The 56,111-nt window shown below is 65.8% G+C and carries 51 protein-coding genes and 1 tRNA gene (2 of these 52 running past the window's edge); 23 read left to right on the top strand and 29 right to left on the bottom strand.

Annotated features, from left to right (window positions below; translation table 11 throughout):
• Window positions 1-65, top strand: a tRNA-Arg gene (locus B9Y97_RS16400) (it extends 12 nt beyond the left edge of the window).
• Between the two features lie 129 nt (window positions 66-194).
• On the opposite strand, the gene B9Y97_RS16405 is transcribed toward B9Y97_RS16400, so the two are convergent.
• From B9Y97_RS16405 to B9Y97_RS16450, 10 genes are all read right to left on the bottom strand, one after another.
• A complete protein-coding gene (locus B9Y97_RS16405) occupies window positions 195-599 on the bottom strand; it encodes a hypothetical protein (protein ID WP_085527754.1) in 405 nt (134 codons plus the stop codon).
• A 1-nt stretch (window position 600) separates the two neighbouring features.
• Complete coding sequence (locus B9Y97_RS16410) at window positions 601-987, bottom strand: response regulator (protein ID WP_085527755.1); 387 nt, start codon at window positions 985-987, stop codon at window positions 601-603.
• 12 nt (window positions 988-999) lie between these two features.
• Complete coding sequence (locus tag B9Y97_RS16415; RefSeq protein WP_085527756.1) at window positions 1,000-1,902, bottom strand: CheR family methyltransferase; 903 nt, start codon at window positions 1,900-1,902, stop codon at window positions 1,000-1,002.
• On the bottom strand, window positions 1,899-2,378 hold the full coding sequence (locus B9Y97_RS16420; RefSeq protein WP_085527757.1) for a chemotaxis protein CheW: 480 nt from the start codon (window positions 2,376-2,378) through the stop codon (window positions 1,899-1,901). The genes B9Y97_RS16415 and B9Y97_RS16420 overlap by 4 nt, the downstream gene beginning before the upstream one ends.
• On the bottom strand, window positions 2,375-4,537 hold the full coding sequence (locus B9Y97_RS16425) for a chemotaxis protein CheA (protein ID WP_085527758.1): 2,163 nt from the start codon (window positions 4,535-4,537) through the stop codon (window positions 2,375-2,377). The genes B9Y97_RS16420 and B9Y97_RS16425 overlap by 4 nt, the downstream gene beginning before the upstream one ends.
• 4 nt (window positions 4,538-4,541) lie before the next feature.
• Window positions 4,542-4,910: a response regulator gene (locus B9Y97_RS16430; protein WP_085527759.1), complete on the bottom strand. Its 369-nt coding sequence runs from the start codon at window positions 4,908-4,910 to the stop codon at window positions 4,542-4,544.
• Entirely contained in the window at window positions 4,907-5,191 is a 285-nt protein-coding gene (locus B9Y97_RS16435) for an STAS domain-containing protein (protein WP_085527760.1), read from the bottom strand. The genes B9Y97_RS16430 and B9Y97_RS16435 overlap by 4 nt, the downstream gene beginning before the upstream one ends.
• A gap of 118 nt (window positions 5,192-5,309) precedes the next feature.
• Window positions 5,310-6,287, bottom strand: a complete 978-nt coding sequence (locus B9Y97_RS16440; RefSeq protein WP_085527761.1) for a glucokinase — start codon at window positions 6,285-6,287, stop codon at window positions 5,310-5,312.
• A gap of 2 nt (window positions 6,288-6,289) precedes the next feature.
• Window positions 6,290-7,618: a GH1 family beta-glucosidase gene (locus B9Y97_RS16445; protein ID WP_085527762.1), complete on the bottom strand. Its 1,329-nt coding sequence runs from the start codon at window positions 7,616-7,618 to the stop codon at window positions 6,290-6,292.
• Window positions 7,615-8,652 carry a substrate-binding domain-containing protein gene (locus B9Y97_RS16450; protein ID WP_085527763.1) on the bottom strand — a complete coding sequence of 346 codons (1,038 nt, stop codon included), beginning with the start codon at window positions 8,650-8,652 and terminating at the stop codon, window positions 7,615-7,617. The genes B9Y97_RS16445 and B9Y97_RS16450 overlap by 4 nt, the downstream gene beginning before the upstream one ends.
• A gap of 271 nt (window positions 8,653-8,923) precedes the next feature.
• On the opposite strand from B9Y97_RS16450, the gene B9Y97_RS16455 reads away from it, so the two are divergent.
• From B9Y97_RS16455 to B9Y97_RS16485, 7 genes are all read left to right on the top strand, one after another.
• A complete protein-coding gene (locus tag B9Y97_RS16455; RefSeq protein ID WP_085528317.1) occupies window positions 8,924-10,192 on the top strand; it encodes an ABC transporter substrate-binding protein in 1,269 nt (422 codons plus the stop codon).
• 129 nt (window positions 10,193-10,321) lie between these two features.
• Window positions 10,322-11,599 (top strand): carbohydrate ABC transporter permease, encoded by a 1,278-nt coding sequence (locus B9Y97_RS16460; RefSeq protein ID WP_254900945.1) that lies wholly within the window; start codon window positions 10,322-10,324, stop codon window positions 11,597-11,599.
• Window positions 11,600-11,611: 12 nt separating this feature from the next.
• On the top strand, window positions 11,612-12,766 hold the full coding sequence (locus tag B9Y97_RS16465; protein ID WP_085527764.1) for a carbohydrate ABC transporter permease: 1,155 nt from the start codon (window positions 11,612-11,614) through the stop codon (window positions 12,764-12,766).
• A gap of 8 nt (window positions 12,767-12,774) precedes the next feature.
• On the top strand, window positions 12,775-14,451 hold the full coding sequence (locus tag B9Y97_RS16470; protein ID WP_254900946.1) for an alpha-glucosidase: 1,677 nt from the start codon (window positions 12,775-12,777) through the stop codon (window positions 14,449-14,451).
• Window positions 14,452-14,463: 12 nt separating this feature from the next.
• Complete coding sequence (locus B9Y97_RS16475) at window positions 14,464-15,561, top strand: ABC transporter ATP-binding protein (protein ID WP_085527765.1); 1,098 nt, start codon at window positions 14,464-14,466, stop codon at window positions 15,559-15,561.
• Between the two features lie 95 nt (window positions 15,562-15,656).
• Window positions 15,657-16,784: a peptide chain release factor 2 gene (gene prfB / locus B9Y97_RS16480; protein WP_085527766.1), complete on the top strand. Its 1,128-nt coding sequence runs from the start codon at window positions 15,657-15,659 to the stop codon at window positions 16,782-16,784.
• A gap of 126 nt (window positions 16,785-16,910) precedes the next feature.
• The gene (locus B9Y97_RS16485) at window positions 16,911-17,711 is read left to right on the top strand and encodes a DUF2189 domain-containing protein (RefSeq protein ID WP_085527767.1); all 801 of its coding nucleotides are present in this window, start codon (window positions 16,911-16,913) and stop codon (window positions 17,709-17,711) included.
• A gap of 86 nt (window positions 17,712-17,797) precedes the next feature.
• Here the strand turns inward: B9Y97_RS16485 and B9Y97_RS16490 are convergent, their stop codons facing one another.
• The 4 genes from B9Y97_RS16490 to bcp all read right to left on the bottom strand — a co-directional run bounded on the left by B9Y97_RS16490 (window position 17,798) and on the right by bcp (window position 21,062).
• Window positions 17,798-18,304, bottom strand: a complete 507-nt coding sequence (locus tag B9Y97_RS16490; protein ID WP_085527768.1) for a bactofilin family protein — start codon at window positions 18,302-18,304, stop codon at window positions 17,798-17,800.
• The gene (locus tag B9Y97_RS16495) at window positions 18,294-19,610 is read right to left on the bottom strand and encodes a M23 family metallopeptidase (protein ID WP_254900947.1); all 1,317 of its coding nucleotides are present in this window, start codon (window positions 19,608-19,610) and stop codon (window positions 18,294-18,296) included. The genes B9Y97_RS16490 and B9Y97_RS16495 overlap by 11 nt, the downstream gene beginning before the upstream one ends.
• 163 nt (window positions 19,611-19,773) lie before the next feature.
• On the bottom strand, window positions 19,774-20,571 hold the full coding sequence (locus tag B9Y97_RS16500) for a ferritin-like domain-containing protein (protein WP_085527769.1): 798 nt from the start codon (window positions 20,569-20,571) through the stop codon (window positions 19,774-19,776).
• 17 nt (window positions 20,572-20,588) lie between these two features.
• The gene (gene bcp / locus B9Y97_RS16505) at window positions 20,589-21,062 is read right to left on the bottom strand and encodes a thioredoxin-dependent thiol peroxidase (protein ID WP_085527770.1); all 474 of its coding nucleotides are present in this window, start codon (window positions 21,060-21,062) and stop codon (window positions 20,589-20,591) included.
• A gap of 93 nt (window positions 21,063-21,155) precedes the next feature.
• On the opposite strand from bcp, the gene B9Y97_RS16510 reads away from it, so the two are divergent.
• A complete protein-coding gene (locus B9Y97_RS16510) occupies window positions 21,156-24,488 on the top strand; it encodes an AsmA-like C-terminal region-containing protein (RefSeq protein WP_085527771.1) in 3,333 nt (1,110 codons plus the stop codon).
• Window positions 24,489-24,492: 4 nt separating this feature from the next.
• Window positions 24,493-25,566, top strand: a complete 1,074-nt coding sequence (queA, locus tag B9Y97_RS16515; RefSeq protein ID WP_085527772.1) for a tRNA preQ1(34) S-adenosylmethionine ribosyltransferase-isomerase QueA — start codon at window positions 24,493-24,495, stop codon at window positions 25,564-25,566.
• A 130-nt stretch (window positions 25,567-25,696) separates the two neighbouring features.
• Here queA and B9Y97_RS16520 read toward each other — a convergent pair whose 3' ends face one another.
• The 5 genes from B9Y97_RS16520 to B9Y97_RS16540 form a co-directional block, all read right to left on the bottom strand.
• Window positions 25,697-27,529, bottom strand: coding sequence for an extracellular solute-binding protein (locus B9Y97_RS16520; protein ID WP_085527773.1), 1,833 nt, complete (start codon window positions 27,527-27,529; stop codon window positions 25,697-25,699).
• A 204-nt stretch (window positions 27,530-27,733) separates the two neighbouring features.
• Window positions 27,734-28,351, bottom strand: a complete 618-nt coding sequence (locus tag B9Y97_RS16525) for a LysE/ArgO family amino acid transporter (protein ID WP_085527774.1) — start codon at window positions 28,349-28,351, stop codon at window positions 27,734-27,736.
• Window positions 28,348-29,145, bottom strand: coding sequence for a DUF502 domain-containing protein (locus B9Y97_RS16530; protein ID WP_085527775.1), 798 nt, complete (start codon window positions 29,143-29,145; stop codon window positions 28,348-28,350). The genes B9Y97_RS16525 and B9Y97_RS16530 overlap by 4 nt, the downstream gene beginning before the upstream one ends.
• Before the next feature lie 221 nt (window positions 29,146-29,366).
• Window positions 29,367-30,281 carry a pseudouridine-5'-phosphate glycosidase gene (locus B9Y97_RS16535; RefSeq protein WP_085527776.1) on the bottom strand — a complete coding sequence of 305 codons (915 nt, stop codon included), beginning with the start codon at window positions 30,279-30,281 and terminating at the stop codon, window positions 29,367-29,369.
• A 103-nt stretch (window positions 30,282-30,384) separates the two neighbouring features.
• Window positions 30,385-31,269: a PfkB family carbohydrate kinase gene (locus tag B9Y97_RS16540; protein WP_085527777.1), complete on the bottom strand. Its 885-nt coding sequence runs from the start codon at window positions 31,267-31,269 to the stop codon at window positions 30,385-30,387.
• Window positions 31,270-31,385: 116 nt separating this feature from the next.
• Between B9Y97_RS16540 and B9Y97_RS16545 the strand changes: the two genes are divergently transcribed.
• From B9Y97_RS16545 to tsf, 3 genes are all read left to right on the top strand, one after another.
• On the top strand, window positions 31,386-31,964 hold the full coding sequence (locus B9Y97_RS16545; RefSeq protein ID WP_085527778.1) for a GNAT family N-acetyltransferase: 579 nt from the start codon (window positions 31,386-31,388) through the stop codon (window positions 31,962-31,964).
• Window positions 31,965-32,170: 206 nt separating this feature from the next.
• Window positions 32,171-32,974, top strand: coding sequence for a 30S ribosomal protein S2 (gene rpsB / locus B9Y97_RS16550; protein WP_085527779.1), 804 nt, complete (start codon window positions 32,171-32,173; stop codon window positions 32,972-32,974).
• A 72-nt stretch (window positions 32,975-33,046) separates the two neighbouring features.
• Complete coding sequence (tsf, locus tag B9Y97_RS16555; protein WP_085527780.1) at window positions 33,047-33,922, top strand: translation elongation factor Ts; 876 nt, start codon at window positions 33,047-33,049, stop codon at window positions 33,920-33,922.
• 324 nt (window positions 33,923-34,246) lie between these two features.
• Here the strand turns inward: tsf and B9Y97_RS16560 are convergent, their stop codons facing one another.
• The 8 genes from B9Y97_RS16560 to B9Y97_RS16595 all read right to left on the bottom strand — a co-directional run bounded on the left by B9Y97_RS16560 (window position 34,247) and on the right by B9Y97_RS16595 (window position 42,523).
• Window positions 34,247-35,005 (bottom strand): LuxR family transcriptional regulator, encoded by a 759-nt coding sequence (locus B9Y97_RS16560; protein ID WP_085527781.1) that lies wholly within the window; start codon window positions 35,003-35,005, stop codon window positions 34,247-34,249.
• A 186-nt stretch (window positions 35,006-35,191) separates the two neighbouring features.
• Window positions 35,192-35,881, bottom strand: a complete 690-nt coding sequence (phoB, locus tag B9Y97_RS16565; protein ID WP_085527782.1) for a phosphate regulon transcriptional regulator PhoB — start codon at window positions 35,879-35,881, stop codon at window positions 35,192-35,194.
• A complete protein-coding gene (phoU, locus tag B9Y97_RS16570) occupies window positions 35,878-36,606 on the bottom strand; it encodes a phosphate signaling complex protein PhoU (RefSeq protein WP_085527783.1) in 729 nt (242 codons plus the stop codon). Before phoU ends, phoB begins: the two co-directional genes overlap by 4 nt.
• A 22-nt stretch (window positions 36,607-36,628) precedes the next feature.
• Window positions 36,629-37,387 (bottom strand): phosphate ABC transporter ATP-binding protein PstB, encoded by a 759-nt coding sequence (pstB, locus tag B9Y97_RS16575; protein WP_217809480.1) that lies wholly within the window; start codon window positions 37,385-37,387, stop codon window positions 36,629-36,631.
• A gap of 54 nt (window positions 37,388-37,441) precedes the next feature.
• Entirely contained in the window at window positions 37,442-38,800 is a 1,359-nt protein-coding gene (pstA, locus tag B9Y97_RS16580; protein WP_139828445.1) for a phosphate ABC transporter permease PstA, read from the bottom strand.
• A gap of 5 nt (window positions 38,801-38,805) precedes the next feature.
• The gene (gene pstC, locus B9Y97_RS16585) at window positions 38,806-40,266 is read right to left on the bottom strand and encodes a phosphate ABC transporter permease subunit PstC (protein ID WP_085527786.1); all 1,461 of its coding nucleotides are present in this window, start codon (window positions 40,264-40,266) and stop codon (window positions 38,806-38,808) included.
• Window positions 40,267-40,327: 61 nt separating this feature from the next.
• Window positions 40,328-41,359, bottom strand: a complete 1,032-nt coding sequence (locus B9Y97_RS16590) for a substrate-binding domain-containing protein (protein WP_085527787.1) — start codon at window positions 41,357-41,359, stop codon at window positions 40,328-40,330.
• A gap of 135 nt (window positions 41,360-41,494) precedes the next feature.
• On the bottom strand, window positions 41,495-42,523 hold the full coding sequence (locus B9Y97_RS16595) for a sensor histidine kinase (RefSeq protein WP_085528321.1): 1,029 nt from the start codon (window positions 42,521-42,523) through the stop codon (window positions 41,495-41,497).
• Window positions 42,524-42,691: 168 nt separating this feature from the next.
• Here B9Y97_RS16595 and B9Y97_RS16600 point away from each other — a divergent pair, with 168 nt between their 5' ends.
• Window positions 42,692-43,117 (top strand): hypothetical protein, encoded by a 426-nt coding sequence (locus tag B9Y97_RS16600; protein WP_085527788.1) that lies wholly within the window; start codon window positions 42,692-42,694, stop codon window positions 43,115-43,117.
• On the opposite strand, the gene B9Y97_RS16605 is transcribed toward B9Y97_RS16600, so the two are convergent.
• Complete coding sequence (locus B9Y97_RS16605) at window positions 43,111-44,238, bottom strand: DUF6456 domain-containing protein (RefSeq protein ID WP_139828355.1); 1,128 nt, start codon at window positions 44,236-44,238, stop codon at window positions 43,111-43,113. The genes B9Y97_RS16600 and B9Y97_RS16605 overlap by 7 nt on opposite strands.
• A 231-nt stretch (window positions 44,239-44,469) precedes the next feature.
• Here B9Y97_RS16605 and B9Y97_RS16610 point away from each other — a divergent pair, with 231 nt between their 5' ends.
• Window positions 44,470-44,763: a DUF6477 family protein gene (locus B9Y97_RS16610; protein WP_085527790.1), complete on the top strand. Its 294-nt coding sequence runs from the start codon at window positions 44,470-44,472 to the stop codon at window positions 44,761-44,763.
• Between the two features lie 5 nt (window positions 44,764-44,768).
• Here B9Y97_RS16610 and B9Y97_RS16615 read toward each other — a convergent pair whose 3' ends face one another.
• Window positions 44,769-46,316 (bottom strand): trimethylamine methyltransferase family protein, encoded by a 1,548-nt coding sequence (locus B9Y97_RS16615; protein WP_085527791.1) that lies wholly within the window; start codon window positions 46,314-46,316, stop codon window positions 44,769-44,771.
• Between the two features lie 431 nt (window positions 46,317-46,747).
• Between B9Y97_RS16615 and guaA the strand changes: the two genes are divergently transcribed.
• The 8 genes from guaA to B9Y97_RS16655 all read left to right on the top strand — a co-directional run.
• On the top strand, window positions 46,748-48,304 hold the full coding sequence (guaA, locus tag B9Y97_RS16620) for a glutamine-hydrolyzing GMP synthase (protein WP_085527792.1): 1,557 nt from the start codon (window positions 46,748-46,750) through the stop codon (window positions 48,302-48,304).
• A gap of 10 nt (window positions 48,305-48,314) precedes the next feature.
• Window positions 48,315-49,205: a DMT family transporter gene (locus tag B9Y97_RS16625; protein ID WP_254900948.1), complete on the top strand. Its 891-nt coding sequence runs from the start codon at window positions 48,315-48,317 to the stop codon at window positions 49,203-49,205.
• A gap of 57 nt (window positions 49,206-49,262) precedes the next feature.
• The gene (locus B9Y97_RS16630; RefSeq protein ID WP_085527794.1) at window positions 49,263-50,174 is read left to right on the top strand and encodes a DMT family transporter; all 912 of its coding nucleotides are present in this window, start codon (window positions 49,263-49,265) and stop codon (window positions 50,172-50,174) included.
• A gap of 50 nt (window positions 50,175-50,224) precedes the next feature.
• A complete protein-coding gene (locus B9Y97_RS16635) occupies window positions 50,225-51,085 on the top strand; it encodes an ATPase (RefSeq protein ID WP_085528322.1) in 861 nt (286 codons plus the stop codon).
• 48 nt (window positions 51,086-51,133) lie between these two features.
• Window positions 51,134-52,072, top strand: a complete 939-nt coding sequence (gene metA / locus B9Y97_RS16640) for a homoserine O-succinyltransferase (RefSeq protein ID WP_085527795.1) — start codon at window positions 51,134-51,136, stop codon at window positions 52,070-52,072.
• A 148-nt stretch (window positions 52,073-52,220) separates the two neighbouring features.
• On the top strand, window positions 52,221-55,103 hold the full coding sequence (locus B9Y97_RS16645; protein WP_085527796.1) for a monovalent cation/H+ antiporter subunit A: 2,883 nt from the start codon (window positions 52,221-52,223) through the stop codon (window positions 55,101-55,103).
• 1 nt (window position 55,104) lies between these two features.
• Window positions 55,105-55,473, top strand: coding sequence for a Na+/H+ antiporter subunit C (locus B9Y97_RS16650; protein WP_085527797.1), 369 nt, complete (start codon window positions 55,105-55,107; stop codon window positions 55,471-55,473).
• On the top strand, window positions 55,470-56,111 hold the 5' portion of the coding sequence (locus B9Y97_RS16655) for a monovalent cation/H+ antiporter subunit D (RefSeq protein WP_085527798.1). The gene runs 918 nt beyond the window's last position; the window shows 642 of its 1,560 coding nt (coding positions 1-642); the start codon lies at window positions 55,470-55,472; its stop codon lies off the right edge, out of view. Before B9Y97_RS16650 ends, B9Y97_RS16655 begins: the two co-directional genes overlap by 4 nt.

Consider the following 56,111-nt stretch of genomic DNA (forward strand, 5'->3'; position numbering starts at 1 on the left):
CAGCTGGATAGAGTGTCGCCCTCCGAAGGCGAAGGTCGTAGGTTCGAATCCTACTGGGTGCGCCACTTCCCCAATGATCCTCGTGAATTCCGGGCTTGTGACGCGCGTGGCGTCTGCGCCCCGCCTGTGCCCCCTCTGTGCGACGTGCGGGCGCGACGCGAGGGCAGCACTGGCCGGCGGGCGGCCTTGCGGCATCAGAACCAGTCGACCGGGCCATCGGGTTGCCCCGGTTCGCCGCTCTCCTGATCAGGTGCCGAAGCATCCAGCCCCATGCGTTGACGGAAACTGTCCAGGCGCACGATGTCCCGCCCGATCAGGTGCGGCATGTCTCGCCCGAAACCCGAAGCGGCCGAGGATTGCAGCAGCGCCGAGATGTCCTCGAGCGTCTGTTGGACCAGGTCGACACCCTGGAGTATCTGGATCTCGGTGCGCAGGTCGGGGTGATTCAGCTCCGCCAGGAGCCGGGAAAAGGCTTCCTGGATCAACCGACACTGAGCCGCGGCACCATGAACCTCGGCAGCCAGTTTCAGGAGCGTTTGACCAAGGTCGATCGGCACTTCGCCAGGCGGGTGGCTCGACTTCCGCGTCTCCTTGTCCATCTTACAGCCGCCCGTATATCGCTTCGATGGCGGTCTTCAGATCCACCGGTTGGAACGGCTTGGCCACGTAGTTGTTCATGCCCAGTTGCTTCCCGGTCTCGATAAGCTGGCGGTCGGCCTTGCCGGTGATGAGGATAAAGCCGACTTTTCGGGTCTTTTCCGCACTGCGGAGGGCGTGAAGCAGTTGCATCCCGTTCATCCCGGGCATGTTCATGTCGGAAATGACGAGATGAACCGGCCATGCCGTGATCTTCGCAAGCGCCTCGGGGCCGTCGCGCGCCGATTCGATCTGTCGAATGCCAAATCCATCCAGGGCCTGGGTGATCAGCCCCCGGCTTGTGGACATGTCATCGACGACGATGATCCTGATTTGATCGCGAAGTGCCAAGATCTGACCTTTCTATTGGGGTTCGAGTTCCGGAGTTGACGCGGGCACCTCGGCGCTGGTGCGTTCGTAGGCCGTGATCCCGACGCTCCTGAAGAAACGGCCGGCATGTTCGCTGACCCGTTCGGAGTGCCCCAGGAAGAGCCAGCCATCGGGGTTGAGCGCCCGCGCAAACCGCGGCCAGAGTCGGTCCTGGGTCGGCTGGTCGAAGTAGATGACGACATTGCGGCAGAAGATGGCATCGAATTGTCCGCGCATCGGCCAGGCGCTGATCAGGTTGAGCACGCGGAAACGGGTGATATCGCGCAGCGCAGAACCTGCTGCGAGGGCGCCGTCCGGGTCGGCGTCGATCGGGTCAAAATAGCGGTCGCGCAGGTGGTCGGGAACGTTTGCGAGCATCGGCCCCGGGTACTGCGCCGCCTTGGCGAAATTGACCACGTTGGGGTCGATGTCGGTTCCCAGAACGCGCACGTCGGCGTCGCGCGGCATGCCGGCTTCGAGCATCGTCATTGCGATGGAATAGGGCTCTTGGCCGTTGGAGCATCCTGCCGACCAGATCCGCACGCGGCGTCCGCCGCGCGCCGCGTCGATGAGCGCCGGAAGCGCCTTGGCCCGGAAGACCTCGAAATGATGGTTTTCGCGAAAGAAATGCGACACGTTGGTGGTGAGGGAGGAAATCATTGTCGCGAGCTCGTCGCGGCCGGCGGGGCTGTCCACGAGGTCGCAATAGGCATCGAAATCACCACAGCGCAGCAAGCGAAGCCGGCGGATCAGCCTGGTTCGGACCATCGCCGCCTTGGCCGGGGGAATATGCAGGCCCGCTTCTCGATGGGCGAGCTCGGTGATCCGGGCCAGCGCTGTCGCCGTCAGCTCGGGCGGGGCCGGGGCAGACGGGGACCCTGGTTGCGGGTCCCTCATGCCGCATCCTCGTTCGCGGTCGGCAGGATCGCCGAAAGGTCGAGGACCCGGATCATCCTGTCATCCACGATGGTGAGGGCGGAGATGAATGCCCGGCCCTCATCCGAGGGCATTTCCGGCGGCGACTGGAGTTTGGATTCGGGCAAGGCGAGGATGTCGGACACCGCGTCGACCATCAATCCGACGGTCCTGTCGTGCGTGGACACAACGATGATGACATTGCGGGAGGTGTCGGTTGCGGATTGCAGATCAAGCCTGGCGGACAGATCCATGATCGGCAAAACCGCACCGCGAAGGTTGATCACGCCCCGGATATAGGCGGGGGAATGCGGCAGGGGCGTTGCCCGCGCGCTGCCGCGGATCTCGCGCACCGACATGATATCGACGCAATAATCCTGCCCGGACACGAGAAAGGAAAGCAATTCGATGGTCTTTCCGTCCTTCGTCGGCTCGGTCGTGGTTGAAACGTCAGTCATGTGTCTCGTCCCGTTTGAACGTTGGCAATGCGGTCTGATGCGACGGGTGGACGCCGGGTGCAGCCATGCGCGCGCGACACGAGGTCGATCGGATCGAGAATCAGGGCGATCTGCCCATCCCCGAGGATCGTGGCCGCCGCGATACCGGGCACCCGACCGTAGCTTTCATGCAGCCCCTTGATGACGACCTGTCTCTGGTCGTCGATCGCATCGACGACCATGGCGGCGGGGCTGCCATCCTCCTGACCGACCAGCAGCACGATCTGGTCGGCGTAGTCTTCGAGCGGCGCGCGGAAACCGAGTTCAGCGCCAAGGTCGAGCAGCGGCAGGAACCGGTCGCGGATACCCACCACATGCGTGCTCGGCCCGAAACTGCGCACGTCGTCGCGACCGAGCGCCAGCGTCTCGAGAATGGCACTGAGCGGGATCACGATGGTTTCGCCCGCGACCCGCACCACCATTCCGTCGAGCACGGCGAGCGTGAGGGGCAGGGAGATCGTGAAACTGGTGCCCTTGCCACGGGTTGACGCGATACTGACCCGGCCCCCGAGGGCCTGGATCGCGGTTCTGACAACATCCATGCCGACGCCCCGCCCCGACAGGTTGGAAACCGCATCCGCGGTGGAGAACCCGGGCAGGAACAGCAGGTTGTCGATCTCGGTATCGCTCAGTTGGCTGTCGGCAGAGATCAGGCCTTGCCGGATCGCCTTGTCGAGAACCCTGGACCGGTCAATGCCGCTGCCATCGTCGGCGATCTCGATCACGATCCGGCCGGATCGGTGCATCGCGCGCAACGAAACCGTGCCCTCGCGCGGCTTGCCGTGGGCTTCGCGCGCATCGTTGGCCTCCAGCCCGTGATCGACGGCATTCCGGATCATGTGAGTCAGCGGGTCGGCAAGCCGCTCAATCACCGTCTTGTCGACCTCGGTATTCTCACCTTCGGTGCGCAAGCGGACTTCCTTGCCGGTGGCGGCCGAGGTTTCGCGGACAATCCGGGCCATGCGCTGGAACAGCGATTTCACCGGCTGCGCCCGGATCATCATCACGCTTTCCTGGATGTCCCGGGTGAGCTGGAGGAATTCCTCCAGCCCGGAGCGCACCGGGGAATTTGGCGGTATGCCCGCCGCCTCGACGCTTTGCGAGAGCATCGCCTGGTTGATGACGATTTCCCCCACGAGGTTGACCAGCCGGTCGATCCGCTCGAGATCAACCCGCACCGTCGCACGCGGCGCCGGGGTTGCGGCGGCCGCGCGGGGATCGGCCTCGCCAGGCGGTGTCGAGGCCGGTTTCGGGGCTGTCGCAGCGCCGCCGTCTGGGGGCGCGGCAAGTGCCGGTGCCGCCTCTGGTTCGGGAGCGCTGGTCGGCTCCGGTTGCGGCAGATCGGGAAGATCGAGCCCACCCGGCGCGACTTCGATATCGAGCTGGCACAGGCCATCGACAAAGTCGAACACCTCCCGAATCGCGGCTTCTCCCTCGGTGGTTTCAAGCTGGAGCGTCCACCAGATATGGCCCGCCTCGGGATTGGCCATGGCTTCGAGGCCCGGCACGGCGTCATCGTGGCATCGTACCGTGAGCGCGCCGAGATCGCGCAGGGCGCGGATCAGGAACAGCGGCTCGTTGCCGCTCTCGTATAGCCCCGGTTCGGGGCGGAAACGGATCTGCCAGACCGGTGCATCGGCTTGCGGGGGCGGTGGCGCATCAAGGTCGAGATCGAGCGCCAATGCCATCGGCTGGAAGTCGATCACGCCGGTATCGGCTTCGGGCACCGCGGTGGTGGCGGCAAGCGCTTCGAGGTCCGCACGCACCGGGGCGACCAGCGCGTCGTCGGTCGGGTTGCCATCGCGGCTGTCCCGGACCAGGTCGGCGAGAATGTCGCTGCCGGTGAAGAACAGCCGCAAGACTTCTCCGTCGGCAACGAGACGGCCCGAACGCAACTCGTCGAGCGCGGTCTCAAAGCGGTGGGCAAAGGCGACGAGGGCATCGAGGCCGAAGGCACCGGCCCCACCCTTGATCGAATGCACCGCCCGGAAGACGACGTTGATCGTCTCGCTGTCGGCGAGCCCGTCCTCCATCGACTGCAAACCGTCCAGCAGCACCTCGAGCAATTCTTCGCATTCAACGAAGAACGAGGCGCGGATTTCGGCCATCGGATCGGTCATCGTCCTACCCCGCCACCATTCTGAGCGCCCTGACCAGGCTTTCGGGATCGAACGGCTTGACGATCCAGCCGGTCGCCCCGGCGGCGCGCGCCCGGGCCTTGAGTTCGGCGGCGCTTTCGGTGGTGAGCACGAGGATCGGCACCGCGCGCAGCGTCTCGCGACCGCGCACCGCGTCGATGAAGCCGAACCCATCCATCCTCGGCATGTTGATATCTGTGATGATCGCGTCGGGCGGCGGCAATTCGTCGAGCCGCTCCAGCCCGTGCATGCCGTCTTCCGCAAGGTGGGCCTCGATGCCCGCGCCGGTGAGGGCAAGGCGCAGCATGTCGCGCATCGTGCGGCTGTCATCCACCGCGAGCACCTGCATGGTCATCGCCCGGCCTCCCAGATCGTCAGCGTCTCGGGCGTGAATCCGAGCAGGCCGAGTTGATCGGCAAGGTCGCTTGAGGCGTTCTCCAAGCTGAGCGCATGGCCATCCTCGGCCCAGCTGCGCGCCGCGGCGCGCAGCGCCTGCACCGACAGGGCACCGATCTGGGTGACCGCGCCGGCGTCGAGCGCGAGATCTTCACCGCGCCGGGCGATCAGCGCCTCGACGAGCGGCCCGGTTGCGCGAAGATCGAGGCGCGGTTCGAGCACCATCACCGCCGCGCTCATGCCCGGCCTCCGCCGCCAAGACTAAGCTCTTGCACCACGAAATCCCCCTTCTTCATCCGTCCGGTCACACCGGCATACGGCAGGGGGCGTTAAGATTGGCTTACCGTGGCAAGGGAAATCAGCGCGGCAGCCGCGCGGCGAGGTGATGCGCGCATCCCGTGAGCGCGGCGTAGTCGTCCTCGATCACGTGCACCGCGAAATTTTTCATGAAACCGGCGAAGCGGCCCTTGTCGCGCATCGCCTCGGCATAGCCGAACCGGCCAAGCCAGGGTGTGACCGCACGCGCGAGGCCGCCGATCAGGAAGATGCCGCCGAAGGGCAGGTGGATCAGCGAAAGGTTCCCGGTGACGGTGCCGAGGATCTTGACGAAAAGCTGCATCGTTTCCTCGGCCAGCGGGTCGTCGCCCGCTTCGAGGGCGGCAAACACCTCGGCGCTCGACACTTCGCGCGGCTGGCCGGCCCGGCGCGCGAGCCAGCTGTAGGTATGCGCCAGCCCGCGCCCGGAGAGCACTTCCTCGACCGCCGGGAAACCGTGCACGGTCTCCAGTTCCCGGCACAGCGCGAGTTCTTCCTCGGTGCGGATCGGAAGGTTGGCGTGACCGGCCTCTGCAGGCGGCACGAAGCGCCCGCCGGGGGCCTCGTAGACCGGCGCGCAGTTGAACCCGGTGCCAAGGCCGATGACCAGCCGGGTGGCGTCCGCGGTCGGCCCGGGGCCGTCTACCAGCGTGGTGAGCGCGCCCGCGTCGAGGTGGCCGAGGGCGTGGCCCTGGGCCTGAAGATCGTTCAGTACCGCGACGGTCTCGGCGCGGGCGGCGCGCGCCACGGTTTCGGCGTCGATCGTCCAGTCGAGGTTGGTGAGGTTGGCCACGCCGTCGCGCACCGGCCCGGCGGCGGCGACACAGGCACCGATGCAATCGGGGTTGCCCTCCTCGGCGAGAAAGGCCGAGAGCACCGTCTCCAACCCGGGGAAATCGGCGTTGCGGTAGCGCCGGATCGTCCCGGGCAGAAGCTCGGTGCCGCGCGCCAGCGCCACCCGGGTGTTCGTCCCGCCGATGTCGGCAAGCAGCGAGAAGGTGTTGGCGGGGGCCTTGGCCATGGTCAGTCCTTCGAAAGCGCTTGGGCAAGCGCGTGATACGAAGCTTTGGGGGTGCGTTCAAGGCTGTCGAAATCGACATGGACGAGACCGAACCGCTTGTCGTAGCCGAGCGCCCATTCGAAGTTGTCCATCAGCGACCAGACGTAATAGCCGCTGACCGGCACACCCTCGGCCAGCGCCCGGCGCAGGGCCGTCACATGGGCGTCGATATAGGCGATGCGGTCGGCGTCCTGCACCGATCCATCCGCCAGCCGGTCGGGCGCGGCCATGCCGTTTTCGGTGACGTGGAGCGGCGTGGTGCCGGTGAAATCGCGCGCCACCATGGTCAGGAAGTGATGCAGCCCCTCGGGGTAGATCTCCCAGCCCATCTCGGTTTTCGGCAACGGCCCGTCAACCTCGGCCAGTCCGGGCCAGGGGCCGGGGGCGGGGGCAATGAGCTTGCGGGTGTAGTAGTTCAACCCGCACCAGTCGACCGGCTGCGAGATCAGGGCCATGTCGTCCTGCCAGCCCTCGGGCAGGTGATCGCCGAGACCCTCGATCACCTCGGCGGGGTATTCGCCCTTGAAGATGCCCGAGAGGAAGAAGCGGTTGTAGATCGCGTCATATATGCGCGCCACCCGCGCGGCTTCGGGGCTCTGATCGGCGGGCTGGGCGTATTCGAGGTTGCAGACCGCGCCGAGGTTGGACATGCCGAGATCGCGCATCACCTGGGTGGCGGTGCCATGGGCGAGCATGACGTGGTGCATGGCGCGGGCGGTGGCGCGGATGTCGCGCAGGCCGGGCGCGTGGGCCCCGAGGAAATGGCTCAGCCAGCTCACGCACCAGGGCTCGTTGATCGGGGCCGCCGACCAGACCCGGTCACCGATCCGGCCCATGATCGCCGCGGTGAAATCGCCGAACCACGCGGCCACGTCGCGGTTGCGCCAGCCGCCGAGATCGGCGAGCGCGGATGGCAGCTCCCAATGGTAGAGCGTGGCCGCCGGTTTCAGCCCTCGTTCCAGCAGGCCATCAACAAGTCGATCATAGAAATCCAGCCCTTCCGGGTTGACGTTCACACCGTCCGGCATCACCCGCGCCCAACTGGTGGAGAACCGGTAGACATCGAAATTACCGCCCGCCACGAGGTCGAGATCCTCTTCCCAGCGGTGGTAATGGTCGCAGGCGCGGGCGCCGTTCTCGGCCTTGGCGACGTTGCCGGGGGTGGCGGCGAAGCTGTCCCAGTGGGTTTCGCCCGCGCCGCCGAAAGCGTGGCCCTCGATCTGGTAGGCGGAGGTGGCGGTGCCGAACAGGAACCCTTCGGGGAAATCGGATCGGGAGAAGCTGAAGTTCATCGGGAGACACTTTGCAATAGGGGGCCAGTGGACTGGCCGAGGATCAATTCGGCCTCGAGCAATTCCTCGTGCGGGCCGCTGCCGGGGGTTTCAACGAGATTGAGCAACATCTCGGCGGCGCGTCGCCCGGCATCGCGCACCGAGGAGCGCGTGGCGGTAAACACCGGCACTTCGGCACGGTTCTTGAGATAGCTCAGATCGTCGTCATGGGTGATGACGGAAATATCGCGCCCCATCCGCAGCCCGAGTTCCTCGATCGCCCGGCGTACGCCGATGGCGGGGATGATCGAGGAGACGAGGAACGCAGTTGGCGGCGCAGGACCGGCGAGCAGGGCGCGGGCGGTGTCGTGGCCGAAACCTTCGGTCATTTCCTCGGACGCCATGAGCGACGGGTCGGGAGCGAGGCCGCGTGCCGAAAAGGCTTCTTCAAACCCGGCCCGGCGTCGGATCGCGAAATCCATGTTCTCCAGCCCGTTGATCAGCGCAATCCGGCGATGGCCAAGATCGAGCAGCAGGTCGGTGGCGCGGCGGAAGGCATGGGTGTTGTTCATGTCGACCCAGGAATAGGGCAGGGCGGCATCCGAGGCGCGGCCATGCACCACGAAGGGCATGCCGATCTCGCTCAGGAGGTGCACGCGCGGATCGCCCAGCTTGGGCGCGTGGACGATCAAGCCGTCGACCGAACCCTTGGTGCGCAATTCGCGGTAGGCCTGCTCCTGATCCTCGTCGGGCACAATGGAAATCAGCATGTCGTAGCCGCGCCGGGAATAGACCTCGCCGGCCCCGGCCACGAAATCGGCGAACACCGGGTTGACCATCTCATGGCGGGCGGTCACCGGGATCACATGGCCGATCGCCATCGCCCGCCCGGTGGCGAGGCTGCGGGCGCGCATGTTGGGCCGGTAGCCATGCGCCTCGGCGGCGGCCAACACCCGCCGACGCGTTGCCTCGGCCACCTCCGGATAGCCGTTCAGCGCCCGGCTCACAGTGGTCTGCGACAGGTGCAGAAGCTCGGAGAGATCCTTCAGCTTCATTGTTCCGGACAACGTTTCAAAGCGGTTTGACACATCCGCCGAGTTTAGGCCGATTAAATTTCCGCGTCAAAACAATCCCAATAAATCGTCAAAATAAGCTATTTGCGCGTAATATTTTGGCAAATCCTGTTTGCATCATTGACAGCGCAAGGGGCATCGGCGACCCTTCGCATATCCAAAGCGCTTTGGGGTGAGTCGCAAGATTGCTCCCGACGCGCTCGGATTGTTTCAGGCGCCGGTCTCGGCGCACATCTGGGAGGATACCGATATCATGAAACAACTTCTTATGACGGGCGCGGCCGCAATGGCGCTCACCGCAGGTGCGGCCAGTGCAGAGCAGATTACCGTGTTCGGCCCCTGGCTCGGCCCGGACCAGGAAATGGTTGAAGAGGTGCTCGCCATCTTCGCCGAGCAATCCGGCCATGACGTGCGTTACACCGGTTCGGACAGCTTCGAGCAGCAGATCGTGGTTGACCTCGAAGCCGGATCCGCGCCGAACGTGGCGGTGTTCCCGCAGCCCGGCCTCGCCTCCGACATGGCGCGCCGTGGCTTCCTGACCCCGCTGAAGGACGGCACCGGCGAATGGATGCGCGAAACCTATGCCGCCGGCCAGTCCTGGGTCGATCTCGGCACCTACAACGGGCCCGATGGTGAGCCGGATCTCTATGGCTTCCCCTACAAGGTCGATCTCAAGTCGCTGGTTTGGTACGTGCCGGAGAACTTCGAGGATGCGGGCTACGAAATCCCGCAGACGATGGAAGAGCTCAAGGCGCTGACCGACCAGATCGTCGAAGACGGCGGCACGCCGTGGTGCATCGGTCTCGGCTCGGGGGCGGCGACCGGCTGGCCGGCCACCGACTGGGTGGAAGACCTGATGCTGCGCATCCACCCGCCGGAGGTCTATGACCAATGGGTGACCAACGATATGCCGTTCAACGACCCGAAGGTCGTCGAGGCAATCGAGGAGTTCGGCTATTTCGCCCGTAACGACGCTTACGTTGCCGGCGGCGCGGGCGCGGTGGCCACCACCGACTTCCGCGACAGCCCGAAGGGCTTGTTCTCGTCACCGCCGGAGTGCTACATGCACCGCCAGGCCTCGTTCATCCCGGCGTTCTTCCCGGAAGGCACCGAGGTGGGCGAAGACGCCGATTTCTTCTACTTCCCGGCCTATGCCGACAAGGATCTCGGCACCCCGGTGCTCGGCGCCGGCACGACCTGGGTGATCACCAACGAGAACGACGCGGCGCATGACCTCATGGAGTTCCTCAAGACCCCCGAGGCCCATGAGGCCTGGATGGCGCTGCGCGGTTTCCTGACCCCGCACACCGGGGTGGACACGTCCGTGTTCTCAGATCCGACGCTGAAGAAGATGAACGACATCCTGCTCGAAGCCACCACCTTCCGCTTCGACGGGTCCGACCTCATGCCCGGCGGCGTGGGCGCGGGATCGTTCTGGACCGGCATGGTCGACTACACCGGCGGCGCCGAAGCCGAAGAAGTGGCCGACACGATCCAGTCGAGCTGGGACGCGCTGAAATAAGCGCCCCGGCCCGGCAGGGCCAGAACTGACAGGGGCGGCCTGTGACTGACATGGGCCGCCCCTTGACCAACCGGCCAAGCGCGGCAACGATGGTCGGAGGGAGACAACGCAAAAACAGGGGGGAGAGCCATGCAAGCGGCATTCCAGGGGCTGCTGGTCATCCTGATCGGTGTTGGCGCAGCCGTCGGCTACTTCTATTTCTCGAATGTCTACCTCGACAAGGTAGTGTTTCCGGCCCGCACGCAGACCGATGAAGAACTGCGCGCACGCCGGATCAAGGCACCGCTGATATCCTTCCTGCTGGTGATCGGCCTGGTGGTGATCGCCACCTTCCTGTTGCCGGTGCTGGTTGCACGCAGCATGGGCGATGTTGGCACCGCTCTCCTCGGCGGTTTTGGCGCGCTCGGCGCGCTTGCCACTTCTGCGGCGGGGCTCAACGTGCTCATCGTTGCTCTCCTGGCCGCACTCGGCACAAGGCTCCTGCTGTCGGGCGATCTGTCCGGCATCGGCCAGAACATCAACCGCGCCAACCTGATCCGACCCTGGCTCTTTCTCGGCCCGGCGCTCTTCGCGCTCGGCCTCTACCTGGCCTACCCGGTGGTCGAAACCCTGCGCCTCAGCCTGACCGACCGGGTGCCGATCCCGGGCGGTGACGGGGCGTTCCGCTACCAGTTCGTCGGGCTCGACAACTACATCCAGATGATGGGCGAACCGAAATTCTGGGAAGCTCTGCGCAACAACTTCTTCTGGCTCCTCGTGGTGCCCGCGATGTCGACCGTGTTCGGCCTGCTGGCGGCGCAACTCACCGACCGGCTGAGTTGGGGCAACATCGCCAAGTCGATGATTTTCATGCCGATGGCGATCAGCTTCGTCGGTGCCTCGGTGATCTGGAAACTGGTCTACGATTTCCGTCCCGCCGGCAGCGAGCAGATCGGTATTCTCAACGCGTTGGTTGTCGCACTCGGCGGCGAGCCGCAAACCTGGCTCACGGTGCCGTTCTGGAACAGCTTCCTGCTGATGGTGGTGCTGATCTGGATTCAGACCGGCTTTGCCATGGTGATCCTCTCCGCCGCGCTGCGCGGCATTCCCGAGGAAACCATCGAGGCGGCCATCGTCGACGGTGCCAACCCCTTGGAGATCTTCTTCAAGATCAAGGTGCCGCAGATCGCCGGAACCATCGTGGTGGTCTGGACGACGATCACCCTCGTGGTGCTCAAGATCTTCGACATCGTGTTTGCCATGACCAACGGGCAATGGGAGACGCAGGTGCTGGCCAACTACATGTATGCCAAGCTGTTCACCTCCAACGACTGGGGCGTGGGCTCGGCGTCGGCCATAGTCATCATGCTCCTGGTGCTGCCGATCCTGATCTGGAACGTGCGCAATGCGCGCAAGGAAATGCGCTGAGGGAGGCGGGAGATGGACAATATCGCAGGTAAGAAATCCAGCCTGACCTGGGCCGTCAACATCTCGGTCGTCGCGCTCGTGCTGCTCTGGCTCTTCCCCACCGTCGGGCTCCTGGTCTCGTCGTTCCGCACCGCCGACCAGATCGCCACAACCGGCTGGTGGAAAGCCCTTTTCCCGGCCGAGCAGAACCTCGTGCTGCGCGCCGCCGATCCCGACGAATTCCGGGTCGAGCGCGATGGCGTTTACGTCGTCGAGGGCAACCTGTTCGATGGCGAGAGTGTCACCGGCGAGATCCGCGTCTGGGGCACGAGTTCACGCGATATCAGCGCCTATGAGCCCGGCGAGACCGCCGACATGGGCGAGGGTGAGACGATGACGGTCGGTCCCGATGGGGCCTATAGCTGGACCGGCAACGAAGACCAGATCAGCGGTCGCGGGCAAAGGGTGTTCGTCTCCGCCATGGTGCCGCCGAAATTCACCCTGGCCAACTACGATCGGGTGCTGTTTTCCGGCTCCAACACCGACTCGATGGCGAAAGCCTTCTTCAACACCCTCACGGTGACGATACCCGCCACCATCATCCCGATCCTGATCGCCGCCTTCGCGGCCTATGCGCTGGCGTGGATGGATTTCCGGGGCAGGGCGCTGCTGATCGCGGTGATCGTCGGCCTGCTGGTCGTGCCGCTGCAACTCGCCCTGATCCCGCTCCTGAAGCTGCACCTCGGCATCGGCATCGGCAAGGGCTACCTCGGGGTCTGGCTCGCCCATACCGGCTTCGGGCTGCCGCTGGCGATCTACCTCTTGCGCAACTACATGGTCGGGCTGCCGCGCGACATCATCGAGAATGCCAAGGTGGACGGGGCGACGGATTTCCAGATCTTCACCAAGATCATCCTGCCGCTGTCGTTCCCGGCACTGGCAAGCTTCGCGATCTTCCAGTTCCTGTGGACCTGGAATGACCTCCTCGTGGCCAAGGTTTTCCTGATCGACGCCACCGGCGAGACCACGGTGATGACCAACCAGATCGTCGAACTGCTCGGCACCCGCGGCGGCAACTGGGAAATCCTCGCCACCGCCGCCTTTGTCTCGATCGCGGTGCCGCTCGGGGTGTTCTTCGCAATGCAACGCTACCTCGTGCGCGGCCTTCTGGCCGGCTCGGTGAAATAGGACAGATCATGACGGTTCAACAGGAAGCGCCAACGATGACGCATCTGGCAAAAGACCCTGACTGGTGGCGCGGCGCGGTGATCTACCAGATCTACCCGCGCTCCTACCAGGACAGCAACGGCGACGGCATCGGCGATCTGCTCGGCATCGTCCGCCGTCTGCCCTACATCGCCTCGCTCGGGGTGGATGCGATCTGGATCAGCCCGTTCTTCACCTCGCCTATGAAGGATTTCGGCTATGACGTGTCGGATTACTGCGACGTCGATCCGATGTTCGGCAGCCTCGCCGATTTCGACGCGGTGATCGAAACCGCCCACGTGCTCGGGCTCAAGGTGATGATCGACCTCGTGCTTTCCCATACCTCGGATCAGCACCCATGGTTCAGGGAAAGCCGGGCCTCGAAGGACAACCCGAAAGCCAACTGGTATGTCTGGGCCGACGCCAAGCCCGATGGCACGCCGCCGAACAACTGGCTCAGCATCTTCGGCGGTTCGGCCTGGCAATGGGACGGCGGGCGCATGCAATACTACATGCACAACTTCCTGACCTCCCAGCCCGATCTCAACTTCCACGAACCGGCCATGCAGGCAGCGCTGCTCGACGTAGCGCGGTTCTGGCTCGAACGCGGGGTTGACGGGTTCCGTCTCGACACGATCAATTTCTATTTTTGCGACAAGGAGTTGCGCGACAATCCTCCACTTGCGCCGGAAGACCGCAACGCGACCATCGCCCCGGCGGTGAACCCCTACAACTGGCAGGAACATCTCTACGACAAGAACCGACCGGAAAACATTGATTTCCTGCGCAAATTGCGCGCCGTGATGCAGCCCTACAATGCCGCCGCGGTGGGCGAGGTGGGCGATGCGCAGCGCGGGCTCGAAATCATGGGCGAATACACCGCCGGCGATGATCTGATGCAGATGTGCTATGCCTTCGAACTGCTGTCGGGCGACCAGCCCGGCGCCGAGGACGTGGCCCGGATCATGGCGCGGGTCGATGAGGTGGCGGCGGAAGGCTGGGCTTGCTGGGCCTATTCCAACCACGACGTGAAGCGCCACGCCACCCGCTGGCAGCTTTCGCCCCCCGCGCTCAAGGGCTTCACCACCCTGATGATGTTTCTCAAGGGCTCGGCCTGCATCTACCAGGGCGAGGAACTTGGCCTGCCCGAAGCCGATGTCGCCTTCGACGATCTGCAAGACCCCTACGGCATCGAGTTCTGGCCCGAGTTCAAGGGCCGCGATGGCTGCCGCACGCCGATGGTCTGGGAAACCGACAACCGGCAGGGCGGGTTTTCGGCATCGAGCCGCACCTGGCTTCCGGTGGCGAGCGAGCATCTGCACCTCTCGGTCGAGGCTGCCGAAGCTGATCCGGGGTCGCTCCTGCACCATTACCGGCGCGCGATCGCGTTCCGCCATGCCCACCCGGCGCTGAAGTCGGGCACGATGGAGGAGGTGCGCGTCACCGGCACGGTGCTCAGCTTCGTGCGGCGTGACGCAACCGAGGAGATCTTTTTCGCCCTTAACATGGGCGACGAGCCGGCGCGGTTCTCGCCGCCAGACGGTGACTGGCGCCCGATCGGGCTGGAACTGAACTGCGCCCAACCGGGCATCGACGGTGATCTGCACCTGGCGCATTGGCAGCCGTGCATCATGCTGCGCGGCGGCGAACAAGACGCAGAGGCGTAAGGGGAGGGAAACATGGCGGAACTCAAACTCACGAATGTGGGCAAGACCTACGGCGGCAAGGTCGAGGTCCTCAAAGACATCAACATGGACATCAAGACCGGCGAATTGATCGTTTTCGTCGGCCCTTCCGGCTGCGGCAAGTCCACGCTCCTGCGCATGATTGCGGGGCTGGAAAAGATCACCGCGGGCACGCTGGAGATCGACGGCGTGGTGATGAACGACGTGCCGCCCTCGCAGCGCGGCATCGCCATGGTGTTCCAGTCCTACGCGCTCTACCCGCACATGACGGTCTACGACAACATGGCCTTCGCGCTGAAGATCGCCAAGAAATCGAAGGACGAGATCGACACCGCGGTGCGCCGGGTGGGCAAGATGCTGCAACTCGACGCCCTGCTCGACCGTCTGCCGAAGGAGCTCTCCGGCGGCCAGCGCCAGCGCGTCGCGATCGGCCGCTCGATCGTGCGCGATCCGAAGGTCTACCTCTTCGACGAACCGCTCTCCAACCTCGACGCGGCGCTGCGCGTTGCGACCCGGATCCAGATCGCCGAACTCAAGGAGGCGATGCCCGACAGCACGATGATCTACGTCACCCACGACCAGGTCGAGGCGATGACGCTGGCCGACAAGATCGTGGTGCTCGCCGACATGGGGATCGCCCAGATGGGCCCGCCGCTCGAACTCTACGAGCGGCCCAAGAACGAGTTCGTCGCCCAGTTCATCGGCTCGCCAGCGATGAACCTGTTGCCCGGCGAGATTGCCAGCACCGGCAAGGAAACCAGGATCGACCTGCATCAAGGCCACGACGCGGTGGCCGACGTCGAAACCCAGGAGGCCGAGAAGGGGCGGGCGGTGAAGGTCGGGGTGCGGCCGGAGGATTTCCGCGTCGCCGAGGAGGGCGATCACATCTTCTTCGAGGGCACGGTGGATTACGTCGAGGCGATCGGCGAGGTGACGTTGCTCTATTTCAAGACCCAAGGCGACGACGCCGACCCGATCATCGCCAAATTGCCCGGCATCCATGCCGACCTGCGCGGCCAGACGGTCAAGCTGACCGCCGACCCGAACAAGGTGCAGGTCTTCCACGACGGGCTCTCCCTGCGCACGCGCTGACCCTCCCGGGCGCCGAGCGCGCGCCCCGCCGCTTGAACCGGGCGGCGGGGCGAGATACATGCCTCGGACAGACGCGATAACAAGAGGCGCCCAAAATGCGCGCGGATACGCAGAACACCGTCGAGGCGATCGAGAAATCCCTGCAACTGCTCTCCAGGCGGATCGGCATGGATTCCGCCGAGCACCGTCTCGAAGAGTTCAACGCCATGACCGAAGACCCGGATCTGTGGAACGATCCCGACCGGGCGCAAAAGCTCATGCGCGAAAGGCAGGCCCTGGCCGACGCCATCGAGGGCTATACCACGATGGCGCAGGAGCTTTCGGACAACGTCGAGTTGATCGAGATGGGCGAGAGCGAGGACGACGCCGAGGTGATCTCCGAGGCCGAGGCGGCGCTCAAGGTGCTGAAGGACAAGGCGGCCGCGGCCGAGCTGGAAGCGCTGCTCGACGGTGAGGCCGACGCCAACGATACCTTCCTCGAAATCAACGCCGGGGCCGGCGGAACCGAAAGCTGCGACTGGGCCTCGATGCTGGCGCGGATGTATGTCCGCTGGGCCGAGGCGCATGGCTACAAGGTGGAACTGCTGAGTGAAAGCCAGGGCGAAGAGGCGGGCATCCGCAGCGCGGCCTACAAGATTTCCGGGCACAATGCCTATGGCTGGCTGAAATCGGAAAGCGGCGTGCACCGGCTGGTGCGGATCTCGCCCTACGATTCCGCCGCGCGGCGGCACACCTCGTTTTCAAGCGTCTGGGTCTACCCGGTGGTCGATGACAACATCGAGATAGAGGTCCAGCCCAACGATATCCGCGTCGACACCTACCGCTCCTCCGGCGCGGGCGGCCAGCACGTCAACACCACCGACTCGGCAGTGCGGATCACCCACATCCCCACCGGGATCGTGGTGACCAGTTCAGAGAAATCCCAGCACCAGAACCGCGATATCGCCATGAAGGCGCTGAAATCGCGGCTTTACCAGATGGAACTCGACAAGCGTTCCGAGGCGATCAACGCCCTGCACGACGCCAAGGGCGAGGCCGGCTGGGGCAACCAGATCCGCTCCTACGTGCTGCAGCCCTACCAGATGGTGAAAGACCTGCGCACCGGCTTCGAGACCTCCGACACCCAAGGCGTTCTGGATGGCGATCTCGACGGGTTGATGGGCGCGACACTGGCGATGGGGATGTCGGGCAAGGGCCGCGCAGACGCGGAAGATCACCCCTGACCAAGTCTATCGGGTCGGCGCGGTCGCAGACGAAAAATCGCGCGCGCCGAGCCGCTTGACGGATGCGGCAATCTGACGCAACACTTCTCTCCAAGCGACCGGGAACTGGATCGCAGGGGGAGAGACATGACCGACGCGACCGCTAACGCCCCGTCGTCACCGCCGATCATCGGTCGCATGCAGTATTCGGATATTCCCGCCGCCCTGCGCGCAGGCTGGCGCGATTTCGCCCGCGCACCGGTGCACGGGCTGTTCTTTGCCAGTTTCTTCGTGATCGGCGGGATCCTGATCTTCCTGCAACTCGACCAGTTGGAACGCAGCTATTCGATCATTCCGCTCGCCTTCGGGTTTCCGCTGCTCGCCCCCTTTCTCGCCATGGGGCTCTACGATGTGAGCCGGCGTCTGGAGCAGGGGCGCGAACTGCCGCTCGCCGGGGTGTTGCGCGTCGTCTACCGCCAGAAGGATCGGCAATGCCCCTCTATGGCGGCGGTGATCATCGTCATCTTCATGTTCTGGGTGTTCATCGCACACATGATCTTCGCGCTGTTTCTCGGCTACATGCCGATGACCAATATCTCGACCGATCTGGCCGCGACGCTGTTCACCCCCAACGGGATCTCGATGTTGGCCTTCGGCGGCGCGATCGGGGCGGCGATGGCGATGGTGCTCTTCGCGATCACGGTGATGGGGTTACCGCTGCTGCTGGACCGGGAGATCGACTTCATCAGCGCGATGATCCATTCGTTCCAGGCGGTGTCGGAAAACCTGCTGCCGATGCTGGCCTGGGCCTTGCTGATCGCGGTGCTGATGCTGGTGGCGATGCTGCCCTACTTCCTCGGTCTCTTCCTGGTGCTGCCAGTGCTCGGCCACGCCACCTGGCACCTCTATCGCCGGGTCATGAGTTTTGACAACCCGGGACCAGCCTGAACGCTCCCCGGCAAACCCGCGAAACGAAAAAGGCCGTCCGGCGGACGGCCCTTGCGATTGTCTTGGCGTGCCTGCCGCGGTGCGGCTCAGCTTTCGCTGCTGCTACCACCCGGCAGTTGCATCGGCTTCTTGTTGCCCGAGTTGCTCAGCGGGTCTTCCTGCCGCTGGACAGAGCCCTCGAAATGGGCACCGGATTCGATCGCGATCGTCTTGTGAACGATGTCGCCCTCGACCCGCGCGGTGGCGGTGAGGCGCACCTTGAGCCCCCGCAGGCGGCCGATGATGCGGCCGTTGACCACGACGTCGTCGGCAACCACTTCACCCTTCACGGTGGCGCTTTCGCCCACGGTGAGCATATGTGCCCGGATGTCGCCTTCAACGGTGCCCTCGATGACGATATCGCCGGTCGATTTCATGTTGCCCTTGACCACGAGGTCGGCCGAAAGAGACGACGCGGGCGGCTTGGCCTTGGGCGTCGTCGCCGGCACGGACACGCCGCTGCTTTGCTTCGGCGCCTCGGGGGCGGCGGCTGCGGTTTCGCTCGAAGAGCCCTGCTTGGGCCCGGGTTCATTGATCCTGCTTTTAGAAAACATTTCTCGCTGCCTTGATATAGATCATTGGGTCTATCGGTTTACCGCCCACGCGGATCTCGTAGTGGAGATGGGGCCCGGTCGACCGGCCAGTATTGCCCATATCACCGATCCTCTCGCCGCGCGAGACCCTTTGTCCAACTTTGACTTTCATGGCCGAAAGATGCCCATAGCGGGTCTCGATGCCGAACTCGTGCTTGATCTTGATCAGCCGTCCATATCCCGACTGCCAGCCCGCGTGGCTGACCACACCATCGGCGGGTGCGTAGATCGGCGTGCCGGTGGGAGCGGCAAAATCGGTGCCCGCATGCAGCCGGCCCCAGCGGGTGCCGAAACCAGAGGTATAGCGGAACGAGCTTTTCACCGGCATTCCGAAGGGCAGCTTCTCGGCAGCGATCCGGTAGAGGTTCATCCGGTCGAGCTCGCCGAGGATCTCGTTGGCGCGCAGGGTGTCGGCGTCGGGCTCCTCGCCCTTGGTCGACAGGATCAGGGGCATCAGCGGGCCGCCCTGGCCGGAATAACCCCGCCGCACGGTTTCGAGGATGCTGTCGGTCGACATGCCCGCCGCGCTGAACATCTTGTCGAGGGGTTCGATCGAGACATTCACCGCGTCTTCAAGCTGGCGGAAAATCTGGTCGTTGCGCTCGTCGCGCAGGCGTTGCTCGAAGACGAGGTTGTCGGCAAATTCCTCGGCCTCGCTCGCCTTGCCGATCGCTGCGTCGCGTTCCGCCGCCGTCGCGTCGAGCGCCGCTGTCAGGAATTCGACCGTGGCATCGGCTTCGGCAGGCAGGCCGGGGCGTGCGCCGCCGTTTTCGCCTGCGGCTTCGGCCAGCATCGACACCACCGAGGCACGCGCTTCGTCGCGCTGGTTCACCGTGCGCCTGAGCGTCGCCTGGATCACGTTGATCCCGGTTTCCAACTCCTTGCGCCGATCCTCCGACGCAAGCAGTTCCGACTGCATCAGCGAAATCTGGTCCATCGCAAGGGTGAATCGGGCCTGCGCCGCGGTTGCCTCGGCGGCGCGTGCATCGCGCTCGGCAACCAGGGTCTGGAGGCGTTGCTCATAGAGCCGCTGATCGCGCACCGCCTGTTCGCGAGCATTGCCCGAGCCGATCGAATCCATCAGCAGAACGGCGGTGGCGATGATCGCCCAGGCCACGAAAGCGGCGCTGCCGGTCCAGGCGACGAGTTGCGTCAGCGGCGAAAGTATAATGAAGCGCGTTCCGTCTTCGGAGCGCAGGAAAACACGCTGTTCAGGAAAGCTGCGTTCAAGCTTGTGATCGAGTTTGTGTGCCAGTTGTTTAAGCAATGGCCCTGTCCGGTTGCCCCATCCCAATTGTGCGCAGGTTTCCCCGATCCTGCGCATCGTGATGCGTGGATAGCGCGCCAGCCGGGGTGGGTGCAAGAATCTTCGCAAATTTTCATCGGGTTGCTTTGCCGCACCCGGCGGCAAACCGCCGAGGTCGCGGGGGTCAACGCGGCGTTGTCTCGCTCAGCGGCCAGTAGAAATCCGGCGGCAGGCCAGCCTCCGCGCGCTTCTCTTCGTTGAACGGCGGCTTCAGCGGGCCGTGGAAATAGCGCCGCACGAGGGCGTGGAACGTGTCTTTCGGGTCAAGCTCGTGGCGGCCGCACAGGAAGTGAAACCATTTCGAGCCATAGGCGACATGGCCGACCTCCTCGGCGTAGATCGTGCGAAGCGCCGCCACCGCGCCCGCATCGCCCGCCTTCTCGAACAGGGCGATCATGTCGGGTGTCACATCGAGCCCGCGCGCTTCGAGAACCATCGGCACAACCGCGAGCCGGCCCATCAGGTCATCCGCCGTGTCTTCGGCGGCGCGCCACATGCCGGCATGGGCGGGCAGGGCACCGTAATGGCTGCCATGGGCTTCAAGAACGTCGCATACAAGATTGAAGTGCCTGGATTCCTCGGCGGCGGCCTTGACCCAGTCATCATGGAAGCCGAGCGGCATCGGGGTGCCGGCAAAGCGCGCCACGATATCCCAGTGCAGATCGACCGCGTTGAGTTCGATATGTGCCACCGCATGAAGGATCGCGATCCGTCCCTGCGGCGAGCCCGGGCGGCGGCGGGGCACGTCGCGCGGATCGCGCAATTCGGGCCGCGCGGGGCGGGCCGGGCGGTCGGGCGGGGTGGCGCTGCCGATCTCCGGCGGTGTGCCCGCCGCGCGCGCCTCGGCCCAGCGCGCCGCGTAGTCGAGCGAGAGCGCCGCTTTTGCCCGGCCATCGCCGGTGCGCAGGACCGCCTCGGCCATCTCTGCAAGGCTGAGGCTCACAGCGCGCGCACTGCGGCCAGCACCTCCTCGGCATGGCCGGCCACCTTCACCTTCGGCCAGGCCTGCGCCACTTTCCCGTCGGGGCCGATCAGGAAGGTCGCCCGGGTGATCCCCATGAAGCTCTTGCCATACATCTGCTTTTCGCCCCAGACGCCGTAGCGCTCGCAGGTGTCGCTGTCGGCATCCGACAGGAGCGCCATGCCCAGTTCCTGCTTGGCGACGAAATTTTCCTGTTTCTTCACGCTGTCCTTCGAAATGCCGAGCACCACCGCGCCAGCGGCCTCGAATGCGCCCAGCAGCGCGGTGAAATCGCGCGCCTCGGTGGTGCACCCCGGTGTGCTCGCTTTCGGGTAGAAAAACAGCACCACCGGCTTGCCACTGAAATCCGAGAGCGCGACCTCGCCGCCGCCGTCGCGCGGCAGGCTGAACTCAGGCGCTTTCGCGCCGACCTCGATGGGGCTTTGTGACATGGCTTTCTTTCCCTCGCTTGATCTCGTAAGGCATTGGTCTAAGTGGATACGGTCAAGAATGGAAGCCGGACCACAGCCCCGACAAGACCCTTGATGAGCGATACCACGACATCCGACACCGATCCGCAGCCTGCCTTGGCGAGCGAGACCGCGCCGCGCAACCGGTGGCGGCCGCGGCGGCTGCACTGGCATCTGAGCATCTGGACCCTGGTGACCATCGGACTTGTCGGGCTTTTTCTCACCCTTGCGTCGATGTCGCTCACCGGTCGGGTGATGGTGCTGCCCGATTGGGCGTCGGAAAAGATCCTGTCCCGGCTGAACGCGGCCTCGCCGGCGATTTCATTCTCCTTGCGGCAGGTCGAATTCGGCGTCACCCCGCGCGGGCGGCCCAAGATCCGGCTCGTCGATGTCGGTATCCGCGACGCCTCCGGCCTGCAACTGGGCCAACTCAACGGGGTTGAAGGCGGCTTCCGTCTCGGCCCGGCGTTGGTCGGGCGTTTCGAGCCCTCGGCGCTTCGCCTTCAGGGCGGGCAGGTCACCCTGCGCCGGTTCTCCGACGGGGCCTTCGCGCTCAGTCTCGGGCAGGATTTCGGAACCACCGGCAACCTCGCCGCGGTGCTCGACCGGCTCGACGGCGTTTTCAACACCGGGCCGCTCGCGGGGACCAGCCAGATCGAGGCCAGCGATCTGACCATTACCCTAGAAGATGCGCGCTCGGGCCGGATCTGGCAGGTGACGGACGGGCGGATGGAGATCGTGCCGCGCGCGCAGGTGATCGACACCATCGTGCGCTTCGACGTCTTCAACCAGACCGAGGAACTGGCGAGCACCGAGCTCAGCTTTCGCTCCGCCCGCGACACCTCCGAGGCCAGCCTGACCGCCCGATTCGAGAACGCCGCGGCCCGTGACATCGCGGCACAATCGCCGGCGCTCGCCTTTCTCTCGGTGATCGATGCCCCGATCTCGGGCGCGCTGCGCTCCTCGATCGACCCCGATGGCTCGATTTCAGAACTCGTCGGGATGATGGAAATCGGCGAGGGCGCGCTTTCTCCGGAACCGAGTGCGCAACCGGCCAAGTTCAACGGCGGCAAGATCTACATCGACTTCGACCCGGCGCGCCAGCGCATCGACTTCCAGGGCGCGAAGCTGGAAAGCGAACTGGGCATGGCGGAGGCCGAGGGCCACGTCTACCTGACCGAGTTTCGCGGCGGCTGGCCCAACAGCCTTGTCGGCCAGGTCGACCTGATCGGGGCCCGGCTCGATCCCCGCGACATGTTCGGTGCCCCGCTCGACATCGACAGGGGGGTCGCCGATCTGAGGGTGCGGCTCGATCCGTTCACCATTGACATCGGGCAGGCGGTGATGTTCCGCGGCGACCACCGCTATGACGTGAGCGGAACGCTCGGGGCCGAGTCCGGCGGCTGGCGTGTGGCGCTCGATGCCCGCACCGCCGAGGCGGGTCGCGACGAGGTGCTCGGTCTCTGGCCAACCAATGTGGAGCCGGTGTCGCGCGAATGGGTGGCCGAGAACGTCAGCGGCGGCGCGATCTTCGACACCTTGCTCGGCTTTCGCAAGTTGCCGGGCGAGACCTTCGAGATGACCGGCACGATGGGCATGCGCGAGGCCAGCGTTCAGGTCTTTCCGGACTGGCCCGATGTCGAGCTTGGGCTGGGCTATCTCTCGTTCATGCCCGAGGCGTTTACCGTCACCGCCGAGGCGGCTTCGGTCACCGCGCCCGATGGCAGCCTGATGACACTCGACGGGTTAAGCTACCAGATCCCCCGTAACGGGACGCACCCGTCAACCGGGATCGTGCATCTCGCCATGGCGGGGCCGGTGCGCGGCGCGCTCTCGTTGCTCGATCTGCCGCCGCTCAACGTGCTTGATGGCAGTGGCTTTGCCCCCGACATGGCGCGCGGCGAGGTCTCGGCCGAGGGACGGATCAGTTTCCCGCTGGTCGATGGCGATATTCCCAAGGAAGACGTGCGGTTCGCTCTTCGAGGCACGCTCGACAACGTCACCTCGGACGTGATCGTGCCCGGGAAACTCTTTGCCGCCGACAGCCTCACCCTCGAAGCGCGCGACACCGGGATCGAGATATCCGGGCCGGCGCGGATCGGGCAGGCCGAGCTGGCCGGGGTCTGGCGGCTGCCGCTCGACCGGGGCGCGGCCGGGGCCTCCAGTGCCGAAGGCACGATCGAGATCAACCAGCGCGCGCTCGCCGAGTTTGGCCTCGACGCGCTTGAGGGGATGGTGTCCGGGACCGCGCGCGGCAGCTTCGCGCTCGATCTTGCCGGCGACGGGCCCCCGGTGCTCGACCTGAGCTCCGACCTCGGCGGGCTGGAGATGTCGATCCCCGGAACCGGCTGGTCGAAACCCGCCCGCACCACCGGCGCGCTCGCACTCACGGCGCGGCTCGGGGATCGGGCGGAAATCACCGCGCTTGACCTCGAAGCCCCGGGGCTCAGCGCGGGCGGGACGGTCACCACCGTCGAGGGCGGAGGATTGGGGGAAGCCCGCTTCGACCGGGTCGAGATCGGCGGCTGGCTCGACGCGCCGGTGGTGCTGACCGGACGCGGGATCGACCAGCCGATCGCGATCTCGGTGCCAGGTGGCAGCATCGACATGCGCCGGGCGCAGCTCGATCCCGGTGACGGCGGCAGTTCCACCGCCGGGCCGCGCCAGCCGCTCACCCTCGCGCTCGATCGCCTGATCGTGTCGGAAGGGATCACCATCAGCGCGTTGCGCGCCGATCTGGATCTCGCGGGCGGGCTGAATGGCACCTTCACCGGCAATGTCGCCGCCGATGCGCCGATCCAGGGCACCATTGCCCAAAGCCGCGAGGGCGCGGCGTTCCGGATCACCAGTTCCGAGGCCGGCAACGTTCTGCGCGGCGCGAATGTTTTCAATACCGCGCGGGGCGGCGATCTCGAACTGGTGCTCGCGCCGGTCCGCGCCGAGGGCACCTATGAGGGCGAGTTCACGATCACCGACACCCGGATCGTCAACGCGCCAGCGATGGCCGAACTGCTTTCGGCGATCTCGGTTATCGGGTTGCTCGAACAGGCCGAGGGCGAGGGCATCCGCTTCTCCGAGGTCAGCGGCCGTTTCCGGCTCGACCCGAATGCGATGACGCTGTACCGGTCTTCGGCGATCGGGGCATCGCTCGGCGTTTCGATCGACGGCTACTATGACCTTCTGAATGAGCAGGTCGACATGCAGGGCGTGCTTTCGCCGTTCTACCTGCTCAACTCGCTCGGCCGCATTTTCAGCCCGCGTGACGGCGAAGGGCTGGTCGGGTTCAATTTCGATCTCAAGGGCGATGCCGAAAACCCCGAGGTCGGCGTCAACCCGCTGTCGATTCTCACGCCGGGGGTGTTTCGCGAGATCTTCCGTCGCCCGCCCCCCGAGGCCCCGAAGGACTGACCCCATGAACGACCAAGACCGGGCCGAAGGCAGCCGCCTGTCGGACTACGATTTCGACCTGCCCGAGCACCTGATCGCCACCCGTCCCGCGCGTCCGCGCTCCTCGGCGCGCCTGCTGGTGGCCACGCCCGGCAGCCTCACCGATGCCACCGCGATCGAGCTCCCCGATTTCCTGCGCCCCGGCGACCGGCTGGTGCTGAACGACACCCGGGTGATCCCGGCGCGGCTGCGCGGCACCCGGCAACGCGGCGAGGCCGTCGCCGGGATCGACGTTACCTTGCTCGAACCCTTGCCGGGGGGCGCTTGGCTGGCCCTGCTCAAGCCCCTGCGCAAGGTGGCCGAGGGTGAGGAGATCGTGTTCTCCGATCAGCTTTCGGCCCGGCTGGTGGCCAAGGAGGGCGGCGAGGCCCGGCTCGCCTTCAACCTGTCGGGCCCGGATTTCGATGCCGCCCTGGAGGAAGCCGGGCAGATGCCGTTGCCACCCTATATCGAGGCCCGGCGCAAACCCGATGCGCGCGACCGTGACGATTACCAGACGGTCTGGGCCGAAAAGCCCGGTGCGGTTGCCGCCCCGACCGCCTCGCTGCATTTCGACGACGCGCTGCTGGCCGCGCTCGTGGCCCGTGGCGTCGCGACCACCCGTGTTACCCTGCACGTCGGCGCGGGCACGTTCCTCCCGGTCAAGACCGACGATCTTACCGATCACCGGATGCACGCGGAATGGGGCGAGGTGACGCCCGAAGCCGCCGCCGAGATCAACGCCACCAAGGCCGCGGGCGGGCGGATCATCCCGGTCGGCACCACCGCGCTCAGGCTGATCGAGAGCGCGGCCGACGCCCCCGGCCGGATCGCGCCCTGGCGCGGGCCGACGGATATCTTCATCCGCCCCGGCTTTCCCTTCCGCCTCAGCGACGGGCTGATGACCAATTTCCACCTGCCGAAATCGACGCTGATGATGCTGGTCTCGGCGCTGATGGGGATCGGGCGGATGCGCGAGGTCTACGCCCATGCCATCGCCCGGGACTACCGCTTCTTCAGCTATGGCGACGCCTCGCTGCTCCTGCCGAACGAGGACTGATCCCACCCGCAAGGCCTTGCCCGGAAACGGGCCCAAGCCTGCCCCCTGTTCTTCTTGGGTCCAAAAATACCTCGGGGGGTGCGGGGGGCGGAGCCCCCCGCCCGCGTCGGATCGCGTCAGCGATCCGACATCACTCCTCCCACCACCACACTTCCGGCTGGAACCCCAGCCAGTCGCCATACATCGGGATGTGATCGGGGAAGCGCAGCTCCTTCACATGGGCGATGTGGCTGACGTTGTTGTACCAGATCGGGATCACGTAGCGGCCGCTGGTCAGCACCCGGTCGAGCGCCTTGGTCGCGGCGCGGAAGCCGTCCTGATCTGGAGCCGAGAGCATCGCGTCGATCATCGCGTCGATCGCCGGGCTTTTCACCCCCATCCAGTTGCGCGAACCCGGCTCGTCGGCCAGCGCCGCGCCCCAGTAGAGCTTCTGCTCGTTGCCGGGCGACAGCGAAAGACCGCGGATATAGGGGGCCATGTCGAAATCGAAGGCCTTGGTGCGCTCGGTATATTGCGCGCTGTCGACGGCGGTGATCTTCGGGCTGATCCCGAGCCGGCGGAGCGCGGCGGCGTAGATGTCGATGATCTGGCGGCTTTCGGTGGCGTTCTGGCTGAGCAGGATCTCGAAGCTGAAGGGCGTGCCCGAGGCATCGGCCATCACGCCGTCCTGCACCGTCCAGCCCGCCTGTTCCATCAGTTCGAGCGCCGTGGCGATGCCCGCCCGGTTGCGCTCGGAGCCGTCGGAAACGGGCAGGGGGTAACCTTCCAGCGCCCCGGGCAGAAGCACGTCGGAATGGGGCGCAAGCAATTCGGCGACCCGGCCCTCGGCGGGGTTCTCGATGTCGGCACCCAGCACCGAGTTGTCGAAATAGCTGCGGATGCGGGGCAGGGTGCCGCCGTTCAGGGTCTGGTTGATGAACTCGAAGTTGAAGGCCTGGATCATCGCCTCGCGCACCCGCCAGTCCTTGAACTGGTCGCGCCGGGTGTTCATCACGAAACCGTTGATCCCGGTGGGGCGCTGGTGGGGAATATCCGAGAGCACCACCTCGCCCGACTGCACCGCCGGAAAGTCGTACTGGCTGTCCCACTTTGCCTCGTTGGTCTCGCGGTAGGTCGAGGATTCACCGGCCTTGAAGGCCTCGAACACCACGTCGCCGTCACCGTAGTAATCGAAGCGGATCTCGTCGAAATTGGCCTGCCCCTGCATGTAGGGTACGTCCCGGCCCCAGTAATCGGGGTTACGTTTCAGCACGAGGTAGCGCCCGGTTTCGAAACGGTCGACAACGTAGGGGGCCGAGCCGATCGGGATCAGGTCGACGCCGCTCTCGGCGAAGTCCACGCCGTCCCACTGCGCCTTTTGCAGGATCGGCCGCATCCCCATGATCAGCGCCAGTTCGCGGTCGTCTTCGTTGAAGGTGAAGCGCAGCGAGCGCGGCCCGGTCTGTTCCATCGTCTCGACCTTGGCCCAGGCGCCGGCATAGCGTGGATGGCCCTCGGTGCCGAGGGTCTCGTAAGACCACATCACGTCCTCCACGGTGACCGGGTTGCCGTCGGAGAAGCGGGCCTCTTCGCGCAAGGTGAATTCGACCCATGAGCGGTCCGGCGCGGTCTCGACACTTTCGGCCAGAAGGCCGTAGAGGGTGAAGGGCTCGTCGTAGGAACGGCCCATCAGGGTCTCGAAAATCATGTAGGGCAATTGCCACGGCGCGCGGCCCTTGCGGATCACCGGATTGAGGGAATCGAAGCTCCCCGATTCGGCAAAGACGATTCGTCCGCCCTTGGGGGCATCGGGGTCGACCTGCGGCAGGTGGGCATAATCGGCGGGCAGCGCCGGTTCGCCATACATCGCGATGCCGTGCATCGGCTCGGCCACGCTGACCCCGGCCGCGGCGACGGCAAACACGCCAACAGCGAGGATTGCCCTTGTTTGGCGGGAGATTCGGCGGAAATACTCTGGTGTCATATCGTCAACAATCCTTCGCTGGCCTTGTTTGCCTGCGCATGATGCTAGAGGGGCGCGCCAAGCATTTCAAACTTTTAGCTTGGAACCGGCTCTGGGAGGGACTATAAATAACTCACTGCTCGATAGGTTTCTTGCCTGTATGAAACCTGCCTCAATGACTTAACGCCGGCCTTGTGCCGGCGTTTTTTTTGGCGCGCACATTCGTCAGGCCGCGAACACCCCCGCCAGCAACTTCGCCGCGATCGCCAGCATCACCACGCCGATGACCAGATCGAGGAGGCGCCAGGCCCGCGGTGAGCGCATCATGGGCGCGAGCAGCCGCGCGCCGTAGCCGAGCGAAAAGAAGAACACGAAGGATGCGAGCACGGCACCGCCGCCGAAGGCAAGGCGCTCGGACCCGGGCGCAAACCCGGTCGAGATCGCGCCGATCAGGCCGAGGGTGTCGAGGTAGACATGCGGGTTCGCCCAGGTGAAGGCCGCCGCCATCGCGAGGGCGGCCCCGAGGCTCTGGGCTTCCGCACCCCGGCCCATCACGTGGCCCCCCGCCCATGCCGCGCGCAGCCGCAACAGCCCGTAGACGATCAGGAAGGCCGCGCCGCCGAGGCTCATCACCAGCGGCAGCGCGGGCAGGGCGGCCGTCACCGCGCTGAACCCGGCCACACCGGCGGCGATCAGCGCCGCATCGGACACCGCGCAGAACAGCACCAGCGGCAGCACGTGCAACCGCAGGAGTCCTTGCCGCAAGATGAAGGCGTTCTGCGCGCCGATCGCGAGGATGAGGGAGAAGCCGGTGAAAAAGCCGGTCAGCGCGGCCGCCGTCATGAATCGTCGGCCACCGGCGGTACAATCAGCGGCGGGGCGTCCTTGTCCTGCCCGTTGGGGTAGACGAGGCCGGCCGAGATGATCAGCTTGGCGGCGTCCTCGATCGACATGTCGAGCTCGATCACCGAGGAGCGCGGCACGAAGAGCAGGAAGCCCGAAGTCGGGTTCGGCGTGGTCGGCAGGAAGACCGAAATCACCGGCTCGCCCGCGGCGATATTGGCATCTATCTCGCCCTTCGCCCGGGTCGAGATGAAGGCGATCGCCCAGACGCCGGGACGGGGGTATTCCACGAGGCAGGCCTTGTCGAACTTCGATTCCTGCTGGGCGAAGATCGTCTCGGCAATCTGCTTCACCCCGCCGTAGACCGAGCGCACGATCGGCATCCGGGCGACCAGCCGTTCGCCCCAGTGCAGCAGGCTGCGCCCGATCACGCCCTTCACGACCAGCCCCACGAGGGAGGTGAAGATCAGGAAGAAAACAACGCCAATGCCCCGCACGTTGACCTGGAAATCGGCACCGAAGGTCCGCAGGAACCATTCGCTCTCACCGAACCAGCGGTTGATCGCCACGTCGGGGTGATAGTAGCTCGGGATGAACGGCATCACCCAGCTGTCGATCCAGCCCACAAAGGTCCAGATCAGCCAGATCGTGATCGCGATGGGGATGACGACGACGAGACCTGCGAGGAAGTTGTTGCGGAACACCGCAACCGGGCGCAGCAGGAAGCGTGCCAGCCCGCGCCGGGGCGGCGGCGGGTTTTCCAAACCGATATCCTTGAGATCTTTCAGACCCATGCCGGCCAACCTGTCCTTTTGCCCGGGTTATTTAGGGGGTTTGGCGCAGCCCGACAATGGGGCCGGCCATGAATGGTGGCGTCGACGGGTGGTTTTATTGCCGCCGCCCTTCTTTGGGCAAAAGCCAGCCCGAATTGCCGTTTCCCGCAGCGCGGCCGGTGTCGGTGGAAGGCCGGTCCCCCCTGGGGCAAGCCCGGACTCACCGCGACAGGTGCCGGCGATCAGCGGTCCAGCGCCGCGAACGCCCGGGCGATCCGCGCGGCAAGGCGCGCGTTGTTCTTCACCAGCGCGATATTGGCGGTGAGCGAAGCGCCCCCGGTGGCATGAAAGATGTGGTCGAGCAGGAACGGGGTGACCGCCTTCGCCGCGATCCCTTCACGCGCGGCGGCGTCGAGCGCGGCCGCGATCACCGGGGCGAGGGTGTCGGCGGCGATCTCGTCGGCCTCGGGGATCGGGTTGGCCACCAGTTGGCCGCCGGGCAGGCCGAGCGCGGCGCGCATCCGCGCGGCCCGGGCGATCTCGTCGGGGCTGTCCATCCTGAGCGGCGCATCAAGGCCCGAGGACCGCGACCAGAAGGCAGGGAAAGCGTCCTGACCGTAGGCAATGACCGGAACGCCGGAGGTTTCGAGCACCTCGAGGGTTTTCGGCAGATCGAGAATCGCCTTGGCACCGGCAGCCACCACCGTCACCGGCGTTTGCGCGAGTTCCGCGAGGTCGGCGGAAATGTCGAACGAGGTCTCCGCGCCGCGATGCACCCCGCCGATCCCGCCGGTGGCGAAGACCTCGATCCCGGCGAGGCGCGCGGCGATCATCGTTGCCGCGACGGTGGTGGCACCGGTGCCGCCCGCGGCGAGGCAGGCGGCGAAATCGGCGCGGCTGAGCTTGGCCACCGCCTCCGCCCGGCCGAGCGCATCCAGTTCCGCGTCGCTCAGGCCGACATGGAGCCGCCCCGCCAGAACCGCGATCGTGGCCGGCTCTGCGCCACTCGTGCGCACCTCGGCCTCGACGGCGCGGGCGGTTTCGACGTTCTCGGGCCAGGGCATGCCGTGGGTGATGATGGTGCTCTCAAGGGCGACGAGGGGCCGCCCTGTCTCGCGGGCCTCGGCGACCCGGGGAGAATAGGTGATGTCGATCATTGCTTCCTGCCTTGTTCTGGTCGCGGGGGCGCCGCCCGGGGCTTTCGTGGCGGACCGCCCAAGGGCCCGCGATCCATCTTTTGCCCGCTGGAATACATCGCCGCTACGCTCCGGCAACATAGGTCGCAGCGGCGGCAAGCGCGGTTTCGAGCGCCGCGAGGCCGGCCGCCCCCTGTGCCTGGGCGGCGATATGGGCGGCCATGAAGGTATCGCCCGCGCCGGTGATGCGTGTGGCGGTCACCGTCGGGGGGCAGGCGGCAACGACGCCTTGCCGCGTACCTTCGGCAGCGGCGCGGGCACCGTCGGTCACGAGAACCTGCGCGACCCCGGCCGAGACCAGCGCGGCGGCGGCCTCCGGTGCCGAGGTGAAGCGCGCGTCGAGAACCAACCCGGCTTCTTCGATGTTGAGATAGAAACTCGCGCCGGGATGGCCGATCAGCGGCCGCAGCCGGGCCGCCTTGCCCGGGCTGGCCGGCGCGATTCGCAGGTCGGCGGCGGCAAAACTCGGGCGGTTGGCAATCTCGCCCAGAAGCTCTTCGGTCAGGTTGCCGTCGAGGGCGATCATGCCCGGCCACGGTGCGCGGTCGCTGCCGAGGCGGCCATCTTCCAGCGGCGCGAGGATCGCATCGCCTACGGCTTCCAGCGAATGGGCATCGGCAATCGCCGCGATCAGCCCGTCGGGGCTTTCGACCGCCATGTAGCGGTCGGTCGGCAGCCCGGGGGCACGGTGAACATGGCGCGTATCGAGCCCCAGCGCGGCACAGGCGTCGAGCAGGTCTTCGCCCTCACCGTCAAGTCCGATGGCTGTCAACAGAACCGGGCGCAAGCCAACCCGGGCAAGGCCCATCGCGATGTTCATCGCCACACCGCCGGGGAGGCGGGTGATCCGCCCCGGCACATCGTTGCCCAGCACCATTTGCCGATCGGTTCGGCCGATCACGTCCCACAGGACGGAGCCGATGCAGAGGATATCGTCGCGCTGGTTCATCCGCGATAGATCGCCCGACGCGGGATCGGGCGCAAGCCCCCGAGCGCTCCCTCGCGCGCAAAGGGGTACATGTGCTAGACTGCTCCCGCACAGCCAGACAGGGAGGGTGACACGACATGACGACGCTCGATCTGACCATCCGGCGCGCCAATGCGCATGATGCCGCCACGGTTGCGCCGCTGATCAACCTTGCGGGCGAGGGGCTGCCGTTCCATTTCTGGAGCCAGCTCGCGGCCCCGGGACAAGATCCGTGGGACGTGGCCCGGGAGCGCCTCGCGAGTCCGGACGGGATGCTGGAGACCCGCGACGCCTGGATCGGCCTTCTGCACGGACAGGAAGCCGGGTTCCTGCTGGGCTACCTCCAGCCCGCCGAGCCGGCCACCGTGCCCGAAGATGCCCCAGGTATCCTGCGCCCGCTCATTGAACTCGAAGCCGAGGCACCCGACAGCTTCTATATCAACGTGCTCGCAACACGGCCCGGCATGGAACGCCAAGGGGTTGCCAGCCGGATGCTGGAGCATGCCGGAAAAGCAGCCGGCCCGGCGGGCATGAGCCTGATCGTGTCCGACGCCAACGCCCCCGCGCGCAGGCTCTACGAACGCCATGGCTTCACCGATGCCGCGCGCCGCCCGATGGTGTCGGGCGGGTGGCAGGCCCCCGGAAAGGAGTGGGTGCTGATGGTGCGCGGTCGGTAAAGCCGGCGGCAACCCGGCCCGGCCGCGCCGCGCGCACCGTCGGGGGTTGTCATTGCCCGCAAACAGCGGTAGGACGCGCGCACTTCACAGGCGGGGTCGGGCCTTGCGGGGAGACATCCCGTTTGCGTCCACCGGTTGGGAAACGCGGGCTTTGCACGCGTAACCCTGAAGCCCCGCCGAGGCGCAAACCGGAAAGGAACATGGACATGGCGCTCCCCGAGTTTTCCCTGCGTCAGCTTCTTGAAGCTGGCGTTCACTTTGGCCACCAGACGCAACGCTGGAACCCCCGTATGGGCGAGTTCATCTACGGCGCGCGCAATGGTATCCACATCATCGACCTCACCCAGACCCTGCCGATGCTCGACGCGGCGCTGAACGTGATCCGCGAAACCGTGGCCAAGAACGGCCGGGTGCTGTTCGTCGGCACCAAGCGCCAGGCGCAGCGTCAGATCGCCGAAGCGGCCGAGAAATCGGCGCAGTACTACATGAACCACCGTTGGCTCGGCGGCACCCTGACCAACTGGCAGACCGTGAGCCAGTCGATCAAGCGGCTGAACGAGTATGACGAGCTGCTCGCCTCGGGCGCCGAAGGCATGACCAAGAAGGAACGCCTCGGCATGGAGCGCGAGCAGGCCAAGCTTCAGGCCTCGCTCGGCGGCATCCGTGAAATGGGCGGCGTGCCGGATCTCCTGTTCGTCATCGACGTCAACAAGGAAGACCTCGCCATCGCCGAAGCCAAGAAACTGGGCATCCCGGTCGTCGCCGTGGTCGATACCAACTGCTCGCCGGACGGCGTCGATTACATCATCCCCGGCAACGATGACGCCGCGCGCGCCATCGCGCTCTACTGCGACCTTGCCGCGCGCGCCGCGCTCGACGGCATGTCGGGCCAGATGGAGGCCGCCGGCATCGACGTCGGCGCGCTCGAAGAGCTGCCCGTCGAGGAGGCCGTTGCCGAGGCCGCGCCGGCCGAGGAGGCCGCCGCCGAGGAACCCAAGACCGAGGCCTGAGCCTCTTGTCATACAGATGATACCGGGGGCGGGCAGACCGCTCCCGGAGGTCCCATTGGAAGGAGAGCCAAGATGGCAATCACTGCCGCACAAGTGAAAGAACTGCGCGAGATGACCGGCGCGGGGATGATGGACGCCAAGCGCGCGTTGACCGAAACCGACGGCGACATGGACGCCGCGGTGGACTGGCTGCGCACCAAGGGTCTTGCCACCGCCGCGAAAAAGTCGGGCCGCGTGGCCGCCGAGGGGCTCGTGGGCCTCGCCGTCGAAGGTGGCACCGGCGTGGCCGTCGAGATCAACTCGGAAACCGATTTCGTGGCCAAGAACGCCGAGTTCCAGGACCTGGTTGCCGGTGTCGCCAAGGCGGCTCTGGGCGCAGCCGACGTCGAGGCGCTGAAGACGGCGGATCTGGGCGGCACCACCGTCGAGGCCGCGATCACCGACAAGATCGCCAAGATCGGCGAGAACATGACCCTGCGCCGGATGGCGCGCGTGGAAGGCGACGTGGTCGCTGCCTACGTGCACAATGCCGCCGCGGACGGCATGGGCAAGATCGGCGTCCTGGTCGCGCTCAAGGGCGGCGACGAGGCGTTCGGCAAGCAAGTGGCGATGCACGTCGCCGCGGCCAAGCCGGCTTCGCTGTCGGAAGCCGATCTCGACCCGGCGGTGCTGGAGCATGAGCGCGGCATCCAGATCGAGATCGCCCGCGAGTCGGGCAAGCCCGAGGCGGTGATCGAGAAGATGATCGAGGGCCGGATGAAGAAGTTCCTCTCCGAGATCACGCTTCTCGGCCAGAACTTCGTCATCAACCCCGATCTGACCGTCGCGAAGGCCGCCGAAGAGGCCGGTGCCGAGATCGTGGGCTTCGTGCGGATGCAAGTGGGCGAGGGGATCGAGAAAAAGTCCGACGACTTCGCCTCCGAAGTCGCCTCGATGGCCAAAAGCTGATCGAAACTGCCCGGGCGCGGGGTCGCGCTCGGGGCCCGGAAAACAAGTGCGGCGCCAGCGAAAATTGCTGGCGCCGCTTTTTTTTCGGGCCATAGGAAGGGAAGAAACGGCCCGATATGCTCGTTACACTGTGACAGCGCTCGTTACACTGTGACACTCGTTGCCATGAAACGGGGCGCGGGGTCCCTGTAATCTCAAGGTCCGCCCCCCGGCGTTCCATGGCCCAAGACCACCACTCACGGAACAGCCCGAGAAAACCGTCAAACCCGGTCGCCAGAAAGTCAGGAAAACCCTACCGTTTGGACAAAAACAGGGATACAGGGATCACAACACCGTGAGATTCTGTGAGCCAAGGTAGATCTGGTTCAGAAACGAGGCCTTCAGAACCGCTTGCGCCGTGGTGGCAACCCCGAGCTTTTCGCGGGCAAGCCGCAGGTGCTTTTCCACTGTCGGCAAGGACACCCCGAGGATCAGCGCGATATCGCGGTTCGATTTGCCGTCGCCGACCCATTCCAGAACCTCGCGTTGACGCGCAGACAACCGCCCGCGCACCGGGGTTTGGGGCAGGGAGATGATCTTGAGATGGGCCATATTGTTCATCGCCTCGATGCTGCGCCCGTGCCTGGACCAGATCACATCGACATCGGCCTGGCTCAGGCCCGGGCGGGCCGACATCGAGATCAACCCAAAGGAGCGCGGTCCGGGCACCGGGAAACTGATCGAATAGCCGGCGGTGACGTTCATCGAGCGGTTGAAGGCCACCACGCGGCGTTCGCCCTCGGTCAGGCTGTCGGGGTCGCCCCAGAGCGCGCCCCAGCCGCAGGCACCGGTGTTGTCGCGCGCCCATCGCAGGATCGGCGCTTCAAGAAACATCCGCTGGCTTATGAAACGATTGAAATATTCTGCATCGTGATTGCTCAGGAAGACGGCATCCTCAAAGTCGCCCAGGGCACCGGGTTTGCCAAACCGCGTATAGCCATAGATCAACCGGTCGAAGCCGAAGCCGGCCATCGCGTCGCAGTGGAGCGCCCAGACGCGTTCCAGTGAGGTGGCTTGCGCCAGGCCGTCGAGATAATCGAGCATGATAAAATCAGGGCGCGGATCGAGCGCCCGGTCCGATAGTAGCAATTCGATTGATTAAAACGAAAGTTAGTCCGCGATGTCAAAGGAATACGAGGCCATATAGTCAAAGGAACAGGCGGACGGGTAACAATGTGCCCACCCGCCTAAATATTACATAATACCGATTATACGACTTACGGACAAAAGCTAGCCGAGCGAATAGCCGGTGCCCCGCACCGTCCGCAACGGGTCTGACCCACCGGACCGCGAAAGCGATTTGCGCAGCCGCCCGACATGCACATCAACGGTGCGGGTATCGACGTAGACATCCCGGCCCCAAACCCGATCGAGCAATTGCTCCCGGCTCCAGACCCGGCCCGGCTTCTCCATCAGGGTGGCGAGCAGCCGGAATTCCGTTGGGCCGAGTTTGAGTTCCACGCCACCTCGGGTCACGCGATGGGTTTCGCCGTCCAGCACGATATCGTCGAACTCAAGCCGCTCCCCGACCGAGACCGGACGGGTTCGGCGCAACTGGGTCCGGATCCGGGCCATCAGTTCGGAAACCGAATAGGGTTTGATCATGTAATCGTCGGCACCGGTCTCAAGCCCCCTGACCCGGTCCATTTCCTCGGATCGCGCAGACAGCATAATGACAGGGATTTCAGCAGTTTGGCGCGAGGCCTTCATCCGGCGCAGCACCTCGATCCCGCTTACCCCGGGCAGCATCCAGTCGAGCAGAACCAGATCGGGTTTCACCTCGTCGGCGAGTAGCAGCGCATCGTCGCCGTTCTCGGCCATGGTCACCTCGTAGCCTTCGGATGCGAGGTTGTAGCGCAGGATTTCACGCTGCGCGGGCTCGTCTTCGACAAGCAGAACGCAGGGTTTCTCGGCTGTCACTCGTCGGACTCCTGGAAGGTATCGATGTCATAGGGCGCACCGTTGCCTTTCGGGCGCGGATCTTCGGGCATTTCGCCGGTCGACAGGTAGATCACCTGGTCGGCAACGGAGGTGACGTGGTCGCCTGCCCGCTCGATGTTCTTGGCGATAAAGTGCAGATGCATGCAGGACGAGATGTTGCGCGGGTCTTCCATCATGAAGGTGAGAAATTCGCGAAACAGCGCGTTGTACATCTGGTCGACTTCGAGATCGCGGTGGCGCACCTCGTCGGCCAGGGCCGCGTCGCGCTTGATATAGGCGTCGAGCGCGTCGGAGAGCATGTTCTGCACCTCCTTGGCCATCCGCTTCACCGCCCCTGCCGCGCCTTCGATCGGCGGCAACTGGGCCAGAACCTCGGTGCGCTTGGCAATGTTCTTGGCGTAATCGCCGATCCGCTCCAGGTTCGACGAGATCCGCATGACGGTGAGCACGGTGCGCAGATCCGAGGCGGCGGGCTGGCGCCGGGCGATCAGGCTGGCGCAATCGAGGCTGATCTGCTCTTCGAGCGTGTCGATCGCGCGATCGCCCTTGCGGACCTCGTCGGCAAGTTCGATGTCGCGGGTCTTCAGCGCCTTGGCGCTCTGTCGAATGCTTTCCTCGACGAGGCCGCCCATCTTCATCAACTGGGCCTGCACGGATTCGAGGTCGCGGTCGAAGGCGGACGCGATGTGGTGTTGGTCGGTCATGGTGATCGGGCCTCCCTAGCCCTCAGCCGATTCGGCCGGTGATGTAGCTTTCGGTGCGCGGATCGGTGGGGTTGGTGAAGATCGTGTCGGTGTCGCCGTATTCGACGAGATAGCCGAGGTGGAAGAACGCCGTTTTCTGGCTCACCCGCGCGGCCTGTTGCATCGAGTGGGTGACGATCACCACGGAGAAGTTCTGCTTGAGCTCGTCGATCAGTTCCTCGACCTGCGCGGTGGCGATCGGGTCGAGCGCGGAGCAGGGTTCGTCCATCAGGAGCACTTCCGGAGCGGTGGCCACCGAGCGGGCGATGCACAGGCGCTGCTGCTGGCCGCCGGAAAGGCCGGTGCCGGGCTCCTGGAGGCGGTCCTTCACCTCGTCCCAGAGCGCGCCCCGGCGCAGCGACATTTCCACGATCTCGTCGAGTTCAGCCTTGTTGCGCGCGAGCCCGTGGATGCGCGGGCCGTAGGCAATATTGTCGTAGATCGACTTGGGGAAGGGGTTGGGCTTCTGGAACACCATGCCCACCTTGGCGCGCAGCTGTACCGGGTCGACCTTCGGATCATAGATGTCCTCGCCGTCGAGCGTGAGCGAGCCTTCCACCCGGCAGCCCGGGATGGTGTCGTTCATCCGGTTGAGCGCGCGCAGGAAGGTGGACTTGCCGCAGCCCGAGGGGCCGATAAAGGAGGTCACGGTCTTGTCGAGAATATCCACGCTCACGTCCTTGATCGCGTGGGTCTCGCCATAGAAGACCTGCACGTCGCGGGTCTCGAATTTCACGTCCATCTGGTCCACCAGCTTGCGTCCTTCTATGTTGTCTTTCATGTCGGCCCCCTGCTCTTACCAGCGACGCTCGAAGCGACGACGCAGAAGGATCGCGGCGATGTTCATCACCACCAGGAAGACGAGCAGCACGATGATCGCTCCCGAGGCGCGTTCGACGAAGGCGGGGTCGCCGCGCTGCGTCCAGTTGTAGACCTGCACGGGCAGCGCCGCGGCGGGGTCGAAGAAGCCCTCCGGCGGCCCGGCGGGATATTCGCGCACGAAGGCCACCATGCCGATCAGCAGCAGCGGCGCGGTTTCGCCGAGCGCCTGGGCAAGGCCGATGATCGTGCCGGTGAGGATGCCCGGCATCGCCAGCGGGAGAACGTGGTGAAACACGGTCTGCATCTTCGAAGCCCCCACCCCGAGCGCCGCTTCTCGGATCGAGGGCGGAACGGACTTCAGCGAGGCGCGGGTGGCGATGATGATCGTAGGCAGGGTCATCAGCGTGAGCACCAGCCCGCCCACCACCGGCGCCGATTGCGGCAGCCCGGCGAAATTGATGAAGATTGCGAGGCCGAGAATGCCGAAGACGATCGAGGGCACCGCGGCGAGGTTGGAGATGTTCACCTCGATGAGGTCGGTGAAGCGGTTCTGCGGCGCGAATTCCTCGAGGTAGATCGAGGCCGCCACGCCGAGTGGCAGCGACAGAACCAGCACGATCAGCATCATGTAGGCAGATCCGATGATCGCAACACCAAGCCCCGCCGCTTCCGGCCGCGTGTCTGAGGCGTCGGGCGCGGTGAAGAAGTCCCAGTTGAAGCGGACCTTGACCACGCCCGCCTCGCGCAGCCGGTCGGCCAATTCGAGTTGGGCGGGGCTCACGTTTCGGTCGCGCTCGGCCGATTCCATCGTCACCCGCCCCTTGAAATAGCCGTCGATCCGGCCGCCGGCGAGCACTTCGAAGGGCGCGGTCTGGCCGATGCGCTCGACATCGGCGAGCACGAAGTTGCGCACCTGCGCCGGGGCCTCCTTGGAGAGCATCTCGGCCACCTCCTTCTCGGAGATCCCGTCGAGCGAGACGCCGGATTTCTCGATCGCCTCCATGAAGCCCTGTTCGATCAGGGGTTTGTAGCCGAAGGTCGAGACCTTGGAGATCTGGGCACGGTCGCGGTTGCCTTCCTTGTCGAGCTTGGCCGGGTCAAGGTAGACCTCGATGTCGATATAGGTCTGGCGGAAGGACGAAAGCCCGCTCGACAGGATCGAGGCCAGCAGGCCCACCAGCGCGAGAACCCCGATCGCCACCGCGATCTTGCCCAGCAGCCGGAAGCGCGCCTCGGAGGCATTGCGCTTGCGGGTGCGCGCATCGACGGCGAGCAAGGACTTGCCGCCATGCGAATCGCGAGCGATGCCATCGGCCCCGTTGGAATGCGGCATGTCGGTCATTCGTATTGCTCCCGGTATTTGCGCACAATGTAGAGCGCGAGCACGTTGAGCCCCAGCGTGAAGACGAAGAGCGTAAGCCCGAGGGCGAAGGCCACGAGGGTTTCGGGGCTGGCAAACTCGGTGTCGCCGGTGAGCTGGCTCACGATCTTCACCGTCACCGTCGTCATGGCTTCCAGCGGATTGAGCCCGAGCCGGGCCGCGGCCCCTGCCCCCATCACCACGATCATGGTTTCACCAATCGCCCGCGAGGCGGCGAGCAGGATCGCCCCCACCACGCCGGGCAGCGCGGCGGGAAGGATCACCTGCTTGACGGTTTCCGATTGCGTGGCACCGAGGGCATAGGAACCGTCGCGCATGGCCTGCGGCACCGCGTTGATGATGTCGTCCGAGAGCGAGGAGACGAAGGGAATGAGCATGATCCCCATCACGAGGCCCGCGGTCAGCACCGACGAGGAGGAATTGCCGAGCCCCAGCGGCTGGGCCAGCCAGTCGCGCAGGAAGGGGCCGACGGTGATCAGCGCGAACAGGCCGTAGACGATGGTGGGAATGCCCGCGAGCACCTCGATGGCGGGCTTGGCGAAGCCGCGCACGCGCTTGCCCGCGTATTCCGAAAGGTAGATCGCGATCATCAGCCCGATCGGCACGGCCACGAGCAGCGCCACGAGGGAGACGTAGAGCGTGCCCCAGAGCAGCGGAATGATCCCGAGGTCGGAGCCGCCGCGGAACTGCGGATTCCAGGTCGTGGAGAAGAAGAAGTCGCGCGCCGGATACATCTTGAAGAAATTAAAGGTCTCGAGCAGCAGCGAGGCGACGATGCCCACGGTGGTGAGCACGGCCACGGTCGAGGCCCCCAGAAGCAGCGCCTTCACGAAGCTCTCGGAGGCGTTGCGCGCCCGCTGCGCGGGCGAGATCCGCGTGAACGACCAGACGAGTAAGCCGAGCGCCACCAGCAGAACGGCGCCGGTCATCAGAGCGCGCCCGGTGCTGGTATTGTCGCGATAGAGCTTGGCGGCCTCGAAAACCGGCGGTTGCACGTCGCTGCCGAGCGCGACCCCGACCTCGCCGAGCCGGGTGCGCACATCGACGAAATCGGCGCGCATGTCGGTGAGGTCGTCTTCGGAGAACCGCCCCGCGGACATCAGCGCGTCGAGCCCGTCGGCGATGCGCCGAACGTCCGACATCACGAGGCTGCGCGAGCCGCCCTCGGGCACCACGCCGTCGGGGATGGTGGCGCTCACCCGGTTCTCGACAACGATCGGCTGCAAGAAGAGCCAGGCCAGCATCAGGAGCAGCGCCGGCACGGCGGTGAAAAGCAGGACCACCTGGCCGTAATACCCGGGGCGGGAATGCAGCTTGCGGGAATCGCCGGAGACAAGAGAGAGCGCCCTTTGGCGCCCGAGAATGAAACCCACCACCGCAATGGCGAGGACGATCAGTGCGAGGGTGCCTGTTGTCATCTGCCTTCCGCCTCGAAAAAGGAACGGGCGGCGCGAGTGACGCGCCGCCCGAGGTCTTGGCTCAGTTCAGCGGACCCATCGGGGTGCGGTTGGCAACCGCTTCCTGGGTCTTGGCGAGCTCGGGGTCCGACACGAGGCCGTAGGCCGCGAGCGGGCCATCGGGGCCGGCCATCTCGTCGGAGACGAAGAACTCGACATACTCCTGCATGCCCGGGATCACGTCGAGGTGCGCGTTCTTCACGTAGAAGAACAGCGGACGCGACACCGGGTATTCGCCGGTGGCGATGGTCTCGGTCGAGGGGGCGACGCCGCCCATGGTGGCGACCTGAAGCTTGTCGGTGTTGTTCTGGTAGAACGACAGGCCGAACACGCCGAAGCCGTTCGGGTTCGCGTCGACGCGGGCGAGCGTCTCGGTGTAGTCGCCGTCGATGTCGATCGACACGCCATCGGTGCGCACCTGCATGCAGGCATCTTCCGCATCCTCGGCGCCGGCGGCCTCGTGGGCGGCCATGGTGCCGTTCTCTTCGCAGCCGGCGATCAGAACGTTCTCGTCGAACACTTCACGGGTGCCGTGCTTGGTGCCCGGGATGAAGGCGAGGATTTCCTGCTCCGGCAGGTCCGCGCGCACGTCCGACCACATCTTGTTGGGGTTATCGACGAGGGCACCGTCAACCACAATCTTGGCGGCGAGGGCGGCGTGCCAGTCGGCCGGGGTGAAGGCGAAAGCCGGGCCGTCGATGTCGGACGCGAAGACGATGCCGTCGTAGCCGATGCGCACTTCCTGGATCTCGGTCACGCCGTTGGCGGCGCAGTTGTCGATGTCGGACTGCTTGATGCGCGACGACGAGTTGGCGATGTCGATGGTGTTCTCGCCCACGCCTTCGCAGAGTTTCTTGCGGCCAGCACCCGAGCCACCCGATTCGACGACCGGGGTCGGGAATTCGAAGTTCTCACCGAAGGCCTCGGCCACGATCGAGGCATAGGGCAGCACGGTTGAGGAACCCGCGATCTGGATGTTGTCACGCGCCTGAGCAGCGGTGGCGGCGAGCGCCGAGATCGCCAGCGTCGAGGCGGTCAGTTTCATGAAGGACATCTCTGTCTCCTGGAATTGGTTTCATCTCGGACGCGACCCGCGTCCTGCCGTGGTGTCTAGGTTGGATCGACAAAGGTTTTATGACGGGTATGTAACAATTGGATGACATCGGGGGGGCAGCGAGCAGGTGCGGTGTCACCACGCCGGCAAATATACTGTGAAAACGCTGCCCTGCCCTTGTTCGCTTTCGATCCGCAGCCGACCGCGATGCCGGTTGACGATATGCTTGACGATGGCAAGGCCCAGCCCGGTGCCCCCCATGTCGCGCGACCGGTGCGAATCGACCCGGTAGAATCGCTCGGTCAGGCGGCCGAGGTGGCGCGCGTCGATCCCCTCGCCGTTGTCGCGCACCGCGATCCTCAAACCCGGTCCGCGCAACAGCGGCGCCTCTTCGAGCCGGTCGAGCGACACGTCCACCACCCCGCCCTCGCGGCCATACTTGATCGCGTTCTCGATCAGGTTGCTGAACACCTGGGTGAGCTGGTCCGGATCGCCGGGGACCATTGCCGGGGCCTCGCAGCCGGTCACCGTGATGCTGACATTGCGTTTTTCCGCCTGCGGTGCCAGCCCCGCGGCGGCACGATGGAGCAGCGCGGCCACGTCGATGTCGGCCTCGGGCCGCATCCGCTCGACGTCCTCGACCCGGGCGAGTGACAACAGATCGTCCACCAGCCGGTTCATCCTGCCTGCCTCGCGCGCCATGATGTCGAGGAATCGGTCTTGCGCTTCGGGATCGTCGCGCGCGGGGCCGCGCAAGGTCTCGATGAACCCGGCGATGGCGGTGAGCGGGGTGCGCAACTCGTGGCTGACGTTGGCCACGAATTCCGACCGCCGCTCGCCGGCTTCGGCAAGGTGGGTGAGGTCTTCGAAAAAGATCAACAGCCCCTGCCCGGCCCCGTCCAGCGGTGAGATCGTCACCTTGTAACTGGTATCGCGCCCACCGGCCCGGCCAAGGTACTGGGTTTCGCGGCCCTGCCGGTCGGCAACGGCCGACTCGATCTGGTCGATCAGGGCGGGCTGGCGAAACGCGGTGATATAGTGACGCCGCAGGACTTCCGTGCCGAACAGCGCCGAAAGGCCCGGGTTGATCGCGGCAATGCGGCCTTCGCCGTCGATATAGGCGCAAGGCACCGGGGCGGCGGACACGAAATCGGCTGGCAACATGATGGGCTCCGGATTTGTCGTGACCATCGACCGGTCACCGGCCCATGTAAAGCCGCAATCCTCTGCAAGCGCGTGACTTTCTCATAACGAGACTGGACCTCATTGCCACTCGCCATATAATTGTTCTATGTCAATTCGCCCAATGAATGGTCGTGGTAGGGTTTCGGCATGAACGCGACGAGGAACAGGCAATCCAGGGAAGACCTGCATCATCCCGAAACCGGCGGGACCGCGCCGCATTCCGGCGTGGGGCCGCGGATCATCATCATCGGCACCCTCGCCCCGGCCGCGATCGCGAATCAGGGCGGCGACGCGGCGGGGATGATCGCACCCGAGGAGATCACCGCGGGGAACCTTGCCGCGCTGCGCCCTGACGTGGTGCTGACACCGCTGGTCGGGCCCGGGTTCGATTGCTTCGACGTCGCGCTCGCGCTTTGCGAGGCGGGCTACAGCGGACAACTGCGCGCCGTCGTGAACTTCGTGCCCAATCCCGCGCTGGTGCGGCGTGAAATCGCCTTCGCCTGCCCCGCGCTCGATTTCGACCTGATCGTGACCGGCCCGGCGCGTGCCGGCCATAGCGCGGCAGATCAGTAGATCATGTCGTAGTCGCCAGACCCGGTCGAGGCATAGTGGCGCTGCAGGCTGCGCAACGCGATGCGCAGCACGATCTTGCCGGACCGCGCCGGAAACTCCAGCCGATCCTCGATCTCTTCCATGCCCTCCTCATGGCAAACTGCGAGGATGACGCTTTCGGCAAGGTCGGGCCCAAGGGCGCGGATCGCGGCGGACAGGCTTTCCTCGGCCTCCAGCCGACGGGTCGGGGCGCTGCCGTTGGCAACCCGCCCCGACGAAACCCTGCCGGCGACCAGTTTGTCCCAGTCCCGGGTCACGCCACCGTTGATCGACGCGATCTCGTAGCTCTCGCGAAACCGGATCGCCGCGGCCACCAGTTCGGGCGGAAGGAAAAAACTGCCATCGGTCCGGCGTCGGCGCGCCAGCACGTGAAGCGGGGCATCCGCCCCCACCGGCCGACGACGGGGCTCGACACGGCGGGCCTTGGGCAACCGCGTCGGCGTGCCGGCGGCATCGTCTGATTGTCCGGCACCCGATGCCCGGCGCGATTCGGCCTCGGCAATGAGCCGCCCGGCTTCCGCGCGCCCTTCCGCCGTGATCGTATAACGCGCAATCCGGCCGACTTGCGTGCCCGCGATCAATTCGCGCAAGGCAAGCGCCTCGGCGACCTCGCGGCCCACCACGGCCCGGCGGATCGGCCGATCGTCGCCCGCGTTGTGCACCACCACCGCGTCCTCCACGCCTTCGGCGACCACCAGGAGGTTGCGAGGTTCGAGCAGCGCCCGGAGGGTGCGCAGGGTATCGCGCGCGAGGGTCTCGTCATCGATCGGAACGAAATGGGTCATGGTGCTGGGATCCTGTGCTGGGAGCGAAGTGGTGTTCACCCGCGCCCGCCAGCGCCACAGCCGCCCGAGGCGGGCCAGCGCGGTATCGGCGAGCGGGTCGTCGCGCAGGGTTTCGGTTCGGCGCACCTGTCTCAGCACAGTCGAGGGATGGCATCCCGCAGCACGGGCGAGCGCACGAATGCTCTCGCCGCCCTCGGTATGGGCGAGGTAGACCCGAACCGGCACCGGAAGCCAGCCGGGCACCATGTTCCTAGCGGACGCGCAACTCGCGTAGGCCATGCCCAAATCATCCCCCACTCAGGCTTCTCCCTCCTGGCCGCGCGATGAACGCCACAACCTGAAGGCGAGTTTAAACCAGACCCAATTAGGCCAAGAATGGTTACCGATACGTTAACCGCAGGCAACGAACCGATGATTGACCCTTATTGTTTATGGATTTCCGCACCCAGCGCGCGCTGCATCGCGGCTTCCCGCAACACCCGTGCCGGTTGTGGCATACCAAGGCGAATCAATCCTGGAGACCATCCCATGACCGACGTGACCGCCCTGCTTGCCGCCCTGCGCCGCCCGCGCCTCCTGATCCGCGCCGCCCGGTTCGGGCTGGCCGACTACCACCGCGCCCGTGACCTCAAACGGCTCATGCACCTGCCGGACGCGCCGGGGCCACGGGTTGCGGTCGACCGACTGATCGCGCAGGAAGCCGAGATGGAGGCGCGCCGAAAGGAAGGCGTGGCGGCCTATTCCCCGGCCCGCCACGTCGAGATCCTGATCGCGCTGATGGCCGAGGCGCGGCTGCTGCCCCGCCCCGGCACCGAGGCCTGATGGCCTCAGGTGAAACTGTCGGGCATCGAGGCCTTCTTCGCCTCGACGTAGGCCTTGAGGTCTGCGCGCACCGCCGGGTCGATCTGCGGCTCTTCGTAGTCACCCAGCAGTTTCACAACCCGGGCCGCGGCCAAGGTCATGGTATCGGGAGCCCCGTCCTCGTCCCAGGTCTCGTAGGGGCGATAGTCGAGCAGATCGGAGCGCCAGAAGGCGCTCTTGAAATTGGCCTGGGTATGGGCGCACCCGAGGTAATGCCCGCCCGGACCAACCTCGCGGATCGCGTCCATCGCCTGCGCCTCCTCGTCGATCGCCACGCCGGCGGCCATCTTGTGCAACGTGCCGAGCTGGTCGGCGTCCATCACGAATTTCTCGAAACTCGCCACCAGCCCGCCTTCGAGCCAGCCGCAGGCGTGCAGCATGAAGTTCACCCCGGCGAGCAACCCCATGTTGAGCGAGTTCGCAGATTCGTAGCCGGCCTGCGCGTCGGGCAGTTTCGAGCCGGTGAAACCGCCGGCGGAACGGTAGGGCAACCCGAGGCGGCGCGCGAGCTGGCCCGCGCCATAGGTGATCTGGCTCGCCTCGGGGGTGCCGAAGGTGGGCGCGCCCGAGTTCATGTCGATCGAGGTCACGAAGGCGCCCATGATCACCGGCGCACCGGGGCGGACGAGCTGGGAATAGGCCACCCCGGCCATTACTTCCGCCAGCACCTGGGTCAGCGTGCCCGCCACGCTCACCGGCGCCATCGCGCCGCCGACGATGAAGGGCGAGATGATGCAGGCCTGGTTCGCCGCGGCGTAGACCTCGAGCGCGCCCATCATCGTGGCGTCGAAGGTGAGCGGCGAGTTGATGTTGATCAGGCTCACCATCACGGTGTTCTGGTCGACGAAATCCTCGCCGAACAGGATCTTCGACATCTCGACGCTGTCGGCGGCACGGCTCGGCTCGGTGACCGACCCCATGTAGGGCTTGTCCGACAAGGTCATGTGGGCAAACAGCATGTCGAGGTGACGCTTGTTCACCGCGATGTCGGTTGGCTCGCAGACGGTGCCGCCCGAGTGGTGCAGCCATTTCGACATCTGGCCCAGTCGCACGAAGTTTTCAAAATCGGCCATCGTTGCGTAGCGCCGCCCGCCGGAGGCCTCGCGCACAAAGGGCGGGCCATAGACCGGCGCGAGCACCAGCCCCCGGCCCCCGATCTCGACCGATCTTGCCGGGTTGCGCGCCACTTGCGTGAAGCTCGAAGGCGCGGTGGCGCAGAGCTTGCGCGCAAGCCCGCGCGGGATGTGGACCCGGTCGCCGCGCACGTCGGCCCCGGCCGCGCGCCAGCGCTCGAGCGCGCCGGGGTTTTCGCTGAAGACCACGCCGATCTCTTCCAGGATGGTCTCGGCGTTGGCCTCGATGACCTCCAGCCCCGCCTCGTCGAGAATGTTCAGATCGGGAATGCGCCGCAGGATTGGCGGTGCGCCCTCGATGCGCTTGGTGGTGCGCTCGGCGCGGCGCGCGGCACCGCCGCCGCCGCTCCGTGTCCGCCTGCGTGCTGCCGTTTCGCTCATGGTTCGCTCTCCCCGTACCTGTCTGGCAACCATAAACCGCGCGGCTTGCCGCCGTGCGGCGGGATTGCGGCATTTGGCGCGCGAAAACGACATCGACGCACGGGTGACCGACCCGGTGCGCCTGCGGCGGGCGGGTCAAGGGGGGCTGTCTGCCCCCCTCTGGCTGCGCCATTCACCCCCCGAAGGTATTTCCGGACCCAAGAAACCGACAGCAACACCCCCCGCACGACGTGCGCACTGGGGGGCTTCTCAGGTCACGGCCAACGGCTCCTCAGCCTGTAGCGCAGAGGCGGTATGGCCCGTTAAGGTTAATGTTTCTGTGCTTCTTGGGTCGAAAAATACCTTCGGGGGGTGAGCGCGTCAGCGCGAGGGGGGCAGACAGCCCCCCTTACGCCCTTGCCACAGGCGTCGCACCGCCCTAATCAGCGCCAATGACCCAGCATGACCGCCTTCTCATCATCGACTTCGGCTCCCAGGTGACGCAGCTCATCGCGCGCCGCCTGCGCGAGCTCAACGTCTACTGCGAAATCCATCCCTACCAGAACGTCACCGACGCCTTCCTCGAAGACTTCGCGCCGAAAGCGGTGATCTTCTCCGGCGGCCCGGCCTCGGTGATCGACGAGAACAGCCCGCGTCCGCCGCGCTCGGTCTACGATCTCGGCGTGCCGATCCTCGGTATCTGCTATGGCCAGCAGGTGATGATGCAGGACCTTGGCGGCAAGGTCGAGCGCGGCCATGGCACCGCCGAGTTCGGCCGCGCCTATGTCGCGCCCAAGGGAAGCCAGATCGAGCTGCTGTTCGGCTGGTTCCTCGATGGCCGCGAGCAGGTCTGGATGAGCCACGGCGATCACGTGAGCGCGATCGCGCCGGGCTTCGAGGTTTTCGCCACTTCCCCCGGCGCGCCCTTCGCGATCACCGCAGATCTCGACCGGCGGTTCTTCGCGGTGCAGTTCCATCCCGAGGTGCATCACACTCCGAACGGCAAGACCTTCTACGAGAACTTCGTCCGCCTCGCCGGCTTCACGGGCGACTGGACGATGGGGGCCTACAAGGAAGAAGCGATCCGCGCGATCCGCGAACAGGTGGGTGACGCCCACGTGATCTGCGGGCTGTCGGGCGGGGTCGATTCTTCGGTCACGGCGGTGCTCCTGCACGAGGCGATCGGCGACCAGCTCACCTGCGTGTTCGTCGACCACGGGCTGCTCCGGCAGAACGAGGCCGAGGACGTGGTGCGGATGTTCCGCGATCACTACAACATGAAGCTGATCCACGCCGACGAGGCCGAGTTGTTTCTTGGCGAGCTTGACGGCGTGAGCGATCCCGAGACCAAGCGCAAGACCATCGGCCGGCTGTTCATCGACGTGTTCCAGAAATATGCGAGCGAGATCGAGGGCGCCGCCTTTCTCGCCCAGGGCACGCTCTACCCCGACGTGATCGAAAGCGTGAGCTTCGCCGGCGGACCGAGCGTGACGATCAAGAGCCACCACAATGTCGGCGGATTGCCGGAGAAGATGGGGCTGAAGCTGGTCGAACCGCTGCGCGAGCTGTTCAAGGACGAGGTGCGCGCGCTTGGCCACGAGCTTGGCCTGCCTGCGAGCTTCATCGGCCGACACCCCTTCCCCGGCCCCGGCCTCGCGATCCGCTGCCCTGGCGAGATCACCAGGCAGAAGCTCGAGATCCTGCGCAAGGCCGATGCGGTCTATATCGACCAGATCCGCAAGCACGGGCTCTACGACGAGATCTGGCAGGCCTTCGTGGCGATCCTGCCGGTGCGCACCGTGGGCGTGATGGGCGACGGGCGCACCTATGATTTCGCCTGTGCCCTGCGCGCCGTCACCTCCGTCGATGGGATGACCGCGGATTACTACCCGTTCTCCCACGAGTTCCTCGGCGAGACCGCGACCCGGATCATCAACGAGGTGCCGGGGATCAACCGGGTGACCTACGACATCACCTCGAAACCGCCGGGCACGATCGAGTGGGAGTGAAACCGGCAGGATGACCAGCACAACAGGCCGTCCATTGCCGATGAGCGACACCGCCACCGCGGCACTGTGGATGATCGGGGCGATCGCCTCCTTCACCACCATGGCCGTGGCCGGCCGCGCCGTCAGCCTCGATCATGACACCTTCGAGCTGATGTTCTACCGCTCGCTGGTGGGGATCGTCGTGGTTGTCGGCTTCGCCACCCTCACCGAGCGGCTGGGGCTGATCGGGCGGCGGCGGCTCGGGCTGCACCTGGTGCGCAACGTCAGCCATTTCACCGGCCAGAACCTGTGGTTCTTCGCGATCACCGCGGCTCCCCTGGCGCAGGTTTTCGCGCTCGAGTTCACCGCGCCGCTCTGGGCGCTGGTGCTCGCGCCGCTGTTTCTGAACGAGGCGATCACCCGCAGCCGTGCGCTGGCCGCGCTGGTCGGTTTCGTCGGCATTCTCGTGGTCACCCAGCCGTTCTCGGAACCGCTGACGCCGGGGGTGATCGCCGCGGCCGGGGCGGCGATCGGCTTTGCCGGGTCGGCGATCTTCACCCGGCGTCTGACCCGGACGGAAAACGTGCTTACCATCCTGTTCTGGCTCACCGTGATGCAAGCCGTGTTCGGGCTGGTGACCGCCGCTTGGGATGGCGATATCGCGCTGCCCACCGCCGCCGCCCTGCCCTGGCTGGTGCTGATCGGCCTTGCCGGTCTGCTCGCGCACCTGTGCCTGACCTCGGCGCTGAGGCTCGCCCCGGCGGCCGTGGTGATGCCGGTGGACTTCGTCCGCCTGCCGCTGATCGCGGTGATCGGCTGGCTGTTCTACGCCGAGGGGTTCGACGCGGCGGTGTTGCTCGGCGGCGGGCTGATCGTGGCCGCGAACTGGGTCAACCTGCGGATCGAGGCGCGGCGGCGATGAGGCGAAAGCGCAGGTTCCGGGTCGCGTGCGCCGCGCGCAGGCGCTAGGCATCACGCCATGACACAGATGGCTCTCTCCCCGCGCGCCTGGGCGCTGCTCCTCGCCCTGGCGCTGATCTGGGGGTCGAGCTTCCTGACCACGACCGAACTGCTCGACGTGATGGCCCCACTCCACGTGGTCACCCACCGGGTGCTCTGGGCCGCATTGCTGCTGTGGGGATACGTGCTCCTGCGCCGGCTTCCGCTGCCGCGCGATACCCGCACGCTGGCGGCGCTCTTCGTCATGGGGCTTGGCAACAACGCGGTGCCCTTCGCGTTGCAGGCCTTCGCCCAGACCTCGATCGAGTCGGGGCTGGCCGGGATTCTCAACGCCACCACGGCGATTTTCGGCCCGCTGGTGGCGGCGGTCTTTCTGGCCGACGAGCGGCTGCGAACCAGCAAGGCGGCCGGGATTGCGCTTGGTTTCGCGGGCATCGTCGTGGTGATCGGTCCGGCCGCGCTCTCGGGGCTCGATCCGCGCTCGCTGGCGCAACTGGCGATGCTCGCCTCGACATTGTCCTACGCGCTCTCGTCGGTCTTTGCGCGGCGTCATCTCAAGCATCTGCGCGCGGAGGTGGCGGCGCTCGGCATGCTTACTGCATCCGCGCTGACCCTCCTGCCGCTGTCGTGGCTGGTCTCGGGGCCGCTTCCGCTCGCCCTGCCCGGCCCGACCCTGGCAATGATCGGCTACTACGCCGGCGTGGTCACTGCACTTGCCTACCTGATCTACTACCAGCTCATCCGCGTGGCCGGGGCGGGCAACACGATGCTGGTGACGCTCCTGATCGTGCCGGTCGCGGTCACGCTCGGTGCCGTGGTGCGCGCCGAGGCCTTGCCGCTCTCTGCCTATGCCGGTTTCGGCCTGATCGCGCTCGGCCTTGTCCTGATCGAGGGGCGGCTGGTGCGCCGGCGATCGCCGGGAAGGGTTTGACCACCCCGCGCGCGCCCGCTACTCAGGCGCGCAAAGGCAAGGAGGCGGGGATGATCTACCAAGGTGCCCAGGATTGGCGAAGTGCCCGGCAAAAGCGGGTGCTGCTGTTCGGCATGTCGGGCCTCGGCAAGACCTACCTCGCCAACATGCTGCGCGCCTCGGGCGGCTGGTTTCACTACTCGGTCGATTACCGCATCGGCACGCGCTACATGGGCGAGCACATCGCCGACAACTTCAAGCGCGAGGCGATGAAAAACCCGTTCCTGCGCGAGCTGCTGCTGACCGACAGCGTCTATATCGCCTCCAACATCACCTTCGACAATCTCGCGCCGCTCTCGACCTACCTCGGCAAGCCGGGCGATCCGGCCAAGGGCGGGCTGCCGTTCGACGAATACATGGCCCGCCAGGCGTTGCACCGCGAGGCGGAAGTGGCGGCGATGCTCGACACCACCCGGTTCATCGACCGGGCCCACGACATCTACGGTTACGACAATTTCGTCTGCGATACCTCCGGCTCGATCTGCGAGGTGGTCGATCCCGAGGATCCCGCCGACCCGGTGCTCACCGAGCTTTCGGCGCATCACCTGATGATCTGGATCGAGGGCAGCGAGGCCCATACCGAGGAGTTGATCCGCCGGTTCGTGAAGGCACCCAAGCCGATGTATTACCAGCCTGCCTTCCTCGAAGCGGCGTGGGACGATTACCTGGCCTCGCATGACGTGCGGCCCGACAAGGTCGATCCCGACGACTTCATCCGAGCCACCTATGCCCGGGCGCTCGCCCATCGCCAGCCGCGCTATGCCGCGATGGCGCGCAACTGGGGCGTGAAGGTCTGCGCCGACGAGGTCGCGCGGGTCCGCACGCCCGAAGATTTCACCGAGCTTGTCGCCCGCGCCCTCGAGGCGCAGTGACGACGCTCCACATTCCACTCCCGATCCCGCAAGCCGAGGACGAACCCAATGCCGATCAAGATCCCCGCCACGCTTCCCGCCTACAACACCTTGCGCGCGGAAGGCATCATGATGATGCGCGAGGATCAGGCCGAGTTGCAGGAGATCCGGCCGATGCGGATCGCGCTGCTCAACCTCATGCCCAAGAAGATCGAGACCGAAACCCAGTTTTCCCGGCTCATCGCCGCCTCGCCGCTTCAGGTCGAACTGACCCTTGTGCGCCCGACCGAGCACGTCTCGAAAACCACGAGCCAGGCCCATATCGGCGCGCATTACCAGCCGTTCCAGGAGATCCGCGACCAGAAATTCGACGGCATGATCATCACCGGCGCGCCGATCGAGCACCTGCCCTACGAGGAAGTCACCTACTGGGACGAGATGCGCGAGATCATGGACTGGACCCAGACCAACGTGCATTCCACCTTCGGCGTCTGCTGGGGCGGCATGGCGATGCTCTACCATTTCCACGGCATCCCCAAGCACCTGCTGGAAAAAAAGGCGTTCGGCTGCTACCCGCAACGCAACCTGCACCCGCTATCGCCCTTCCTGCGCGGCTTTTCCGATAATTTCGTCATCCCGGTGAGCCGCTGGACCGAGGTCAAACAGGCCGATATCGACGCCCATGCCGGTCTCGTGCCGCTGCTTGGCTCGCCCGAGACCGGTGCCTGTCTCGTCGAAGACCCGGCCCACCGCGCGCTCTACATCTTCAACCATTTCGAATACGACAGCGACACCCTCAAGAACGAGTATGACCGCGACGTGGCAAAGGGTGTGCCGATTAACGTGCCGATGAACTACTACCCCGACGACGACCCGAGCCAGCCACCGCAGAACCGCTGGAAAAGCCACGCGCACCTGCTTTACGGCAACTGGATCGCCGAGATGTATCTGACCACGCCGTTCGAGATCGACCGGATCGGCACGGTGGTCGAAGACCGCCGGGGCTGAGCCGCCGATCTGCGCCCGGTCACGCCGGTTTTCGGGTCACAGGGATGTCATATCACCGGAATCCGGCCCTCGGAAGATTGGCCGGAAGCCCGCAAACGATTAGATAAACACGAACGCCGAATCGGACAACAGAGGGCAGGTCAGCGCCATGGGCGACGAAGGTATCTTCTTAATCATCATCGCCCTGTTGCCTTTTGTCGGCGCGCTGCTTCCCGGCCTGATGATCCGCGCAGGGCGCAACGCCAGCGCCGTGTTCACCGCGCTGCCGACGGGCCTGGCCATCGTGATGCTGCTGATCCTCGCGCCGGCGGTGATGCGCGGCGAGGTGATCCGCGCCGATCTCGACTGGCTGCCCGCCCTCGGCCTATCGGCCTCGTTCTTTCTCGACGGGCTCGGGCTGCTGTTTGCCGGAATGATCCTCGGCATGGGCCTCCTGATCACGCTCTATGCCCGGTTCTACCTCTACCGGACCGACCCGATGGGGCAGTTCTACACCTACCTCCTGCTGTTCCAGGGCGCGATGCTGGGCATCGTGTTGTCGAACAACATCCTGCTTTTGCTGATTTTCTGGGAGCTGACCAGCCTCTCCTCCTTCCTGCTCATCGGTTACTGGAAACACCTGCCGGAAGGCCGCCAGGGCGCACGGATGGCGCTCGCCGTCACCGGCGCGGGCGGGCTTGCGATGATCGGCGGCATGCTGATCCTCGGCAATATCGCGGGCAGCTACAACCTGACCGACATTCTCGCGTCGGGCGACGCGATCCGCGCCTCCGAATGGTATCTGCCGGCGCTGGTGCTGATCCTGATCGGGGCCTTCACCAAGTCGGCGCAGTTCCCGTTCCACTTCTGGCTGCCGCACGCGATGGCCGCGCCCACCCCGGTTTCGGCCTACCTGCACTCGGCCACGATGGTGAAGGCCGGGGTGTTCCTGCTCGCGCGGATGTGGCCGGCGCTGGCGGGCACCGAGGCCTGGTTCTACCTCGTCGCCACCACCGGCCTTGTCACCATGGTGCTCGGCGCGCTGATCGCGCTGTTCAAGGACGATCTGAAGGCGCTGCTGGCGTTCTCCACCGTGAGCCACCTCGGGCTTCTGACCATGCTGCTCGGCTTCGGCACCAGGCTCGCCGCGATCGTCGCGGTGTTTCACATCATCAACCATCTCACCTTCAAGGCCGCGCTGTTCATGACCGCGGGGATCGTCGACCACGAGACCAAGACCCGCGACATCAAACGGCTCGGCGGATTGCGTCACCTGATGCCCGTCACCTTCCTGATCGGCACGATCGGGGCGCTGTCGATGGCCGGTATCCCGCTGTTCAACGGATTTCTCTCCAAGGAAATGATGCTGGAAGAGGCGGCGCACACCGTCTGGGCCGGAAGCGCCTGGGCGGTGCCGGTGCTGGCCACGTTCGGTGCGCTGCTGTCGGTGGCCTATTCTTTCCGCTTCATCGGCCATGTCTTTCTCGGCCCGGTGCGCGACGACTACCCGGCCAAGCCACATGATCCGCCCTTCGGGCTCTGGGCCGCGCCGGGGCTGCTGGTGGCCTTCGTGGTCGCGATCGGGCTGTTTCCGGCATTGATCGTCGGGCCGCTCGTCGCCGTTGCGGGCGGTGCGGTGATCGGCGACACCGACCTGCCCTATTACTCGCTCAAGATCTGGCACGGGTTCACCCCGGCGCTCTGGATGTCGGTGATCGCCGTGCTTGGCGGGCTTGCGCTGCTGTGGCGGCACGGCGCGCTTGACCGGGTCTGGACCGCGCTGCCGCGTCCCGAGGCAAAAACCATCTTCGACGCGCTGCTCGACGCGCTCACCCGGGGCGCGCGCGGCCTGAGCGAGCGCATGCATGACGGCACGCTCAGCCGCTATCTCGCCATCTTCGTGGTCGCCACCGTCACGCTCGGCGCGATCGCATGGACCGGCGGCGGCGTGCCCGCCCCGACCCGCGCGCCGCTTCCGGTATCGCCGGTGGTGGCGGTGGGCTGGCTGATGCTGATCGCGGCGACCATCGCTGTGGTGGTGATGCACCGGGCGCGGTTCCAGGCGCTGGTGCTGATCGGCATCATCGGGCTGATGATCTCGGCGGGCTTCATCTACCTCTCCGCCCCCGACCTCGCGCTCACCCAGATCTCGGTCGAGACGGTGACGATCATGCTGCTGCTGCTGGCGCTGCACTTCCTGCCCAAGACCACCCCGGTCGAAAGCCCGGTGGCGCTGCGGCTGCGCGACGGGGTGATCGCGCTCGCAGCGGGCGGCGCGGTGGCCACGCTGGCCCATACCTTCCTGTTGCAGGATGGCAGTTCGATCTCCTCCTACCACCTCGCCAATTCCTACGAGGGCGGCGGTGGCACCAACGTGGTGAACGTCATCCTCGTCGATTTCCGCGGCTATGACACCTACGGCGAGATCATCGTGCTCGGCATCGCCGGGCTGGTGATCTTCGCGTTGATGGAGGCGCTGCTTTCCAGCCCGGCGGCACAACGCCTGCGCGAGCGCGCGGCCGCGGACGAAGGTGTGCGGTCGCGCGACCGGCACCCCTTGATGATGGTGGTGGCAACGCGGGTGATGATGCCGATCGCCATGGTCGTCGGTGCCTACATCTTCCTGCGCGGCCACAACCAGCCGGGCGGCGGCTTCGTGGCGGGCCTCGTGGTGTCGATCGCGCTCCTGATGCAATACATGGCCTCGGGCTTCGCCTGGACCCAGGCGCGCCAGCGCATCGGCTATCACGAGATGATCGGCATGGGCGTGATCATCGCCGGGCTCACCGGTGCCGGGGCATGGCTCGCGGGCAAGCCGTTTCTCACCAGCGCCTTCGGCTATTTCCACATCCCGCCGATCGAGGAATTCGAACTGGCCACCGCGATGCTGTTCGATCTCGGCGTGTTCCTTGCCGTGCTCGGGGCAGTGATGCTGATGCTCTACTCGCTGTCGCGGCTGGCGCGCTACGCCGGCGAAACGGTGAACATCGCGCCGATGGACTACGACCCGACCGAACGGGACGACGAAGCCGCCGCGCGGAAGGACGACTGACATGGAACTCGTGATCGCAACCAGTATCGGGGCGCTGACGGCGGGCGGGGTTTACCTGATCCTGCGGTTGCGCGCCTTCCCGGTGATCCTCGGGCTCGCCCTGCTGAGCTACGCGGTGAACCTCTTCCTGTTCGCCTCCGGTCGGCTCGCGGTCAACATGCCGCCGGTGCTCGACAAGTATGGCGACGCGAGCTATACCGATCCGCTGCCGCAGGCGCTGGTGCTCACCGCGATCGTGATCTCCTTCGGGATGACGGCGGTTCTGGTGATGGTCGCGCTCGGCGCCTTCGTGGAATCCGGCGATGACCGGATCAACACCGAAGAGGACGCGCCCGAGGGCGACGACGAGCCGACGGAGGCACCGCGATGAGCCACTGGATCATTGCCCCCGTCATCCTGCCCGCGCTGCTCGCGCCGGTGATCGGCTTCGTGATGCGTCACGATATCTCGATGGCGCGGATCGCCTCGCTCACCGGGGCCGCGCTGGTCGTGGCGATCGCCACCGGGCTGGCGCTCACCGCGGCCGGGGGCGAAACCCTTGTCTACCGGCTGGGCGACTGGCCCGCGCCCTTCGGTATCGTGCTGGTGCTCGACAGGCTCTCGGCGATGATGGTGCTGCTCACCTCGCTGCTTGCGCTGATCGTTCTGGCCCATGCCGTGGCCACCGGCTGGGATGCGCGCGGACAGCACTTTCACGCGCTGTTCCAGTTCCAGATCATGGGGCTCGTCGGCGCGTTCCTGACCGGCGACATCTTCAACCTCTTCGTGTTCTTCGAGATTCTGCTGATCGCCTCTTACGGGCTGATGATCCATGGCGGCGGGCAAGCGCGGCTGCGCGCCGGGCTGCAATACGTGGTGATCAACCTCGCCGGATCGACCCTGTTTCTGTTTGCCCTCGGAGTGCTCTACGCCGCGACCGGCACGCTCAACATCGCCGATCTCGCGCGGGTCATGGAAGGGATCGAGCCGGACGACGCAAGCCTGGTGCGGGTTGCCGCGATGTTGCTG

It is taken from the genome of Maritimibacter sp. HL-12, from assembly GCF_900177545.1.
In the GTDB taxonomy this organism is placed as follows: Bacteria; Pseudomonadota; Alphaproteobacteria; order Rhodobacterales; family Rhodobacteraceae; genus Sinisalibacter.

What these genes read in the sequence shown, in the direction of transcription:
- B9Y97_RS16405 (WP_085527754.1), bottom strand. Translation starts at nt 599, where the DNA reads ATGGACAAGGAGACGCGGAAGTCGAGCCACCCGCCTGGCGAAGTGCCG.
- B9Y97_RS16415 (WP_085527756.1), bottom strand. Translation starts at nt 1,902, where the DNA reads ATGAGGGACCCGCAACCAGGGTCCCCGTCTGCCCCGGCCCCGCCCGAG.
- B9Y97_RS16420 (WP_085527757.1), bottom strand. Translation starts at nt 2,378, where the DNA reads ATGACTGACGTTTCAACCACGACCGAGCCGACGAAGGACGGAAAGACC.
- B9Y97_RS16425 (WP_085527758.1), bottom strand. Translation starts at nt 4,537, where the DNA reads ATGACCGATCCGATGGCCGAAATCCGCGCCTCGTTCTTCGTTGAATGC.
- B9Y97_RS16430 (WP_085527759.1), bottom strand. Translation starts at nt 4,910, where the DNA reads ATGACCATGCAGGTGCTCGCGGTGGATGACAGCCGCACGATGCGCGAC.
- B9Y97_RS16435 (WP_085527760.1), bottom strand. Translation starts at nt 5,191, where the DNA reads ATGAGCGCGGCGGTGATGGTGCTCGAACCGCGCCTCGATCTTCGCGCA.
- B9Y97_RS16440 (WP_085527761.1), bottom strand. Translation starts at nt 6,287, where the DNA reads ATGGCCAAGGCCCCCGCCAACACCTTCTCGCTGCTTGCCGACATCGGC.
- B9Y97_RS16445 (WP_085527762.1), bottom strand. Translation starts at nt 7,618, where the DNA reads ATGAACTTCAGCTTCTCCCGATCCGATTTCCCCGAAGGGTTCCTGTTC.
- B9Y97_RS16450 (WP_085527763.1), bottom strand. Translation starts at nt 8,652, where the DNA reads ATGAAGCTGAAGGATCTCTCCGAGCTTCTGCACCTGTCGCAGACCACT.
- B9Y97_RS16455 (WP_085528317.1), top strand. Translation starts at nt 8,924, where the DNA reads ATGAAACAACTTCTTATGACGGGCGCGGCCGCAATGGCGCTCACCGCA.
- B9Y97_RS16460 (WP_254900945.1), top strand. Translation starts at nt 10,322, where the DNA reads ATGCAAGCGGCATTCCAGGGGCTGCTGGTCATCCTGATCGGTGTTGGC.
- B9Y97_RS16465 (WP_085527764.1), top strand. Translation starts at nt 11,612, where the DNA reads ATGGACAATATCGCAGGTAAGAAATCCAGCCTGACCTGGGCCGTCAAC.
- B9Y97_RS16470 (WP_254900946.1), top strand. Translation starts at nt 12,775, where the DNA reads ATGACGGTTCAACAGGAAGCGCCAACGATGACGCATCTGGCAAAAGAC.
- B9Y97_RS16475 (WP_085527765.1), top strand. Translation starts at nt 14,464, where the DNA reads ATGGCGGAACTCAAACTCACGAATGTGGGCAAGACCTACGGCGGCAAG.
- prfB (WP_085527766.1), top strand. Translation starts at nt 15,657, where the DNA reads ATGCGCGCGGATACGCAGAACACCGTCGAGGCGATCGAGAAATCCCTG.
- B9Y97_RS16485 (WP_085527767.1), top strand. Translation starts at nt 16,911, where the DNA reads ATGACCGACGCGACCGCTAACGCCCCGTCGTCACCGCCGATCATCGGT.
- B9Y97_RS16490 (WP_085527768.1), bottom strand. Translation starts at nt 18,304, where the DNA reads ATGTTTTCTAAAAGCAGGATCAATGAACCCGGGCCCAAGCAGGGCTCT.
- B9Y97_RS16500 (WP_085527769.1), bottom strand. Translation starts at nt 20,571, where the DNA reads ATGGCCGAGGCGGTCCTGCGCACCGGCGATGGCCGGGCAAAAGCGGCG.
- bcp (WP_085527770.1), bottom strand. Translation starts at nt 21,062, where the DNA reads ATGTCACAAAGCCCCATCGAGGTCGGCGCGAAAGCGCCTGAGTTCAGC.
- B9Y97_RS16510 (WP_085527771.1), top strand. Translation starts at nt 21,156, where the DNA reads ATGAGCGATACCACGACATCCGACACCGATCCGCAGCCTGCCTTGGCG.
- queA (WP_085527772.1), top strand. Translation starts at nt 24,493, where the DNA reads ATGAACGACCAAGACCGGGCCGAAGGCAGCCGCCTGTCGGACTACGAT.
- B9Y97_RS16520 (WP_085527773.1), bottom strand. Translation starts at nt 27,529, where the DNA reads ATGACACCAGAGTATTTCCGCCGAATCTCCCGCCAAACAAGGGCAATC.
- B9Y97_RS16525 (WP_085527774.1), bottom strand. Translation starts at nt 28,351, where the DNA reads ATGACGGCGGCCGCGCTGACCGGCTTTTTCACCGGCTTCTCCCTCATC.
- B9Y97_RS16530 (WP_085527775.1), bottom strand. Translation starts at nt 29,145, where the DNA reads ATGGGTCTGAAAGATCTCAAGGATATCGGTTTGGAAAACCCGCCGCCG.
- B9Y97_RS16535 (WP_085527776.1), bottom strand. Translation starts at nt 30,281, where the DNA reads ATGATCGACATCACCTATTCTCCCCGGGTCGCCGAGGCCCGCGAGACA.
- B9Y97_RS16540 (WP_085527777.1), bottom strand. Translation starts at nt 31,269, where the DNA reads ATGAACCAGCGCGACGATATCCTCTGCATCGGCTCCGTCCTGTGGGAC.
- B9Y97_RS16545 (WP_085527778.1), top strand. Translation starts at nt 31,386, where the DNA reads ATGACGACGCTCGATCTGACCATCCGGCGCGCCAATGCGCATGATGCC.
- rpsB (WP_085527779.1), top strand. Translation starts at nt 32,171, where the DNA reads ATGGCGCTCCCCGAGTTTTCCCTGCGTCAGCTTCTTGAAGCTGGCGTT.
- tsf (WP_085527780.1), top strand. Translation starts at nt 33,047, where the DNA reads ATGGCAATCACTGCCGCACAAGTGAAAGAACTGCGCGAGATGACCGGC.
- B9Y97_RS16560 (WP_085527781.1), bottom strand. Translation starts at nt 35,005, where the DNA reads ATGCTCGATTATCTCGACGGCCTGGCGCAAGCCACCTCACTGGAACGC.
- phoU (WP_085527783.1), bottom strand. Translation starts at nt 36,606, where the DNA reads ATGACCGACCAACACCACATCGCGTCCGCCTTCGACCGCGACCTCGAA.
- pstB (WP_217809480.1), bottom strand. Translation starts at nt 37,387, where the DNA reads ATGGACGTGAAATTCGAGACCCGCGACGTGCAGGTCTTCTATGGCGAG.
- pstA (WP_139828445.1), bottom strand. Translation starts at nt 38,800, where the DNA reads ATGCCGCATTCCAACGGGGCCGATGGCATCGCTCGCGATTCGCATGGC.
- pstC (WP_085527786.1), bottom strand. Translation starts at nt 40,266, where the DNA reads ATGACAACAGGCACCCTCGCACTGATCGTCCTCGCCATTGCGGTGGTG.
- B9Y97_RS16590 (WP_085527787.1), bottom strand. Translation starts at nt 41,359, where the DNA reads ATGTCCTTCATGAAACTGACCGCCTCGACGCTGGCGATCTCGGCGCTC.
- B9Y97_RS16595 (WP_085528321.1), bottom strand. Translation starts at nt 42,523, where the DNA reads ATGTTGCCAGCCGATTTCGTGTCCGCCGCCCCGGTGCCTTGCGCCTAT.
- B9Y97_RS16600 (WP_085527788.1), top strand. Translation starts at nt 42,692, where the DNA reads ATGAACGCGACGAGGAACAGGCAATCCAGGGAAGACCTGCATCATCCC.
- B9Y97_RS16610 (WP_085527790.1), top strand. Translation starts at nt 44,470, where the DNA reads ATGACCGACGTGACCGCCCTGCTTGCCGCCCTGCGCCGCCCGCGCCTC.
- B9Y97_RS16615 (WP_085527791.1), bottom strand. Translation starts at nt 46,316, where the DNA reads ATGAGCGAAACGGCAGCACGCAGGCGGACACGGAGCGGCGGCGGCGGT.
- guaA (WP_085527792.1), top strand. Translation starts at nt 46,748, where the DNA reads ATGACCCAGCATGACCGCCTTCTCATCATCGACTTCGGCTCCCAGGTG.
- B9Y97_RS16625 (WP_254900948.1), top strand. Translation starts at nt 48,315, where the DNA reads ATGACCAGCACAACAGGCCGTCCATTGCCGATGAGCGACACCGCCACC.
- B9Y97_RS16630 (WP_085527794.1), top strand. Translation starts at nt 49,263, where the DNA reads ATGACACAGATGGCTCTCTCCCCGCGCGCCTGGGCGCTGCTCCTCGCC.
- B9Y97_RS16635 (WP_085528322.1), top strand. Translation starts at nt 50,225, where the DNA reads ATGATCTACCAAGGTGCCCAGGATTGGCGAAGTGCCCGGCAAAAGCGG.
- metA (WP_085527795.1), top strand. Translation starts at nt 51,134, where the DNA reads ATGCCGATCAAGATCCCCGCCACGCTTCCCGCCTACAACACCTTGCGC.
- B9Y97_RS16645 (WP_085527796.1), top strand. Translation starts at nt 52,221, where the DNA reads ATGGGCGACGAAGGTATCTTCTTAATCATCATCGCCCTGTTGCCTTTT.
- B9Y97_RS16650 (WP_085527797.1), top strand. Translation starts at nt 55,105, where the DNA reads ATGGAACTCGTGATCGCAACCAGTATCGGGGCGCTGACGGCGGGCGGG.